Source organism: Bacillus cereus, from assembly GCF_002567495.1.
Classification (GTDB): domain Bacteria; phylum Bacillota; class Bacilli; order Bacillales; family Bacillaceae_G; genus Bacillus_A; species Bacillus_A cereus_AQ.
The window spans coordinates 1-48,298 of record NZ_NVAP01000061.1 but is presented as its reverse complement, the minus strand read 5'-3'; the positions used below and the strand labels follow the sequence as shown (position 1 = coordinate 48,298).

Here is a 48,298-nt window from a genome sequence, read left to right as displayed (position 1 = left end):
TCAGTTTTCAAAGAACTACGCTGTCGCTCAGAAGCGACTTTATCAATATAACATTTTGTTATATTTTCGTCAACAACTTTTTTCAATAAGTTGTTTTTCGTTTGTTTTGCTTGTTACCTTTCGTGGCAACGGATATAAATATACCAGTTTAATTATTAAAATGCAATAGTTTTTCTAATAAAATTTTCAACTTAGTAAAAAAGTATAAAAACAGCACATTTCTTCTATATAAATATAATTTCTCGCACCATCAAGATCTATTATACCCATGCAACTCATACTCAAATAAAAAAAGCTTTGGAGAAATCTCCAAAGCTTAGTCTTGTTTATGGCGCATAGCAGGGAATAATAATACATCACGAATAGATGGTGCATTTGTTAATAACATAACTAGACGATCAATACCAATTCCTAATCCACCCGTAGGAGGCATACCGTACTCAAGAGCTTCAATATAATCGTCATCCATCATATGAGCTTCGTCATTACCTTGTTCGCGCTCTTTTAATTGGGCTTCAAAACGTTCTTTTTGATCGATTGGATCATTTAACTCAGTGAATGCATTCGCATGTTCACGTGCAACGATAAATAATTCGAAACGATCTGTGAATCGTGGATCTTCATCATTCTTTTTCGCAAGTGGCGAAATTTCTACCGGATGACCGTAAATAAATGTTGGTTGGATTAATTTATCTTCTACTTTTTGTTCGAAGAATTCATTTATAATATGACCAACTTCCATTGTATCTTTAATATCTACATTATGTTCTTTTGCAAGTTCACGTGCTTCTTCTACACTCATTGGATTCCAGAAATCTGCTCCAGAATGTTCCTTAATTGCATCTACCATATGAAGACGTGTCCATTCTGGTTCTAGATTAATTTCATAATCACCATATTGGATTGTTGTTGTACCTAGTACTTGCTTCGCAATATGAGCAACCATATTTTCTGTTAGTTTCATAATATCTTTATAATCAGCATACGCTTCATATAATTCAATCATCGTAAACTCAGGGTTATGACGAGTTGATACACCCTCATTACGGAATACACGACCGATTTCATAAACTTTTTCTAATCCACCCACAATAAGGCGTTTTAAGTGAAGCTCAATTGCGATACGCATATATAATTCCATATCTAACGCATTATGGTGTGTAATGAAAGGACGTGCAGAAGCTCCACCTGCAATTGCATGCATCATAGGTGTTTCCACTTCTAGATAACCATTGTCATCTAAATATCTTCTCATCTCACGAATGATTTTACTACGAGTAACGAATGTTTCACGACTTTCCATACTTGTAATTAAGTCCAAGTAACGCTGACGGTAACGTTGTTCAACATCTTTTAATCCGTGGTATTTATCCGGTAATGGACGAAGAGATTTCGTTAATAATGTAAATCCTGTTACTTTTACTGAAAGTTCTCCAACGTTCGTTTTGAACACTTTACCTTCAATACCTACTAAGTCACCTAAATCCGCTGTCGTAAATAACTCGTACTCTTCATCTCCAACAGTATCTTTACGAACGTAAATTTGAACTTGTCCATGTAAATCTTGAATGTGCGCGAATCCAGCTTTTCCTTTGCCGCGTTTTGTCATAATACGACCGGCGATAGAAACAGTGATTTCTTTCTCTTCTAATTCTTCTTTAGAGAATTCTCCATATAGACTTACTAAGTCCGTTGTTGAATTTGTGCGTTCAAATCGTTTACCGAACGGATCGATTCCTTGCTCACGTAAATTATGTAGCTTTTCACGACGAACAATCAATTGGTCGTTTAATTCTTCGTGGTTCATGTTATCCATGATATTAATATCACTCCAGCTCTATTAATTTTTACAATATATACAGTATAGCATTTTCTACTCAACTAGAAAAACTGCCAGCAACTAACTGGCAGTTCTTCTTTCTTTCACGTAATTATAGGAAGTGTGTAGAAGAATGTCAATCTTCTCCGTCCCCTTATTAACCAACATAAATTGTTTGTTGTTTCGCTTCTACTTCCTCTACAAATGCACCTAATACATTCGCAAGGTCTTCACGTGTGTTGCAAGTATTGATACCATTACGCACACTCGCGTTACCACGAACACCTTTTAAATACCAAGCTGCATGCTTTCTCATCTCTCTTACAGCAACATTTTCGTTCTTTAAATCAATAAGACGATCTAGATGCAACATACACACATCAATTTTCTCGCGCACTGTTGGTTCCGGCATTAATTCACCCGTCTCTAAATACTTTACCGTACGATAAATCATCCACGGATCTCCAAGAGCAGCGCGGCCAATCATAACACCATCTACACCAATTTCATCAAGCATACGCTTAGCATCTTGCGGTGTTTCAACATCACCATTTCCAATAACCGGGATATTCACAGCTTGCTTTACTTGTTTAATAATATCCCAATCTGCTTTTCCTTCATACATTTGCACTCGTGTACGCCCATGAACCGCTACCGCTTGTCCACCAGCACGTTCAACAGCTCTAGCATTTTCTATTGCGAAAATATGTTCTTCATCCCAACCAATACGCATTTTAACCGTAACCGGCTTTTCAACAGCATCTACAACTGCCGCTACCATTTCATATATTTTATTGGGATCTAAAAGCCACTTTGCTCCTGCATCACACTTAGTGATTTTCGGTACTGGACAACCCATATTAATATCAATAATGTCTGCTGTCGTATATTTATCTACATATTTCGCAGCATCTACAAGAGTTTCTTTCTCTCCACCAAAAATTTGTAAACTTAATGGCTTTTCTCTCTCGTCGATATATAACATATCTAACGTTCTTTTATTATTAAGTAATATCGCCTTATCACTTACCATTTCAGCACAAACTAAGCCTGCACCAAATTCTTTTACTGTTAAACGGAATGCAGAGTTACACACTCCCGCCATCGGTGCTAGTACAACCGGATTTTTCATCTCAATATTTGCAATCTTTAACAATCAATCTACTCCTTCCTGTACAGTCACTTTGGCATTAATTCATCTATCGAAACATTTAATGCCTTAGCAACTTCTACTACAAAATCTTGAGAAGGTGATCGATTCCCTCTCTCAACCTCACCTAAAACAGATACAGATACCCCTAATTCTTTAGCAAAACCTTCTTGTGTGTAGCCTTTTAGCTTTCGAAAAGCACGAATGCGTCTTCCCCATTTTTCTGCTTCCATACCGTTACTCCCTCTCGCCTTTTCATTTCTTCTACTTGTGAACGTGAAATGTTTTGTTTAATATCTTGATTAATCTCTAACAACGGAACGATAACAAAAGCTCTTTCGAACATCCGCGGATGCGGAACAATAAGATTCTCTGCTTCAATATTTTCTTGATTATAAAGTAAAATGTCAAGGTCGATAGTTCTCGGCCCCCACCTAATTTCCCTTTTTCTTCCTAGGTCATTTTCTACTTTTTGTGTTACTTTCAATAATTCTTGTGGTGATAAATTGGTAGAAATTTTTATAACTAAATTCAAAAAACAACTTTGGTCAGTATAGCCAACTGGATCAGTTTCATACACTGATGAAACATCATCAACTTGGATATACGGACTTTTATTTAAAAACTGAATTGCTTCAGTTAAATACGTATAACGCTCTCCAATATTTGACCCTAATGCAATGTACGCTATATTATTCATGGACGTTCTCTCGTAATTTCTACTGCTACAGCGCGATAATGGCCCGGTATCGGCGGATCCGGTTTAATTACCTTAATTGTACACCGTGAAATACTTTCATATTGCTTTAATATGTCCGAAGCAATATTTTCAGCGATACTCTCTACAAGCTTATACGTTCTATCCTCGACAACTGTTCTACATAATTCAAAAAGCTCTCCATAATTGACCGAATGCTCTAAGTCATCACTTTCTCCCGCGCGTTTTAAATCTATTTCCACCGTTAAATCAACTTTAAATCTCTGCCCTAATTTATTTTCCTCTGGAAACACACCATGATAACCGTAAAATTCCATATCATGGATATAAATTTTATCCAATTACTTTACCCCCTTACCAATCATTGCATCCATCATCTTAGCCATGCGCGCCATTTCTTTCACATCATGAACACGAACGAACTCACAACCCTTTTCAATACCAAGACACACAGTAGCTCCCGTTCCTTCAAGACGTTCCTCTACCGGCAAATCTAGCACGTGCCCAATAAAGGACTTTCTTGAAGTACCTAAAAGAACTGGATAACCTAGCACATTTAACTGCTCTAAATTACACATTGCTTCTAAGTTTTGTTCCGGCGTTTTAGCGAAACCGATGCCCGGATCTAAAATAATATTCTCATCTCGCACACCAGCATCTTTAGCAATTTTAATACTGTCATATAAATCAGCAATCATATCCGCCATTAAATTACGATAATTCATATTATCGCGGTTATGCATCAAAATGATAGGTACATCATAATGGGCTGCGACTTCAGCAATTTTCGGCTCCGCCTTCGCTCCCCAAATATCATTAATAATATGAGCACCAGCCTCAATTGCTCGTTTTGCAACTTCAGCTTTATATGTATCGATAGATATAGGCAATTTCACTTCTTTTGAAACTGCTTGAATCATTGGGACAACTCGCTTTATTTCGTCTTCTACTGATACTTTAGCAAAACCCGGACGAGTAGATTCACCACCAATATCAATAATATGAGCACCTTCGCCTTGCATTTCTTTTGCGTGGCGTACCGCAGCATCTACCTCGTTGTAACTCCCGCCATCAGAAAACGAATCCGGTGTTACATTTAAGATTCCCATAATTAATGTCTTTTCATTTAAATTCAATGTATATTCGCCGCAGCGTAAATCATAATCCCACTTCAAACTACACATCTCCTCTTCGTAATTCATTTCTGCTCCACAATTTCTCTCTCTGCATTCCATAAAGGTACATTAATTTTTTTGTAACCACTCCCACTTTACCCGGGAAATCCTGCGTTTCTATACGATAAAGCGGAACAATTTCTTGAATGGAGTTCGTTACGAAGACTTCATCTGCTGAAAGTAATTCATCTTTTGTAAAGAAAGCTTCCTTTACTTCCATATTCAATTCCTCAGCAATCTTTATAATAAACGCACGAGTGATACCATTTAAAATCCCTGTTTTTAGCGAAGGTGTATATAAAACATCACCTTTCACAAAAAAGAGGTTCGAAACAATACCTTCTGCAACATAACCTGCTTCAGTAAGGAAAATACCTTCCTTACTCACAACATTTCCAATTTCACGCTTCCCTAAAATATTATTTAAATAATGATGAGACTTCAGGCGAAATGTTCCTTCCGGTGTATTTCGCACTTGTTTTAAAATAACCCCTTCTTTTTCTAATACATCTCCCGGAGCTGTTAAAGGTTTTATAAAAACAATAACTGAAGGCTCTTTATACATTTCCGTTTGTAACCCTATTTCATCTATCCCCGCTGATACATTAAAACGTACATATGCATGCTCCAACTCATTCTTAGCGAGTAGATTTTTCAAAATAAGCATCACGTCATCTTTTGTCATTGTCCATTTAATTTGCAATGTATCTAGCGCACCTATTAAACGGTCATAATGATCATCCAACAAGAAAGGATGGCCATTATAAATACGAAATGTCTCAAAAACCCCCAGCCCATATAAATAACCATGGTCATAAGGAGAGATTTTTGCTTCACTCGCTTCTACATACTCGCCATTTACGTAAATTAACATGATGTTACACTTGGACTATATTTATGAATGAAGTTCTGTAGTAACTCTTTTCCATGAGAAGTCATAATAGATTCTGGGTGGAATTGTACACCCTCTATCGGCAAAGTCTTATGACGAAGCGCCATAATTTCCCCTTCCTCCGTCCAAGATGTTACCTCTAAACAATCTGGCAATGACTCCTTCTTAACAATAAGGGAATGATAACGCGTTGCAGTAAATGGATTAGGAATATCCGAGAAAATCGTTTTCCCATCATGATGCATAAGCGACGTTTTCCCATGCATTAATCGCTCTGCACGAACAACTTCTCCACCAAACACTTGCGCAATCGATTGATGCCCAAGACAAACTCCAAAAATCGGAATCTCCCCAGCAAAGTATTTAATAACTTCCATACTAATCCCCGCTTCATTAGGACTACACGGACCTGGCGAAATCATTAAGAAATCTGGTTTCATATTCTCAATATCTGCAATACTCACTTCATCATTACGCTTAACAACAAGCTCTTGTCCAAGTTCTCCAAGAAACTGCACTAAATTAAATGTAAAAGAATCATAATTATCAATCATTAATATCATTTCTCTCACCTAACCGTTTCTTCGCTACTTTCTTTTGCACGCCATAAAGCAATTGCCTTTTTTAACGACTCTTTATATTCATTTTTCGGATTTGAATCAATTACAATTCCCGCTCCAGCTTGCACATGTGCTTGCCCATCTTTCGCAAGAAGCGTTCTAATGACAATATTCAATTCCGTATCTCCAGAATAACCAATCCAACCAATTGAACCTGTATAAATCCCTCGGCGAACAGGCTCTAATTCTTCAATAATCTCCATCGTACGTATTTTCGGGGCACCAGTAATTGTTCCACCAGGGAATACAGCTTTCACTAAATCGAAAGCATCCTTATCTTCTTCCACTTCACCACGCACATTGGAAACAATATGCATAACATGTGAATACTTTTCAATTACCATAAATTCATCCACTTCTACAGTGCCATATTTACAAACGCGCCCTAAATCATTTCGTTCTAAATCTACAAGCATTACATGCTCTGCGCGTTCCTTTTCGTTCTCAATTAATTCCCTTGCTAACTCTTCATCCTCTTGTTCATTTGCACCGCGGGATCTTGTACCAGCAATTGGTCTTGTACTTACTTCTTGCCCTTGTTTTTTAATTAGCAATTCAGGCGAAGCACTAACAATTTGAAAATCCCCAAGCTCTAAGTAACCCATATATGGAGATGGATTAATTTTACGAAGACTTGTATAAATTTCTAGTGGATGCGTTTGTAAAGTTCTTTCTTGTCTTGTCGACAAGTTTACTTGAAACACATCACCATTTCCAATATACTCTTGAATACGTTCAACAGCCTTCATAAAGCCCGCTTCTGTAAAAGCAACCGCTTCACTTTTCTTTTCAGGACGTTCAAACGGCATAGTCACTTCAGGCACTTCTGTCGCCCAAAGATCCTTCCATTCATTTAATCGTTCTTCCGCCTCTGCATGCTTATCTACATAATGTGTAATAATCCACAATACTTTTTCTTTTTGATCATAGACGAACACATCGTCAAATAATAAAAAGTATATATCGGGTATATTCAGATCATCCTCTGCAAGAGAAGGGATTTTTTCGATATAACGGATACAATCATAACTAAAGTAGCCAATTGCACCACCTTGAAAAGGCGGGTACTCTGGATTGTAGTCTGTTTTCCATTTCTCCATATATTCTTGCATTAAATCTAATGGATTCCCTCGTTTTATTGTTTCCTTACCACTTTCACTTATATGTAACGTTTCACCCTTTCCCTGGATTACCGCTACCGGGTTTAAACCCACTATGTTATAACGACCGCCACGTCCACTTTCCAGCAAAATATGTTGCGGCTTATCCTGAGAAAGAAATTTATATTGCTTAAAGAAATCTAACTGATATGGAATAGAAAGCGCTAAAGATTTTCTTCGTTGCATATCAACACCCCGTCTTCTTTTATCCCACCCTCTTAGATGAACCACCTCAAACTACATAAGTTATTTATATAGAGATTGATTATACTCGAAGGTTAGTGAAAATAATTTAATTATACTACCTCTTATTTTACATGAAGTTTTCTAGTCATTCACTCTTTTCCTATTTCCAATCCAAAAAGAAAAAGCATCCTTTTTCAAGGATGCTTTTTAAATCGCGTTTAATTATGATTCAAATTGATAAAGTGGTGTACTTAAATAACGCTCACCGTTACTTGGAATAATAACAAGTACCTTTTTCCCTTTACCTAACTTTTTCGCAACTTCTGTCGCTGCATAAATAACTGCTCCTGAAGAGATACCAACTAAAATACCTTCTTCTTTAGCCACTCTTCTCGCATATTCAAATGCTTGCTCTGTTTTCACTTGAATAATTTCATCATATACTTCTACATCCAATGTCTCTGGAACAAATCCCGCCCCAATTCCTTGGATTTTATGTGGACCTGGTTTCCCACCAGATAATACTGGTGAATCTGCAGGTTCTACTGCATAAATTTTAATATCTTCATATGCTTCCTTCAGCACTTCACCAGCACCAGTAATTGTTCCACCTGTACCAATACCTGCAATAAACGCATCTAATTGATCACCCATTTGTTCAACAATTTCTGGACCTGTTGTTAAACGGTGAATTTGTGGATTCGATTGATTTTGGAACTGTTGCGGTATAAAGTAACCATGCTCTTTTGCTAATTCAGTTGCTTTACGAATTGCTCCACCCATTCCTTCAGGACCTGGAGTCAATACTAATTCAGCACCGTAAGCACGTAATAAATTACGACGCTCAATACTCATTGTTTCTGGCATTACTAAAATTGCATTATATCCTTTAGCAGCCGCTACCATCGCTAAACCAATTCCTGTGTTACCACTTGTTGGCTCAATGATTGTATCGCCTTCTTTTAACAATCCTTTTTTTTCAGCATCTTCAATCATAGCTAGTGCAATACGATCTTTAACGCTGCTCCCCGGATTCATAAATTCTAGTTTTAAGTATATATCTGCGCTGTCTGATTCTACGATGCGGTTCAACTTAACGATCGGCGTTTTCCCGATTAATTCTGAAACTGATTGTGCCACTCGCATTCCTGTCACTCCTAACACCGAGTATTTTTATTGGTTTTATCTATATTTAGATTTTGTCAGAAAATTCCCTGTTTGTCAATCTATTTGGAGGGTTAATCCCCTTATTACAAATTCTCAATTAAATTTGTAATATCTCCTTTAGAGAATTTGTATCGTTCATTACAGAAATGACAATGAACTTCTGTCTCTTCTTCTTCTTCACGAATTTGCTCTAACTCTGTTTTGCCTAAACTAATTAACACACTCTCAATACGTTCGCGTGAGCACGTACAATTAAATTGAACGTCCATTGTTTCTAATACTTTTACTTTATCTTCTCCAAGGACTGCATATAGTAGCTCTTCTGGAGAAAGACCTTGTTCGATCAATGTTGATACAGGCGGGATTTTTTGCAAACGATCTTCAATAAATGAAATTGTTTCTTCCTGTGCGCCCGGCATAATTTGAAGGATAAATCCACCCGCCGCTAATACGCTGTCATCTCCATTTACAAGGACACCGACACCAACAGAAGAAGGCGTCTGCTCAGAAACTGCGAAATAATACGTAAAATCTTCCCCCAGTTCTCCCGAAACGATTGGGGATTGACCGATAAACGGCTCACGCATACCAATATCTTTAATTACTGTTACAAACCCTTCTGTACCTACCGCTTGATATACACGTAATTTCCCTTGTTCCGTTCCTTCAAAATCAACATGCGGATTCGTTACGTAGCCACGTACATCTCCATTTGCATGAGCATCCACTAAGATAGGGCCAATCGGACCATTACCTTCTACCTTAATTGTTAACTTTTGATCACCTTTTAACATCGCACCCATCATTGTACCTGCAGTTAAAGAACGACCAAGTGCCGCTGAAGCTGTCCTCCATGTATCATGACGCCTTTGTGCCTCACTTACTGTATTTGTTGTACGTACACTATACGCACGTACTTCTCCATCAAACGCTAACGCTTTTACTAAATAATCTTTCATACGTATTTATTCACCTTTCTCATGCTGTAAATTTGCATTACGCTCATATAACATATACAAGCCTTTTAACGTTAAAAACGGATCTACAATATCAATTACATTCGATTCTTCTGAAATTAATTTTGCCAATCCACCAGTTGCAATAACTTTCGGTTCTTGTTTAGCTTCCTCTTTCATACGCTTAACAATACCTTCCACTTGTCCTACATAACCATAAAGAATACCAGATTGCATCGCACTTACTGTATTCTTCCCAACAACACTGCTCGGTTTTGTAATTTCAATACGAGGAAGTTTTGCCGCCCTACTATATAAAGCCTCTGCTGAAATCATAATTCCTGGCGTAATAACTCCACCCATATAATGCTTTTCTTCGTTAATATAACAATATGTAGTAGCCGTACCAAAATCAACAATAATAAGCGGACTTCCATACAAGTGAATTCCTGCTACTGCATTTACAATTCGGTCTGCGCCTACTTCACGTGGATTTTCATATTTAATGTTTAGCCCCGTTTTTATTCCAGGCCCTACTACAAGCGGTTTAATTTTAAAATATTTTTCACACATACGTTCTAAAGCGAACATAATTGGTGGTACGACTGAAGACACAATAATACCTTTCACATCTTCAAACGAAAGACCCTCATGATCAAGTAACTGTTTTACAAGCATTCCATATTCATCTTCTGTCTTATGACGATCTGTTTCCATGCGCCAATGCTGACGAAGTTCCCCCTCTTCAAACACGCCCAGTACAGCATTTGTGTTCCCTACATCCAATACAAAAATCATATTCTCACCACTTATCTTATTTAATCTATATTTGTGTAGTATGTATAAAACTTATAAAAACATCATATCACACATACTTATATAATCAGCTTTCCTATCCTCATCATTTTACAAAAAGATTGCTCTCTATTTCAATTTTTAATACTAGTTTTACTTAAATTACTTTATCCACTAAGCCCTCAATAGTAATTAGCAAAAATCTTAACAAACAAAAAAGGAGTGACGATAGTCACTCCTTCATTTCTTACTTATCTTCTTTATCTTCATCGTCTTTCTTCATATTGATGTTTACTTTCACATCATCTGAAGATGTTGGACGCTCAGGTAATCTGCCATAATCATATAAATGATTAATTTGCTCTGCATCTAATGTTTCTACTTCAAGTAACGTTTTCGCTATAATATCAAGCTTATCTCGTTTTTCAGTAAGAATTTGTTTTGCACGAGCATAACAGTCTTTAATAATTGTTTGCATTTCCACATCAATTTCATGTGCGATTGCATCACTGTAGTTTTGTTCTGAATGGAAGTCTCTTCCTAAGAATACCTGACCACCTTGTGAGCTACCAAATTGCATCGGTCCAAGCTTATCACTCATACCGAATTCCGTAACCATACGTCTTGCAATACCAGTCGCACGTTGGAAGTCGTTGTGAGCACCTGTACTTGCTTCACCAAATACAATCTCCTCAGCTACTCGACCACCAAGTAAACCAGTGATTTTATCAAGTAACTCTGGCTTTGTCATGAAGTAACGATCTTCCTTCGGAAGCATTACCGCATATCCACCAGCTTGACCACGAGGGACAATTGTTACTTTATGAACGACATCAGCTTCATCAAGAACAACACCAATTACAGTATGGCCTGCTTCATGGAAAGCAACGATATTACGTTCTTTTTCAGAGATAACACGACTTTTCTTAGCTGGACCTGCGATAACTCGATCCGTTGCTTCATCGATATCACTCATATCAATTTTCTTCTTATCTCGACGTGCAGCTACTAAAGCAGCTTCGTTTAATAAGTTTTCAAGATCCGCACCAGAGAATCCTGGTGTACGAGTCGCAATTGCTCTTAAATTAATATGCTCATCAAGCGGTTTATTACGCGCATGTACTTTCAGTACAGCTTCACGACCATTTACATCTGGACGATCTACTGTAATTTGGCGGTCAAAACGACCTGGACGTAATAACGCTGGGTCAAGAATGTCTGGACGGTTTGTCGCAGCAATGATAATAATACCTTCGTTTGCACCGAATCCATCCATTTCAACAAGTAACTGGTTCAATGTTTGCTCACGCTCATCATGACCACCACCAAGACCTGCGCCACGTTGACGACCTACTGCATCAATTTCATCAATGAAAATGATACAAGGAGCATTTTTCTTTGCATTTTCAAATAAATCACGTACACGTGATGCACCGACACCGACAAACATCTCTACAAAGTCAGAACCACTGATAGAGAAGAATGGAACGCCAGCCTCACCTGCAACAGCACGTGCTAATAAAGTTTTACCTGTACCTGGAGGTCCAACTAATAGGACACCCTTCGGAATACGGGCACCAACTTCAGAAAACTTACGAGGGTCTTTTAAGAATTCAACTACCTCAACAAGTTCTTGTTTCTCTTCATCCGCCCCAGCAACATCTCTGAAACGAACTTTTTTCTTTTCATCATTATATAACTTCGCCTTACTTTTCCCGAAGTTCATAACACGGCTACCGCCGCCTTGAGCTTGGTTTAATAAGAAGAAGAATAAAATGAAGATGATGACAAACGGAATGATTGAAGTAAAGAATGTTACCCAAGCACTTGTTTCTTCTGCTGGTTGATACTTAACTTCGGCACCTTTCGCTTTATCATTGATTTTCTTTTGTAATTCCTCAGTATTTGGTGCATAAGTAACAAATTGTTCTCCTTGGCTAGAGTTATTGAATTGTCCTTTTACCTCAAATACACCATTTTTCGGTTGAAGTTGCACATTACGCACTTCACCGCTTTCTAGTTTAGTAATGAATTTGTCGTAGCTAACTGATGTCGTTTTTTGTGTCGAACCATTAAAATAGCTCACGATTCCAATTACTACTAAGAATATCAGTAAATAAAAGATGGTATTACGGAAGATACGATTCATTCCTAACCTCCTCTCACGGCATAAACACTATAGTAAATCGTAACATAGAAAAACTTTCCTATACAATTGTAAAGCCTGTATTTAATTAATTTGAGTAAACGCTTGGTTTTAATACACCTACATAAGGAAGATTACGGTACTGCTCTTTATAATCTAATCCATATCCTACTACAAATTCATGCGGAACAGTAAATCCAACATAATCCGCTTTCAGATCAACCTTACGGCCTGTTGGCTTATCTAATAATGTAACAATTTTTACAGACTTCGCTTTACGATATTTGAATAAGTCTACTAAGTAGCTTAGTGTAAGACCACTATCAATAATATCTTCGACGATTAAAATATCGCGACCTTCTACAGAAGTGTCAAGATCTTTTAAAATTTTCACTTCGCCTGTTGAAACTGTAGAGTGACCATAACTAGATACAGCCATAAAATCCATTTCAAGATATGTATCTGTTCTCTTTAATAAATCTGCCATGAATGGCATTGCGCCTTTTAATACACCAATTGCAAGAGGTACTGTGTTTTTATAATCCTCTGCAATAACTGCACCTAGTTCGCGCACCTTTTCTTGTATTTGTTCTTCAGAAATTAATACTTTTTCGATATCTTGATTCATCATTTCATTATCCTCCCGGAAGACTCCTTGCTTTTGTAGTGAATAATCATATATTTACCCTTCTTTGCCATCTCTTTCGAAATTGCAAATGCAGATCGCTTCAACAAGGGTACCCAAATAATGTTCCCTCTTGCATCACAAACGACCGGCCATTCTTCCCTTTTTTCTTTTGGTACTTTCGCTTCGATAAAAATAGCTTTTATCTTTTTCGTGCCATCCATACCTTGTATTGACATGCGATCTCCATTTTCCCTAGAACGAATACGAAGTGGATATGGTATATCATTATACTTAGCAACAAATACTGTTTCATTCATGTTACTTGGTATATCTTCGCTCACCTCTGTTACAAATTCATCCCCGTTCAATAGTGTAATGGTCCCGGGTACTGATAAATCTTGTGAAAAAGGAGAGACAGTTTCTTGTTTAAATCTAAAGCTACACTCCTCGTATGTGCGAACAATTTTCAAATCACCTGGAAAATCAAGTGAACCTGAAGGTTGTGTCCGCTTAAAAAACTCAATCACCTTGTCAATATGTATAGAAGAAAGAGAAGATGGAATCTTATATTCATAAAGATAGTTTAATATTAGTTGAATCCCTCTTCTTTGTAAAGGCATAGACATGGATTCAAAGGCAGGAATTGATAAGCTAATTTGTTTATCACTTTTTTTTGTAATTACTTTATTCATTTTCTCAAAAGCTAATTCCTGCAAATAAGCCTCATCCTCTTGCATCTGCACGCTAAATTTTTGGAATTTCTCATGCATTTGTGGATTTTCTTCTTTTAAGTGAGGAAGGACATATTTACGTAATCGATTCCTTGTATATACTTCCTTTTTATTACTCGGATCTATACGTGGAATTAAATTTAGCTTATTACAGTAATCAACAATTTCTTCCTTCGTTACCCCAAGTAACGGCCTAATTAAATACCCATTATGAAAAGGACGCTTCACTGCAATTCCTGCATATCCTTTCGGAGTACTCCCTCTTACAAGACGCATTAAAATCGTCTCTACTTGATCATCTCCATGATGTCCAAGAGCAACATATCTTGCATCATATTTCTTCATTATTCTTTCCAAAAATGCATATCTGCATTCTCTAGCAGCAACCTGTGCATTCATCCCGTATTGCTGTTGATATTGTGATACATTAATCCTTATCGTTTCACAAATAATTCCCAGTTCTTCACAAAGGTCCTGCACAAACTGTAAATCCTCATGAGATTCATCACCTCTAAACATATGATCCACATGAGCTACTACAATTTCCAACTGTTTTTCCGCTCTTTTTTCTAATAAATAATATAAAAGGGCTAACGAGTCAGGACCACCAGAAACTCCCACAACAATTGTTGAATCATTCTTTAATACATCATGCTGCTTTACAAAGTCATCTACTTTTTCAACAAATGTATCTTTCAACTTCGCAATCACCTTTCATTAAACAAGAACAGCGACGTTAGTCGCCTTGTCTATAATGGTACAACTTTTACAAACATTGTGCAAAAAAAAGATATACAAAAATTACATTTTTATCTTACATCCTCCGTGTATATTCATAAAATTAATAACATTACCTTTTTCCACAAAAAAACCTAGGTATTCACCTAGGTTTTTTAAAATTGGATTATATGAATCGTAGCGGATGAACATTCCACTTACATTTTACTGCGCCTGCATTCCTACAATCGGAATCGTAGCCCACTTCGGCATATTTTTCTTCACTTTCGCCACTACAATAGTCATATCGTCATTTATATAACCATCACAAGAGCGAATCACTTCTTCCATTATGATATCAGCAATTTCTTGTGGGTCTTCGGTTTGCAATTCTTTAATTTTTCGTTTCATCCACAATTCATGATTCTCCACATGTTGCGCTCCTTCAAAAATCCCATCGCTCATCATAATAAGGATATCACCCGTTTTTAATTGCTCACCTACCACATCAACTTCAACATCTTCGATGATTCCCATCGGCAAATTACTTGCTTCAATTTTCAAAATATTGTTTGCACGTTTAACAAAACTCGGCGTTGATCCGATCTTTAAAAACCTTGCACTCGCATCCCTCAAATCTACCATAGCCAAGTCTAATGTCGTAAACATCTCTTCCGTCGTTCTCAAAGAAAGAATTGAATTAATAGACTTAATCGCTATTTCTTCGTCAATACCCGATTGGAGTATTTTTTGTAATAATTTCACCGTTTCCTTACTTTCCATATGAGCTCTTTGCCCATTCCCCATACCATCACTAATCGCAAGTGCATATTTGCCAACACTTAAATCCATCATCGCATAAGAGTCACCTGAAACAAATCCACCGCCTTTTGCAGCTGTGGCCAATCCAGTATCAAGAGAATACGTCTTCGCCGAACCGAATGATATTAAACTGTGGCCATTCGGATAAGAAGACTTTTCTTCATGTTTAACGACAATATTTTCTTTAAGGATATCCGAAAGCATCGGTGCAACTAACTTTTCACATTCACCATGTTCATTAGATGCAACTGGAATCAACATTTCAATATCAATACTTCCTCTATCTAAACAATAAATATCAACATGCTCCACTTCGACACCAAAATCACGGAACGCTTGCATAATCTGTTCTTCCTGCACTTGATGATTTTCACGCTCTCGTTGTATCTCCTTAGCAAAATCCTCCATAACCTTTGATACACCTAATAGTTGCTCCGCAACTATTCTACGATTTTCCTTCATTTGTTTTCGTAATTTTTGTCCCTCATAGAAATGATCTAATTCACCCGCTACTAAATCCGTCACTTTTTTCCCTCTCACACAATGCTTGTCCCACTCACGAACTAATTTACGATTATGTTGCAGGGTCCCTTCTTCCGTTTCACTCATTATTTGTTTCATATAATCATACGTTTTATCGAAATTCACTACCCAGCATTGATCCTTTTTAAAGCATGTTTGACATGTTTTCGCAGTAATTGTACTCAAAAACAAATCTGCTTCTGTCTCTTTATCTTCTTCCTCTACATACCCATATACAGAAAAGCTATTAGATAAAGCAGCAAATACATTTGCAAATTGGTTGATTTTGTTCGCTGTAACATCACGCATCCTTCTTAAATATTGTTGTTGATCTTGCGAATGCTCTTGTGTACCTGGCATAAATTTAGCAATACGATCCAAAACAAGCTTTGGCGTTAATAAGAAGATAGCAATCGCTACACCTGACTCAATTAAAGTTGTTACAATATTTGTCTGCTTGTCTACATATAATGTAATTAAGCTTGTCCCTATTAATAAACCTAAACTAACACCTAAACGCTTCCCTTCTTTTAACAACCCACCAAGCAATCCAGAAAAAGCGAGAAGGCTAAGCTGGGACAAACTAGACACATTTGCTAAACTTAATATCAATCCTGTTACGACCCCCACTGTAGATCCTGTAGCAGCACCCGCAATAAATGCAAATACTAGCACTAAATACCTTGTAAAAATATGTTGAATAGACGCATCATATACAAACCAATCTGTTGTACCCGTTAAAACGGATGCTAGTAATATAATCAAACAAACAATTTCTTCCGTCTCTAATGCCTGTTGTTTTCCTTTCCTTTCCACTAAAAGCGGGACACTTTGTAAAAATATCATAGTTAATACGAAACTAAGCCCAGCCTCAATGGTACTAACGAGTAAATCGTACATGGTGACAGTTTGTTGTGCAAAATATACAACAACTAAGTGTGCCGTTAATGCGGAGATAAATACTTGAAATGGAACAAGTCCAACGGTTTTACGTGTAAATCTACTAAAGAAGATATTATAAATGAAGAAAGTAAAGATAGATGCAAAAGTAAAAAACAAATTATCTATCGAGACTGAAAGAGCTCCTCCCATTAGAGCTAAAAATGCTAGCGGCATCTTATCCCGCTTCATAACATAAACAGCAGCAAAAAACGGTAGTGCAAACGGTAAAATATTTGTTAATATATATGCTCTTCCCAAAAGAAAACCAATAACAACAATAATAAATCCCCATCTAAAGAAAACTTGCTCAAATTTCATTCGCAACTTACTCGTCCACTTTATTCCCCCAAGCTGACTCTCATTCATTGCCAATGCACTTGTATTCATAGTATTCCTTCCTGCTTTAGGCATATTTTTAACACCACCTGCATAGTTTAATTACTGTCATTATAAAAGATGATTATTGGGATTTTTGTCAAAACAACAGTTTTCACTTTTATAATCGTTCGACTTTTTATTCGAAATAACTCTACAGATATACACGGTATGTAAGTTATTTTTGGGTTTTTAATTAAATATTCAGAAAATATAGGGTGATTTTGTAGAAGTGTTGTATGTCTTAATTCATTTAACAAAAAAAGATCATGCAAATTTGCATGATCTTTTTAGATGACCCGTACGGGATTCGAACCCGTGTTACCGCCGTGAAAGGGCGGTGTCTTAACCACTTGACCAACGGGCCGTTAAATTAAATATAGCGGCGGAGGGGATCGAACCCCCGACCTCACGGGTATGAACCGTACGCTCTAGCCAGCTGAGCTACACCGCCATGTCGTCGTATTTAACGGACAATTAGTATCTTACATCAGATATTATTTAAAGTCAACACATCTTGAAAACTTTTTTAAAATATATTTTCACATATAAAAAAGCACCCTGAGCCATCACTCTGGGTACCTCTCTATATGTTAAAAACTAAACGGCCTTATTATCCGCGACGTGCGCCACGGCCACCACGTTTAGACTCTGTGTTACGCTTTAAAGAAGTTAAACGATCTTCGCTATCCTTTAAGAAGCGTGCCATCTTTTGCTCAAATGTTTCTTTTGGAGCTCGGTCGTTACCGCCACCGCGATTATCTCTGTTGAAAGAGCGATTATTACGTTGTGGACGTCCAGAACGTTGTTGATCACCACCGCGTTGGTATTCACCGCGTGGACGATCTCCTTCTGTTTTTTCACGTTCTTTCGCTTTTTTGATAGATAAACCAATCTTTCCATCTTTTTCAACATTAATAACTTTTACTTCTACTTGGTCGCCCACTTTTAAGTGATCGTTAATATCTTTTACATAGTTATCAGCAACTTCACTAATATGAACAAGACCAGTTAAGCCTTCTGGCAGCTCCACAAAAGCCCCAAAATTTGTAATACCTGTTACTTTACCCTGTAACTTGCTGCCTACCTCGATTGACATAAAAAAAATGCTCCTCCTTAGTGGTTAAAAAGTCAAATTTTACTTTATTATATATAATCCTAAAATATAGTGTCAATAAGACATACTCTACTTCGAAACAGGAAAAATTATCTCCCCTTTACCAGAGAAGAAATAATCCCTTCTAGCAATCTTTAATACGTACTCTTCATCATTTAACTTTTGAACTTCGTCTTTTAGACTTTTTTCTTTATTCGTTAATGAATCCAGTTCTTTTTTCATGTCCTTAACTTTTGCTTCTTTTGCTTTAATGGAACTGTTTTGTTGATAAAACGTTACACTAATACTCGCAATAATTGTAAAAGTAAAGACAAGAAAAACCGCTAAACGGCGATAAAGTCGCTTCCTGTTCTCATCCGTTTGTATTATATGCTCTTTAACAGGATTTGGACTCTGTTTTTCGATTGTTCTTTGTCTCAGTTCCCTCATTTCCGAGGTCCCCCTAACTTCTTTTTTATAAGCTCCCATAGTTGGAAGATATGTCCCTTCAATTTTGCTATATATTGCAGGAACCCTATATGTTTCACTATAAAAAGTTTAACACGATTAGGGAGAAGTTTCCATATGAGCGAAGCAATAAATCGAACAGGCCAGAAAAAAACTTTCCATATGAAAAGTAATATCCAAATCACCATTTTCCATAACACATGTCCAATTGAAAGCAGTATACGAAATAAGAATAATATAAATGCAATAAATAGCTGCGCTATAATAATAACAGGTTTTATCATGAGTAGCTGTATAATTCGAACAAAAAAATATGTTGTTTGCATAAAAATATAGATGAGAAAATTTAACAACTTCATGTATAGTGCTTTCAGTAAGCTTTGATATGCCGCAAAACCACATAATAATGCCAAAAACACATATATACGTAACTCAGCTTCATTTACGAGAAGCAATACATAAAAGACAAATAATGCTTGGACAATCCAAAATAGTATATCATGTATAAATACAAGCCAACGTTTACGTTCTTGACGCTTTAAAAAACGTTGATATGTATCTAAAGACGCTCCAATCCAAGCACCCATTCCAATCATTGAAAGCATTGTATACAACTGAATTGTTAAGCTCATTTAAACAACTTACTAAAGAAACCTTTAGTTTTTTCTCCTTGATTTTCATCAATATACAGCATCTCATGAACTTTCCCTTTAATCGACACAATACCTTTTTCTACATCTAAATTTTTCATTTGTAAATTTTGACCACGAATTGTTAAAAAACCCATTACGGTCTCGAGTAAAAACTCTTCGCTATCAAAACTCTCTACCTGCTTCACACCAGTAATATCAATTACACGCCTGCCACGCATAATAATATCATGCTCTACAGAAACATTTTGTTGATTAGAAGACGTAGGTGAGTAACCATTATTCACGTAAATCCCCCCATAGGTTTTTACTAGCTAATAGTAATGTATGAGGGGATACATGATTTTAGAACAAGCCTTCTTCCGCTTTTACTTTTTCTTCGCGAACTAAGCTATACATATTTGCTGCATCTTCTTTTTTAGTTGTTTCTTTCAATTCATTTATTTTTACAGTCACTATTTTTTGACCAAAACGAATTGTTAATTCATCAGCTACTTTCACATCCGAACTCGCTTTTGCCACTTGACCATTAATAGATATTCTTCCTTGATCAGCTACTTCTTTCGCTAATGTTCTTCTTTTAATTAAACGTGATACTTTTAAAAACTTATCTAGACGCATCTCAAATCCCCCTATTAACGCTCTGTTTGTTTGGCTTCTTCCCATAAAACATCTAACTGTTCTAATGATAGATCTTCCATCTCTTTATTCATTTCAGCTACTTTTGCCTCCATGTATAAAAAACGACCAGTAAATTTCTCATTAGTTGAACGTAACGCCTCTTCTGGATCTATTTTGTAATGACGAGCTATATTAACAAATGCAAATAGTAAATCACCAAACTCACCTAGCATCTTTTCCTCATCCATGTTTGTAACTTCTTGTTGGAACTCTTGCCATTCTTCCAATGCTTTCTCTATCATCGGCTGCACATCAACCCAATCAAATCCAACCTTACCGGCTTTCTTCTGAATTTCATAGGCGCGTAGTAACTGCGGCAAGCTTTTTGGAACACCATTTAAAACAGATTCTTTCACGAATCCTTTTTCTTGTTTTTTAATTTCTTCCCAATTGGCAATCACTTCATCAGCATTGTTTACATCCGTATTTCCAAATACATGTGGATGGCGACGAACCATTTTCTCAGATAGAGTTCGAATGATATCATCTATAGAGAACCAACCTTCATCTTCTCCGATTTGAGCATGAAGCATAACTTGTAATAATATATCACCTAATTCTTCTACTAAGTGATCATCATCCTCTTCATCAATCGCTTCCAATACTTCATAAGCTTCCTCAATTAAATATTTCTTTAATGATTGATGTGTTTGCTTTTTATCCCACGGACAACCATTTGGGCCTCGAAGTTCTGCAATAATTTCTCTAAGTACATCAAACTGTTGATACAAGGATGCACGTTCCTGAACTGGCGGCACATACACACTCGTTAAATTATTCAATTCCGTTTCATGATCTAACATATACAACGGTACCTTCTTTACTTGTTCAAATGAAGTTCCTGCCGCTGTTACGATATACACTTCATAATCATCCGGCAACATCTCCATTAATGTTAATTTCACATCAGATGCAACGAATGCATCATATACTTGGCAAAAGATTAAATGTTGACGTAATTCTAATTGTCCTCTTTCAAATGATGTAGCGTCAAGTAATTGGAATCCTTCAATCGGATCAATCTTTAGGCTTGCAAACATAGGATCAAGGAAACTTTGTCCACCCTCAATTCGCACTTCAACATTTGAAACTTCTCCTTTTTCCAACAGTAGCTGAACTGTTCTTTCTGCTACAAGCGGATGCCCTGGAACAGCATAGATAATTTCTGTACCTTCAGCTTGTTCTAGCAATTTATTCGCAATTGTTTCATATACAATTTCAAACGTATCATGCGCTTCATATACATCATCAAAAGCCGTATATTGTACGCCTTCTTTCTCCAATTCTTCTATAACTGGATGTTCCTTCGTTCTAACAAACAGATGATCTGCTTCTTTTATCTTTCGGTATACACCCATCGTTAGCTGATCTAATTCACCAGCACCTAAACCTAAAATAGTAATGATTCCACTCACAACCTGTCACCTCTATCCACTCTTCTTCAATGAACCTTCTTTTTTCTCTTGTTTCATAACGGTTCCTAATTCTTTTTTTGTAAATACACGTAATTTCAAAATTAAAAACATATATGTCAATCCGCCGACAGCTACACCTAACAGCGCTTCAATCGTCGCGATTCCTCTATGTTCCGTATCAATTACTAATCCAGACACTTGCAACACACGTGTGAACATCATTAATACAAACCCCATACAGATACCACTAATCACTACACCTAACATATTTCGCTTATTAATAAGCGATCCTGATACAGCTCTCATAAGCAACAAACCATTTAGCCCAGAAATTATAATTAACGCACACAAAGTCGCAAAGGCTGCCCCTTTCACACCAAAATAAGGCATAAATATATAATTTAACGCTAACTTTAAGCAACCTCCAAATACAACGAATAATGCTGGCTTAAATGTTTGTCCTAACCCTTGTAAAATGGAAGCCGTCGTAATTGACAATGAACTAAATAAAATAGATAAAGATAAAATAGATAAAACATCTGATCCATCACTGTTTTCAAACAACATAATATTCGTAGGTTGAATAATACAAGTTAGTCCAATAGATGCTGCAAGTCCAATAACAAATGTTATTTTCATTGCTAACTTTACCTTTTCTTGAATAAAGGAATGATCTCCTCTTTCCTTCGCCGCTGTAATAATTGGAATAAGTGACAAAGAGAAAGAAGTCGTCACAACAGTACCTAATTGCATTAAAGGAATACTTCTATCATAAACACCCTTTAATACCTTTGCACTTTCAGCCTGTTCTCCCGCACTAATAAGTAAAGTGTACAAGGACACTGAATCAGCCATCTGTATAAAAATAAGCACTAAATTACTAACACAAATCGCTAACCCCTGCCAAAAAAGGATTTTAATTATCCTCTTTTTGCCCTTAATTCTCGCTACACTTTTGAAAAATATAGAACGAAAATCTCGACGCATATACAACATAAGTACAATAATCCCAATAAGTCCACCCGCAATTGAGCCTAACATAGCCCCTGCACCAACTGTATATAAATCAAATCCGTGAGCAATTAGGAATAGCGATAAAAATACAATAATAGAAACTCGAATTGTTTGTTCTATTACTTGCGAAACAGCTGTTGGCATCATATTATTGAATCCTTGAAAATACCCTCTTGCTACAGACAAAAACGGCATCAATAAGAATGAAAATGAAATAACACGTAGTAACTTATCTAAGTATATATCGCCCATAGCTATCGCAATTGTTTTGGCCCCAAAAAACAATGTAAAGAAGCCTATAAAACCAATTCCTAATAAAAACCAAAAAGATACACAAATAATTTCTTCTGCTTCTTTTTGTTTTCCACGCTCTAGTCGTTCTGCAACCATTTTCGAAATGATAATAGGAAACCCATAAGTAGCTAAAATTAAACAAAATCCATAAAACGGGTAAATTTGTTGGTAAATATAAAAACCAATATCCCCCGCTATATTTTGATATGGAATACGGTAAAAAGCGCTTAATACTTTTGTAACAAAACTTGCAATCGTTAATATAATAGCCCCACGCCAAAAGGCTTGATACTTCTTCGCTTCCATACAAGAAAACTCCTTTTTCTATTCTCACCTCTCGTATTATATCATAAAGAAAAGAACAAGCTGCCTTACCACCACGGGTAATAATAGGTTCCTGCACCGTTAAAAATATTCAACGAAAAAAGGTAGCAAAGCGCTACCTTCATCCAATATACATATATCTCCAAATAATTGATTTCTCAAAAAGAAAGATCATAATTAGGAAAGATTGCTACTTCTTAAAATTATATACCCTTACTGTTCCATTTGTTTCGCTAAGAAACTGGCAGCAGTATTAACCGCTTTATGCTCGATTTCGCTTATAATAGCTTCTTTTGAAAAAATAATGACGGCTCCAATCGGGTCTCCGTTTGCAACAATCGGTCCAACTGTATAAGAATGAACCTTTTCTGTTACACCATCGATAATGGAAATATCACTTTCGTCCGTCATAATAACAGACTTTCGTTCTTCCATCGTTTTTTCGATTAAATCGCCAACACTTTTATTTAAGTATTCTTTTTTCGATACGCCTGATACTGCGATGATAGAATCTCGATCACAGACAAGCACATTATGTCCTAAGCTGTCATATAAAGCCTCAGCATATTCTTTTGCAAAATCACCTAGTTCACTAATTGGAGAATACTTCTTTAAAATTACCTCTCCATCGCGATCAACAAATATTTCTAGTGGGTCTCCTTCTCGAATACGTAAAGTTCTACGAATTTCCTTCGGGATTACTACCCTGCCTAAATCATCAATTCGACGTACGATTCCAGTTGCTTTCATTCTAATGCTGCCTCACTTTCTACTGATGATCAAAGTGGTGAATTTACCTGTTCATGTAAAAATCACCAACTGTTAGACATAGTATTTTACACATTAGTTCTTCTATGCACGTCGAATTATATTTTTTTATCTTATTTTAGGCATTTATTACTTCTTTCTTTACATCTGGTAAGCCTTTTAATAAATTTTCAGCTATTGTTAACCACTTCGATGTCTCTAAACCATTTGTTTTCATAACAATTTTCAATTGTGATCCTTCCATTCCTAGACCGATCATACGTCCAAAACTATTTCCAAGCATGAATAATTTTCCACCATCAATATTTTGGCTTGCTTGTTCCGAAAACAGGAATGTTACTTCAAATTTATTCTGCTTAATTAACTCAATTTGTTCTTTCATTGCCAACACTTTAATATTTGCGATTTGTAATAAATAACCAACTTCTTGTGGGTAGTCACCGAATCTATCGATCATTTCTTCCTGCAATTCTTCAATATCCTCAATTGCAGAAACACCTCTAAATTGTTTATACATCATAATCTTTTGCTTACTATCTGAAATATAAGCATCTGGTAAGTATGCATCTACCTCTAAGTCAATTTCAACATTAACTGCATTTTCAGCCCCATCTGTTCCTCTACGCTGTTCAATTGCATCTTTTAACATTTGAGAATATAGATCAAATCCGACAGAATCAATAAATCCATGCTGTTCTGCCCCTAACAAATTACCCGCTCCACGAATAGATAAATCTCTCATCGCAATTTTGAAACCAGATCCAAGTTCCGTGAACTCTTTAATTGCTTGCAGACGCTTCTCTGCGACTTCTGACAGCACTTTGTCACGTTTATAGGAAAAGTATGCATATGCAACGCGATTAGAACGTCCAACACGCCCACGAAGCTGATACAGCTGTGATAATCCCATACGATCTGCATCAAATACAATTAACGTATTTACATTCGGAATATCTACACCCGTCTCAATAATTGTTGTACTTACAAGAACATCATGCTGTCCTTCTAAAAATGATAGCATAACAGACTCTAATTCACTTTCGTTCATTTTCCCATGTGCGTACGTTACGCGGGCATCTGGAACTAACATCGAAATTTCATCTGCTTTTCTTTCAATATCCTCCACACGGTTATATAGGAAGTAAATTTGCCCGCCTCTTGCAAGCTCTCGCTCTATCGCTTCTCGCATTAATGCTGGATTATACTCTACTACATACGTTTGGACTGGGAAACGGTTTTCTGGTGGCGTCTCAATAACAGATAAGTCGCGCACACCAAGCATAGACATATGGAGCGTACGCGGAATCGGAGTTGCCGTTAATGTTAATACGTCAACATTCGCCTTCAATTGTTTAATTTTTTCTTTATGCGTCACACCAAATCTTTGTTCCTCATCAATAATAAGAAGCCCTAAATCTTTATAAGTAACATCTTTAGATAAAATACGATGTGTTCCGATTACAATATCTATTGTGCCATCCTTTAAGCCCTTAATCGTTTCATTTTGTTGTTTTCTCGTACGGAATCTACTTAACAATCCTATATTGATTGGATAATCTTGAAAACGCTCTCGAATCGTTTCATAGTGTTGCTGCGCAAGAATCGTTGTCGGTACTAAAATTGCAACTTGTTTTTCATCCATAATTGCTTTAAATGCTGCACGAATAGCTACTTCAGTCTTTCCATACCCTACATCACCACAAAGGAGCCTATCCATTGGGCGTCCGCGTTCCATATCTTTCTTAATCTCATCAATAGAACGTAACTGATCCTCTGTCTCTTGATATGGAAAAGATGATTCGAACTCTTGTTGTTCTGCCGTATCTGGCGTATATGCATAGCCTTTTGAAGCTTCGCGCTCAGCATATAGTTTAATTAGGTCATCCGCAATGTCTTGTACTGATTTTTCAACTTTCGTTTTAACCTTTTTCCAATCATTCCCACCTAATTTGTAAACTTTCGGATCCTTACCTTCAGACCCTACATATTTTTGGACTTGATCAATTTGTTCGATTGGAACGTATAACTTATCATTACCTTGATATTTAATATTTAAATAATCTTTATGAACACCATTAATCTCTAATGTCTCAATACCTAAAAATTTACCTATACCATGATTTACGTGAACTACATAATCTCCAACTTTTAATTCCGAATAACTTTTAATACGTTCAGCATTCGATAACTTTTGTTTACGTTGTGATTTTTTAACTTTCTTATGGAAAAGTTCCTTTTCAGTAATGACAACAAACTTTTGCATCGGCATTTCAAATCCTGCATGTAAATCACCTACAGCAATTTGTAACCTTCCAGGCAGTAATATATCTGTACCTTCTACAATATCTGCCTCAATATCATAATCACTTAAAATATGTTGTAATTTTTTCACACGTTCATCATCTGTTCCAAGTACAACAGTCGTAAAATGCCCTTCATTCCATCTATCAATTTCTGTTTTTAACAAATTCATCTGTCCATGGAAATCTTGCATTGTTTTACATGTTACATTCACAATATTTTGCGGATGTGTGTGTGCGATATGACGCAGGAATAAGGTTAAATATACAAAACTTCTTTTTTTATGATGAAGAAATCCCTCAAATGCGTGAGAGAAAGATAAATCTTGAATAATCGTTCCTTCACCAAGAAGTGATATATACCATTCCGCCTCTTCTGTTTCAAGATGTGATGCTGTTTCTTGAATACGTGAAATCTCATCTAAAATTACAACACCATCTTCTGGTAAATAATCTATCAGACTAGCAGGTTCTTTATAGAAAATAGATAAGTATTTAAACATCTGTTCTATACTTTGCCCGTTTTTCAACATCTCAATTTCATGACTTACCGTTTCAAGCACTGTAGTCTTTAATTTATCATCAGAAAGTTTTTGCATCGTCTTAGTCAAACCTTCTTCAAGATGCTGAATTCCTGATTTTAATTCTTCCTGCGAAAATAAAAACTCTGTTGCCGGACCAAACCTAACGCTTTCTTTTTTACCTTGAGAGCGCTGTTCATCCACATCAAATAATCGAATAGAATCGACTTCTGTATCGAAGAATTCAATACGAAATGGTAGTTCTTCAGTTAAAGGATAAATATCTAATATTCCCCCGCGTAAACTGAACTCCCCTGGGGCTTCTACCATCGACTTACGTTCATAGCCAATATGATGTAAAGTGTGCAAGAGCGCATCTAAATCAATCTCTTGCCCTAGATTGATTTCAACTTGCTTTTGCTTCCACAATTCTTTTATTGGTAAAAATCTACGCAATCCTGCCACTGGCGCTACAATGATTCCATTCTCTCCCGCAGCCAAGCGATTTAACACTTCTATACGTTGCGCCTTCAATTCTGGACTTGCAACCCCAATTTCCGATGCTATCAGTTCATTAACTGGATATAGCCACACATCTTTTTCACCAAGTAACGCCACTAAATCTTCATGTACTTTTTGCGCTTGGTATAAGTTATGTGTCACGATTAATTGTGATTTTTTTGTTTTTTTATATAAAGCCGCCATTAATAATGAACGAGAAGATGTTGCCATCCCTGATATAAGTTGTTCCTTTAACCCATCTTCTAATCCATTAATAACCGATTGTATCTCTTCATTTTTATAAAATTGCTCTAATAAACCTATCATTTTCAAAACTCCTCTCAACATAAAGAGCAAGTCATTATATTTTATGCAAATATTTTGGAAAAGGAAAACAGAAAAATGCTTTGGACATGCCAAAGCGACAACATTTTATTGCAGAAATTTTTCATATTCATAATACTCAGGATAAGATGCGAGCGTTTCTTGACACGATTCACAAATCGTTTTTATATATATATTTCCATTCTCATGAAAATGAATCATCTCTACTACTTCTTGCTCTGTTAGTTGAAATAAAACGTCGCTATATACTTTTTCTGCGTTAATGGAGCCTACATTACCTCCGCAATGTCTGCAATAATAATACCCTTCCATACTAGCCTCCTAAAAATTCAATTACTACTAGTATGGGTAAAACAAAAGTGAAATATTCCCAATCACAGTTTTAACTATTGAAAGTATTCATGATTTGGAGAAAAGGCTTATTTAGCCACTCTTCACATGCATCCGCTGCTTTTTCAATAGAGTGGTTAACATCTGGAATCTCTTCAGATGTAAAGCGTCCTAATACATAATCGACTACCTTCATTCCATTTTTCGGGCGATCAATTCCCATACGGATGCGTTGAAATTCTTGCGTTCCTAGGTGAGAAATCGTTGACTTTACACCATTATGTCCACCAGCACTACCTTTCATGCGAAGACGCAATTTACCTACAGGAATATCTAAATCATCGTACATAACAACGAAGTCCTCAACATCAATTTTATAATAATCCATGAGTGGACGAATACTTTCCCCAGATAAATTCATGTATGTAAGCGGCTTTAATAAGATTACCTTTTCTCCATTAACAAATCCTGCACCAAATACACCTTTAAATTTTTGTTCATTCAAAGAAATGTTCCAACGCTTTGCAAGTTCATCAATGGCCATAAATCCAATATTATGCCTTGTTAATTCATATTCTCTACCTGGGTTCCCAAGTCCTACTATCAATTTCATTCTTGTACCACTACTTTCTTTTTTCGATACGAAAAGACGTAACCAATTTTGGTTACGTCTCATTCTATCCAATTAATTGAATAATACACTCACAGATTCTTCTTCGTATACACGAATGATTGCTTCTCCGATTAATGGAGCAACTGAAAGTTCATGTACTTTGTCGATTTTCTTCTCTTCTGGTAATACGATAGAGTTCGTTACAACTAACTCTTTAATATTTGAATTTTGAATACGCTCAATTGCTGGGCCAGATAATACTGGGTGTGTACAGCAAGCATATACTTCAGAAGCGCCGTTCTCAACAAGAGCGTTTGCTGCTAATGTAATTGTACCAGCTGTATCAATGATGTCATCAATTAAAATCGCTGTTTTGCCTTCAATATTACCGATAATGTTCATTACCTCTGATACGTTCGGGCGAGGACGACGCTTATCAATAATAGCGATTGGCGCTTTTAGACGATCTGCCATTTTTCTTGCACGAGTTACACCACCATGGTCAGGAGACACGATTACGATATCTTTAAGACCTTTTGTTTCAAAGTAATCAGAAAGAATCGGTACACCCATTAAGTGGTCGATTGGGATATCAAAGAACCCTTGAATTTGTGGAGCATGTAAATCTAGAGTGATTACACGAGTTGCACCTGCTGTTTCAAGCAAGTTTGCTACAAGTTTCGATGTAATTGGTTCACGAGAACGCGCTTTACGGTCTTGACGCGCATAACCATAGTAAGGAATAACAATATTAATTGTTTTCGCAGATGCACGTTTTAATGCATCGATCATAATAAGTAATTCCATGATATGTTCGTTTACTGGGAAGCTTGTAGATTGAATAATGAATACATCGCAACCACGGATACTTTCTTCAATGTTAATTTGAACTTCTCCATCACTAAAACGATCAACAGAACATTTTCCTAGTCCTACTCCAATATGCTTTGCAATCTGCTCAGCAAGTTCCTTATTAGAGTTTAAAGAGAATACTTTCAAATTAGAATTTAGATATTGAGTCGACATCTAGATTAACCCTCCACATTATGATTTTTTCTTATTCAGCAATTGATCAACATAGTCTTCTTTGTTAACTTGACGTGCACGTGCTACCGATAATGCTTTTGATGGAACATTCTCTGTAATTGTAGAGCCTGCTGCCACATAAGCACCATCTTCAACTGTTACTGGAGCAACAAGGTTTGAATTACATCCAATAAATACCCCATTACCAATCACAGTTTTGAATTTATTCTTACCGTCATAGTTCACCGTAATTGAACCACAACCAAGATTCACGTCTTCTCCAACTTGTGCATCCCCGATATAACTCAAGTGTGAAGCTTTACTTCTATTACCAAAGACAGTTTTTTTGATTTCCACGAAGTTTCCAACGCGTACTTCGTCTCCAATAACTGAATCTGGGCGAATATGTGCAAATGGACCAACCGATACTTCTGTACCAAGTTTACTATCATGTACAGTAGATTGACGAATTGTCGTACGATCTCCAATTTCACTATCGCGAATTACTGTATGCGGTCCAATTTCACAATCAGAACCAATTACAGTGTTCCCCTCAATAATTGTTCCTGGATGAAGAACTGTATCACTACCGATAATTGCATCAGCAGAAATATAAGTGTTACTTGGATCAATAATTGTAACACCATTTACCATGTTCTTTCGGTTGATACGGTTTTTCATAATAATTTCCGCTTGCGATAGAGCGACTCTGTCGTTAACACCTAACGTTTCATCGAACTGCTCTGTTTGATAAGCTGATACGATATGACCTTCATTTTTTAAAATCTCAATAACATCTGGAAGGTAATATTCACCTTGTACGTTATCATTTGAAACTTTAGAAAGTGAAGCAAATAAAGCCTTATTATCAAAACAATACGTACCTGTATTGATTTCTTTAATAGCTAATTCTTTCTCATTTGCATCTTTATGCTCAACAATCTTTTCAACATGACCATTCTCATTACGAACAATACGGCCATATCCAGCAGGCTCTTCTATGTATGCCGTTAGCACCGTCGCCATTGCTCCTGCTTCTTTATGTTGCTGAAGTAATGCTTCCATCGTTTCAGCAGTTATTAGAGGCGTATCGCCACAAATAACTAAAGTTGTTCCTTCTTCATTTGCAAGTACACTTGCAGCTTGATCTACAGCATGTGCTGTACCAAGTTGTTCTGCTTGTAATGCAAACTCACTTACGTTTCCTAGCTGTTCTTGTACCATTTCAGCACCATGTCCAACAACCGTCACAAGTTTCTGCAATCCTAATTGAGATACTTGATCGACTACGTGTTGTACCATAGGTTTTCCACATACAGGATGCAGCACTTTGTATAGCTTAGACTTCATACGTGTGCCTTTACCTGCAGCTAGAATCACTGCAAATCTGTTTGACATATAGACCCTCCATCGCAACCTATTTATCCATTAAAGATATTATCCTAAATCATCATATATTTCAAGAAACACATTTTAACTATTAAATTTTACCATAATTCTTATAAGATGTTTTACTCTTTAGTATCTTTTTTAAGAAATAAGCTATACTATTTAAAATGATTTTGAAAAAATTAGTAGTTTCTTCTTTTTATGTTAATGAATTATGAAGTTTCCAAATATAAAGCAAAAAAAACAAACTCCTGTAAATGCTTACAGGAGTTTGCTACAAAATTATAAGGCTTTTTGTCAAAAGCCCTTTTCATTCGAATTTTACGAAGCACCTGCTTCTTCAAACTCAACCTCTTCTAACTCGCCTAAACGATGATACTCTGTTAAAACCGCATCTTGAATTTTAGAGCGTGTACCAGAATTAATTGGATGTGCAATGTCACGGAACTCTCCATCTGGAGTACGTTTACTTGGCATTGCTACAAATAATCCATTATTACCATCAATTACACGAATATCATGAACAACAAATTCATGGTCCAAAGTAATAGAGGCAATTGCTCTCATGCGGCCTTCTGTGTTTACGCGGCGTAATCTTACGTCAGTCACTTCCATCTTGTGTTCACCACCCTTTTCTAAATAAGCGATATATTTGTATAAATTCCACAAATTTTCTATTTTCCCTTTAATTTTTTAAAAATTTTTAAGATAAAAATTTTTAAAGTAATTGAATATAGAGATTAGTGGAGGTTATCGCTTACAAAAGGTTACTTAACTAGGGCGATTACTTCAATTTCAACGGAAACATCTTTCGGTAATTTTGCTACTTGCACACAAGATCGAGCTGGTTTATGAGTAGAGAAATAAGAGCTATACACTTCATTCACAGCATTAAAATCATCCATGTCCTTTAAAAATACTGTTGTTTTTACGACTGTATCAAATGAAGCACCTGCTTCTTCTAATACCGCTTGTAAATTTTGAAATACTTGTTCTGTTTGTACTGTTACATCTCCTGTTACAAGCTCCCCATTTGCCGTTAATGGAATTTGTCCTGAGCTATAGAACATATTATTTACAATAATCCCCTGTGAATAAGGTCCAATTGCTTGTGGTGCCTTGCTTGTTTGAACAACTTTCATACTTTTCACCCTTTTATTATTTATTTTACTCTTTAAAAATAGTGTACGAAAGGCAGTTTGTCCATCTATTTTATAATCTATAAATAAAATAAAAAAAGATAGAGCTATCTGCTCTATCTTTTATTCAGCCTCTACAAGCCCTTCATCAAATGGTGCAAGAGAATAATTCCCTTTTTCCACTTGAATCGTTTTTTCTTTCACATCAACTTCTGATAGACGAATTAATGATACAAAATTATTAATTAGTCGTTCTTCGATATCTGTGGATTCTACTAATACACCTATACCAACAACATTAGCCTTGAACTCTTCTAGCATACTCATCATACCTTGAATCGTCCCGCCAGCTTTCATGAAGTCATCAATAATTAAAACATTTGATCCTTCTGGAAGACTACGTTTTGCTAACGTCATTGTTTGAATTCGTTTAGAAGAACCCGAAACATAGTTAATACTAACAGTCGGACCTTCTGTTACCTTATTATCTTTCCTTGCAATCACAACTGGTACATCTAAGTAATTTGCCACTGCATAAGCAAGTGGAATCCCCTTCGTTGCCACCGTCATAACTGCATCAATTGGTTGCCTAGCAAAAACAGAAGCAAACAAACGACCCGCGCCATTAATATGGCGAGGATTACTCAATAAATCTGTCATGTATAAGTAACCGCCAGGCAAAATACGATCTGGGTTTTCAAATAAGCCACAAAGCTCATTAATAATTAGATCTGCCTCTCCTTCACTTATATACGGTATATATTTCACTCCTCCTGCTGCTCCTGGTACCGTTTGCAATGTGCCGACCCCTTGTTGTTCAAACGTTTGCTTAATAATAACTAAATCTTCACTAATAGAAGACTTAGCTGATTGATACCTTTCAGCAAAAAAAGTGAGAGATACTAACTGACGAGGATTTTGTAGCAAGTAATAAGTCATATCGACTAATCTTGTACTTCTTCTAATTTTCATACTCTCACCTCAAATCACGAATATTCTAAACAAATCATAACGTATTATACGTCTTTATTCAAGCGTTTCTCTCTCTCCTAATAAACGTACCGCATAGACTTGTTCACAAAATCCTTTTAATCCGTTATAAATGCGGTGCATTCGCGAATCATGGTGTACAAGTCCAAATACAGTTGGACCACTTCCACTCATCAATACAGCATCCGCTCCGAATCGCTTCATCTGTGATTTAATACGGGCAACTTCAGGATGCATGCCAAACGTTACATCTTCTAAAACGTTACCGACAGTATCACAAATCCCTTTATAGTCCCCAGAATTTATGACATCAACCATTTTATCTACATTTGGATGGGTAACTCGATTTAACTTTAAATTTCCATACACATCAGCAGTAGATACACCTATATGTGGTTTCGCTAAAATAACCCAACAAGAAGGCGGAGTCTTTATATGCTCAATTTTCTCTCCTCTTCCAGTGGCAATTGCTGTTCCACCGTATACACAGAACGATACATCTGATCCAATTTCTGCGCCAAGCTCTGCTAATTCATCAATTGTAAGCCCTAAATTCCATAATTTATTAAGACCACGTAATGTCGCTGCTGCATCACTACTTCCACCTGCTAATCCAGCTGCTACTGGAATCGTTTTTTCAATAGTGATAGATACACCTTTTTTTACATTAAACTTCTCTTTTAATAATTTCGCTGCCTGATAAGCTAAATTTCGTTGGTCGTCTGGGACATACCGATTATGGGATAAAATTTCAATACGGTCTTCTGCTAATTCCGTTAGTTCTAGACGATCTGCTAAATCAATGGTTGTCATAATCATTTTCACTTCATGATATCCGTCTTGTCTTTTTCCCAGTACATCTAACGACAGATTAATCTTTGCTGGTGCTTTCACTAGTAGCTTCAATCTATTCACCCACTCTATGTACTCAATCTTTTATCGTTTATTTTACCATAAATTTATAGTAAGACGATGACACTTCCCTAATTATAACGAAAAGCATTCAGAATGAAACTACTTATGTAAAATGATGGCACCTTTTAGAGTACAAAAAGCCGAGGAATCTCTCCTCGGCTACCGTAGCATAGAAAGTATCTTACAACTACTGGTTTCGTTTCATTAATTGCTGTTCTGCAATTTCTATAGCACGTTTCACCATGTTACCAGCATCTTTCGCACGAATTCCGCCCCATCCTTCTTTCTGAACAACATCATAAAAGCCAAGCTCTTTTGCTAGCTCTTCTTTAAATTGGTTTGACATGACACCTCTTCGTCTACTCAATGCAGAGTCCCTCCTTATTTTGCTACGGTATAGTTAGTATGCAAAATAATATAGCTTTTCATTTATGGGAATATATGTAATGATGTGCAGATTATAAAATGATTTCATTATGAGGGTCTCCATAAAATGTTAACTCTACTGTCTCTGTTAAAACATCCGCATAACTATAAGATACACGTTGCAGAGCATCTTCTTGTTGATCCAATTGTACAACAAAAACAGAACGGTATGTTTCTGCTAATACACCTGATTGCTCCACAGTTTTTCTTCTTCCACTATTTGCTTTTAACATAAGTCGCTGTCCAAGATGGTGATCTAATTCGCTTTTAATTTCATCTAAACGTTTTGACATATACTTCGCTACACCTCGCTGTAATTTAGATTGAACACTTAAAACACGATATATCTATCCTAATTATTAACCACGATTCACAGCTAATATCATCCTGCGTTTGAATAGATAGAAGAAATACTATATTGTAAAAGTATCATTACGTAGTCTGTACGTTCTTGTCCCTTTTTATCCAAATTCATTTAAATCCTTCCATACAAAAAAGCAAGATACATATGTACCCTGCTTACTCTTCATAATGTTGAAAAGGTAATCCAGTTCGTAAAATCCCTCTCGTTTCAATTCCACCTAGTCCCTTTTCACCAGTAATTGTATTACGTACGACATCCCATACATTGACTCTCTCCATAAATGAAGTAAAACTAATTTTACCAACTACATATACAGGATCTAGTGCATGAATATTAATTCTAGATGGTGAACTAGCGAAATTAGCCCCTGCACGAATTAGTGCCTCAAAATGCGATTGACATGCTCCAGCAAAAATAACAAGTTGATCCAATGATGGATATTTTTTTCGCACCTCTCGGACAGCCTGTACAAAATGTCTTGAATGCCTATATGCCGCTAAATCTCCCTTCACCCCTTTTGATTTTGTATATGCATCATGTCCGGTAATAACAAGAATGTCTGGGCGAAAGTGATCTATTAAATCTACTACTTTTTCATGCATCTCCGTTTCTTTACAATGAATACCTTGTACAGGAACACCAATTTTATTATATAAGTCTAAGCACTTACGCAAATATAGGGGGTCTCCATCTATATGCAATACACGTCCCGGCATTTGAAAGTAATTTACCTCACTTGTGTATCCACCAGTTGAAGTGTGTTCATGCCTTTGTTTCATCAATACATAATCTTGTTGAAACAAACGATACGTGCGTTCCATTGTTTCTTTCTCACGCTTCACCCTTTTTTTATGTTCTCGTTGATCTATACTAATTAAATCTTCAAGTGGCGCATCTGCCACCAGTCTAATTTCCTCTCCAAACAATATAGCTATCTCGCCTTTTATTTCTATAATACGAAAAAGAATATCCCTCTTATGAGAATATCGTTCCACTAATTCTCCAACATGTAAAGCCATTCTCCTACCTCCAAACTCATTAGGCCATCTTACCTGTTTTTAAAATATGAATTTAGGGAGAGAAAGGTGACAAAAGGGACAGTTCAAGTTGAACTGTCCCTTTCATATTCTTACGATAATTTGTGAAGAACTAATGCATTACTTAATGTTGCAAACTCTTCAATGGATAGCGTTTCGCCTCTTCGTTTTGGATCAATTCCTACTTCTGTTAAAATTCGATCCAATAACTCTTTATCTTTCGGGAAACCATTTAAATTATTTGATAAATTATTCATTAAAGTTTTACGACGCTGTGCGAAACTTGCTCGTACTACTTCAAAGAAGAAAGTTTCATCTGTCACTTCTACAACCGGTTTAGGACGCTTTAGAAGGCGGATAATCGCAGAATCAACATTTGGTTGCGGTACAAATACTGTACGCGGTACAGTCATAACTGTTTCAACCTCTGTATAATACTGAATGGCAATCGATAAAGAACCATACTCTTTCGTTCCAGGTTTAGCAGCTAAACGATCCCCAACTTCTTTTTGCATCATCACAACAAATCCACGAACTGGTAACTTTTCTTCAAGCAATTTAAATAAAATCGGCGTTGTAATATAGTATGGTAAGTTAGCTACTACCATTACATCTTGTCCTTCTTCAAATTGCTCACTAAATACTTCATGTACATCAGCTTTTAGTACGTCTTTATTAATAACTGTAACGTTACCATATGGTGCTAACGTCTCATCTAAAATTGGTAATAGTCTTTGATCAATTTCAAAAGCCACTACTTTTTTAGCACGCTTCGCTAATTGCTCTGTTAATGCACCGATACCTGGTCCAATTTCAATTGCACCACTTTCTGAACCAATTTCTGCATGATCGACAATACGATTTAATACATTTGTATCAATTAAAAAGTTTTGTCCTAAACTTTTTTTGAATGAAAATCCATACTTTTCAACAATGTCTTTTGTACGATTTGGTGTTGCGATATCCTTCATTTTTGTTCCTCCTGTATTACTTGCTTATAAGCTTCTCCAAATGATTCTTTTGAAACTTGAAACATCTGTAAACGTTTATGTAACTGTTTTGCATTTGTATAACCAATCTTTAATAGCTTACCCATTCTTTCTCTGCGGCTCTTTGCCATTTCTCCGCCCACTAAGCCTGCATCGACTAAATCGCTCCAACTAATTTCACTTGTGTAAGCTTCCATTTCTTCATGTATATTCTCTAGAGCACGGCGAATCGACTCATTAGAAGCATGTTCGATCCCAACACCCTTCTTCCTTTTAGCAAGCGCTTCTTCCTTCGGTAAAAAGGCATGCTTACAACCAGGAACTTTGTCAGAAATAATTTTTCGAATACGCTCTCCAGGATAATCCGGATCTGTGAAAATAATAACGCCTCTTTTTTGCTGCGCTAATTTAACTTGCTCAATAACATGATCACCGATTGCTGAACCGTTCGTTTCAATTGTATCCGCATCAACAGCACGCTTAATCGCAACTGTATCATCTTTACCTTCTACAACGATAATCTCTTTTATTTTCATGCTTGCCTCCACACTCATTTCGTCTCTACTTAGTAAAACAAAAAAATGACGACTTTTCCATTATTATTTTCCCCATTCTCATATTTTAAAAAATAGAATAGGAAAATCTTTATTCTCTCTTCTCATTGTAACACTTCATCATTCACATTTATTTTCTTCATCACTTCTACTAGTATTTTCTCAAAATAAAAAAGAACGGGTTTCCCCCATTCTTTTTTTATTCAACACCAAATAAAGCTTTTGCATTTTTTGTTGTTACTTCTGCTACTTCCTCATAAGAAATTCCTTTTAAGTTCGCAATTTCTTCTGCTACGAGTTTTACATAACTCGGTTCATTTCGTTTCCCTCGAAATGGATGTGGTGTTAAATATGGACAGTCCGTCTCTATTAACAATTTCTCTAACGGAATCTCCGCAGCAACCTCTTTCGGTTTCTTAGCATTTTTAAATGTAACTGGTCCGCCTAACGAAATTAAAAAGTTCATATCAACACATCGCTCTGCTACTTCTACGCTGCCACTAAAGCAATGCATAATGCCTCCCACTTCAGCCGCATTCTCTTCTTCTAGAATATCAACAATATCTTGAGTTGCATCGCGGTTATGTATAATAATTGGCAATTTCACCTTTTTGGCTAATGCAATTTGTTTACGGAATACTTCCTTCTGTATTTCTTTTGGAGACTTATCCCAGTGATAATCTAAGCCCATTTCTCCAAGTGCAACAACTTTAGGATGGGAAGCAAGTTCTTCTAACCAAGCTAAATGTTCTTCCGTCATGTCGATTGCATCAACGGGATGCCATCCAACTGCAGCGTAAATAAAATCATAAGTTTCAGCTAATTCAATCGCCTTTTTGATCGTTACTTCATCAAAACCAACAACAACTGTATAAGTAACTCCCGCTTCTTTCATTCGTGCAATAACTTCTTGCAAATCTTCTTCAAATTGCTCTGCATTCAAATGTGAATGTGTATCAAACAACATCATACATAACTCCTTTTATATTGAAATCAAGTTTATTCTACACAAATAAGCTCTTTACTAACTTAACGATAACAATACTACAATCTTAATGCAAAAATTGAGAGTGTAAAAAGAAAAAAGACGCTTCACACATGTTACACGTGAAACATCTCTTTTCTTGTCTTAATTACTTGATTTTTGTACCATTTGGTAGATTTTGGTCAATTGTTGCTAATGACAATACGCCATTCTCTTCACCCGCTAAAATCATACCTTGTGATAATTCACCGCGTAGTTTTACAGGTTTTAAGTTTGTTACACAAATAACCTTTTTACCTTTTAGGTCTTCTGGCGAATAAAATTTTGCAATTCCAGAAACAACTTGACGCTTTTCTGTACCTAAATCTAGCTGGATTTTTAACAACTTATCTGCCTTTTTCACAGGCTCCGCAGATAGTACTTCAGCTACGCGTAATTCTACTTTAAAGAAATCATCAATTGTAATTTCTTCTGCCTTCGGTTCTTCTTCTTTTTTCTCTTCTACTTTAGGAGCAGAGGCTTTCATTTGTTCTTTAATGTACTCTACCTCTACTTCCATTTCTAAACGTGGGAAAATTGGTTGTCCCTTTTCTACTTTTGTTCCAGCTGGAATACAGCCCACTGTAGATAGACTTTCCCAAGACTTATGTGCTTCATCAGTAAGGCCAAGCTGAGCAAACATCTTGCTTGGTGCTACTGTTAAGAATGGCATAAGCATAATACCTGTTTGACGAAGTACTTCTGCTAAATGGGCCATTACAGAAGCTAACTTTTCACGATCATTCTCATCTTTTGCTAATACCCAAGGTTGTGTTTCATCAATATATTTATTCGTACGGCTAACTAATTGCCAAATTGAGCTTAACGCCACAGAGAATTCCATATTCTCCATTGCTTCTTCTACTTTTTTCAATGTATCCTGTGCAAACGTTACTAATGTTTCATCGAACTCTGTTACATTTGCTTTAAATGCAGGGATTTCTCCGTTAAAGTACTTATCAATCATAGCTACTGTACGATTTAATAAGTTACCTAAGTCATTTGCTAAATCGAAGTTGATACGTTCAACAAATCCTTCTGGTGTAAACACTCCATCAGATCCAAACGGAACTTCGCGAAGTAAGTAGTAACGTAATGCATCTAATCCGTAACGATCAATTAGTGTAACAGGATCTACTACGTTTCCTTTTGACTTACTCATCTTTCCATCCTTCATTAAAATCCAGCCATGAGCAAAGACTTTCTTCGGTAGCGGTAAATCTAATGCCATTAAAATTATCGGCCAATAAATTGTATGGAAACGAACAATTTCTTTCCCAACTAAATGCACATCTGCAGGCCAGAATTTTTTATATTTCTCTTCATTTGCTGTTCCATAACCTAATGCCGTAATATAGTTAGATAATGCGTCAACCCATACGTAAATAACGTGTTTTGGGTTACCTGGAACACGAACTCCCCAGTCAAATGAAGTACGAGAAACTGCTAAATCTTCTAATCCTGGTTTAATAAAATTATTAATCATTTCATTTTTACGAGACTCCAGCTGAATGAAATGTGGATTATCTTCATAGAACTTTAATAGTCTATCGACATATTTACCCATTCTAAAGAAATAAGATTCTTCACGAACAAGTTCTACATCATGACCACTATCTGGGCTTTTTCCTCCAACCACTTTGTCGCCTTCCATAATTGGATCTACTAATTGGTGCTCTGTATAGAACGTCTCATCTTGTACAGAATACCAACCTTCATATTCGTCAAGATAAATATCACCTTGATCTACTAATTGCTTAAAGATTTTTTCGACAACATCTTTATGACGATCTTCAGTTGTACGAATAAAATCATCATAAGAGATATCCATCTTCTCCCAAAGCTCTTTAATTCCTGCAACAATGTTATCCACATATGCCTGTGGTGTAATATTTAACTCTTCTGCTTTCTTTTGGATCTTCTGTCCATGCTCATCAGTTCCTGTTAAATAATGCACATTATATCCTTGCATACGCTTATATCGTGCCATCGCATCTCCTGCTACTGTCGTATAAGCATGTCCAATGTGTAATTTTCCACTTGGATAATAAATTGGGGTAGTAATATAAAAGGACTTATTTTCCTCTGTCATTGTTTTGGACCTCCCGAATAACCTCATATGTATTTATAAACAGTATATCAAAAACTCATATATAAAGTGAAACTTTAATCAGCGGGCTTTTTGTTCATCCCCACTGATTATTAGCCCACATCAAACAGACTTTTACGAGCAGCCCGAATCTCACTTAACTTCTTTACTCCAACCTAATTTTGAATTTGAGTTCTTCCTGCTCTTTAACGCAGGATAAAAATAAGTTAATGCTCGATATCTTTATCATCTATTGCTCATATTTCAAAAAAATATACAATCTCCACTTGTAATTTGTTAATTTTTCAGAAAATACAGTGAAAAAATGTGGAATTTCCTCTCATTCTATTATATATAAGAAGTAAGAAATCTATAAATCTTTTTAAAAAATATAGAATTTAAGAATTGACGGAAATGTAAATGATTGGTATCATATGTCCATAGGGTATTTTGTCGAAAAATGACGAATCTAAAAATAGACTCGAAACTTATAAACTATTTATTTAGGAGGAAAAAAATTATGAAATCTACTGGTATTGTTCGTAAAGTTGATGAATTAGGTCGTGTAGTAATTCCAATCGAATTACGCCGTACTTTAGGTATTGCAGAAAAGGACGCTCTTGAAATCTATGTTGATGACGAAAAGATCATCTTAAAAAAATATAAGCCAAACATGACTTGCCAAGTAACTGGTGAAGTATCTGACGGTAACCTTTCTTTAGCTGAAGGTAAAATCATCTTAAGCAAAGAAGGCGCTGAGCAAATCTTAAACGAACTTCAAGATTATATCGAAACAGCAAAATAAGCTTCTCAATTAGAGAAGCTTATTTTTTATCGACATGATAGATTTGATATACATCTCTTTTCGACAAATCTCGATCTTTAGCAACGGTTTTAATCGCTTCTTTTGAATTCATACCTTTTTCACTTATATAGTGTTCAATATGATCATATACTGAAAGAGATTCCCACCATTGTTCTTCTGGAGCAGGTTCTTCCGTTGAACCAGCTACTAAAATACAAAACTCACCACGGACTTCATTTTGCTTCGTCCACTCAATTGCTTCTTCAATTGTTCCTCGAATAAATTCCTCAAATTTTTTCGTTAGCTCTCGACATAATACAATCTCTCTATTTCCCAACACTTCCTGCATCGAAATTAAAGTATCATCTAAACGATGAGGCGCTTCATAAAACATCATTGTAGTTTGTACATAACGAAGCTTTTCTAACTCCATCTTCCGTTCCTTTTTATTTCTCTGCAAGAAACCATAGAAATAAAACTGCTTTGTTTCAAGACCAGATGCAATTAATGCCGTAAGGGCTGCATTTGCTCCAGGAAGCGGAATTACATGATATTGCTCAGCCACTGCCTCAACAACAATATCGTAACCTGGATCGGAAATACACGGCATACCAGCGTCACTAACAAGTGCTACATTCTTTCCATCCTCTAACTTCTCTAATATTCTCTTTCCACTTACTTCTTTATTATGCTCATGATAACTCGTGACAGGTGTTTCAATTTCAAAATAATTACAAAGTTTTTTCGTTTGTCGCGTATCTTCAGCAGCAATTAAATCAACTTCTTTTAAAATTCGGATTGCACGAAATGTCATATCTTCTAAATTTCCAATAGGAGTTGGTACTAAATATAAAACTCCCTTTTCATTTTGTTGAAAGCTTTTTTGTTGCCACATAACGTTCTCCTTTTTGCATATATGCCTCTTTTTGTTTTCTCGTTAATTGCTTAAAATAATACTCCGCTTGCATAGCTGTACGCTTATCCTCGTGGGTCTCTACATATTTTAAAACGACAGGAAGCCTCGCACGTGTATACCTAGCTCCTTTGCCGCTATTATGTGTCTGAATTCGTTTTTCTATATGGTTTGTATATCCAGCATAATAACTTCCATCAGAGCACTCTACCACATAAAAACAATGCTTATTCTTCTCCATATAAAATTGAACGTATCTCCTTTGTATATTCGTTATTATTCTCATATACAAAAAGAGGTGGTAAAATTTTTAAATCTGCATTTCCATCCTTAATTCCTTCAATTAACAATGTATTTGCTTCTTTTCCGACCTTAGGGTAAACAAATCGCACACGCTTTGGTTCAATTTTATATTTACGCATTAATGTGACAATGTCGAGTAATCGACCTGGACGATGTACAAACGCTACTTTCCCGCCTTGTTTTACTAACTGACTACTCGCATATACAACATCTTCTAATGTACACATAATTTCATGACGAGCTATCGCTAAATGTTCATTCATATTTTTCTCTGAAGTTTGAGGTGTTTGAAAATATGGTGGGTTACATGTAACAACATCATATTGATGACGCCCAAGTTTCTCTGGCATATCTTTCAAATCTCCATGTATGAGGTGAATTCTTTCTTCCAATTCATTGTATTGAACACTTCTTACCCCCATATCATATAAGCGTTCTTGAATTTCCACACCAGTAATCTTTCCTTTTGTTCTTGTACTTAATAGAAGGGGGACTACCGCGTTACCTGTACACAAATCAAGTAAATTACCTTTTTGAATTGGTACCCATGCAAAATCTGCAAGTAAAACAGCATCTAAAGAAAAATTAAATACTGATGGGCTTTGTATAATCTTCATTTCTTGCGCTAATAAGTAATCTAAACGTTCATCTTCATATAAATTCATATATTGCTCCTTTTCTTACCCTTAACCTACCCTATTTCATCTTCTACTAATATAAAAACCATGTCATTCTATTCTCATGTATAAAAAATTACCTTTCCAATTATAATTGGAAAGGTAATTTCACTTTTTATTTAAGAATGACAGACAGAATAAACAATCTCCCTCTTTACGTACACTTCCATAATGTAGATTGCAAATATGAAAACCTTCTTGATACAGTCTCGCTAAATTGTCATAGCCTTCACCAATATCTGTTTTCGGCTTCACTTCTTTACGTTTTTGAGTTTTTTGTTTTTCTTTATTCTGCACTTCTTCAAAACGTTGTCGCAAATTGTTATTTTCCATTTTTATATGTTGGTTTTCTTCCAACAACTCTGCAAGATGCTGTTTTAGCTCTCCCAACTGTTTGTATAAATGCCCAATTTGCTCTTCCATACTAGAAACCGATTCAAAAATATCTTTTTTCTCCACAAGCACCCACCTCATTAATCTGTGGTTTGACTCGAAACGACCCCTTTATTCACTAACTCATCTAACGTATATTCTACTATCCGTTCCTTGTCTACTAGTTCCACTTGAATTAATCTTTCTAAAATATTTAATCCGATAACACGGCCAGTACCATGCGGGGTTTGTATACGTTGATCTAAATCAGGAAGTTGTTCCTTTGCTGCCTCATATTCATCATTCTCATATTTTAAGCAACACATTAAGCGACCACATAAACCAGAGATTTTTGCAGGATTTAATGATAAATTTTGATCCTTTGCCATTTTAATGGATACAGGTTCAAAATCTCCTAAAAAAGTAGAACAACAAAGCATACGACCACATGGACCAATACCACCTAGCATCTTCGCTTCATCACGAACACCAATTTGTCTTAGTTCAATTCTTGTTCTAAAAATTGCCGCTAAGTCCTTCACCAGTTCGCGGAAATCAATCCGACCATCCGCCGTAAAATAGAAAATAATCTTATTACGATCGAATGTATACTCTACATCTACAAGTTTCATATCAAGATTATGCTCTACTACCTTTTGTTGACAGACTTGATATGCTTCTTTTGCAGCATGTTTGTTCTCTTCAACAATGGTACGATCATTTTCATTTGCAATACGAATAACCTTTTTTAGCGGTAATACAACGTCGTTTTCATCAACTTGCTTTTTGGTAATAACTACTTTTCCGTATTCAATACCTCTTACTGTTTCTACGATGACAAACTCATTTTCAGAGATATCGAACTGATTTGGATCAAAGTAATATACCTTTCCGGCCTTCTTAAAGCGAACACCTACTACATCATACAAAACGGTCATCCCTCCTGCAACCGCAACACTAACTGTTCGAACACAAGCTGCGCATTTACATTAGCGTTGATTCTATTTTTTGCCTCTAATATATTAAAGAGAGCTGATACAATGCGCTTCTGAGCGTAGGAGAAAGATTCAAACATCTCTTTCTGCTCACGAAAAACAAGACGATCTTCTTCTCCAAGTTGAACATATAATAAATCCTTATAAATAAGGAGTAACATATCTAAACCTTGCTGTAATTGTTCTTTCTCTCCAAAGTGTTTTCCCCATTTTTCTTGTACAAAAAAAATAGAGGCTTTATCTTTTTCGAGCGCTTCACATAATTTTATCACTAAAGCTCGTGCTTGTGCAAACCATTCATCATTACAAAAAGCTAAAGCTTCATCAAAACTATTTGTGAGTTGAGCAGCAAGAGTTGATAAAGAGATTGTAATACCTTCATCCTGTAATCTCCTAATTAAAGATTCCGTAGGTAACGGTCTAAATGTAACAACTTGACAACGGGATAAAATCGTATTTAAAATTTGATGACTTTGTTCAGTAAGTAAAATAGCTGTTGTATCACTACTCGGTTCTTCTAAAAATTTCAAAAGTGTATTTGCCGCATTTACTGTCATACGATCTGCGTGCTCAATAATATATACTTTTTTATTTGCCTCTAATCCTGTTTTTGAAAACTCTTCTTGTAAATCATGAATTTGCTGCTTCTTAATAGATAATCCGTCTGGTTTTACAATATGTAAGTTAGGGTGGTTACCTGAATCAATTCGCTTACAATTTGTACATACATGGCAGGGCTCTACCCCATTCCGCTCAGAACAGAGGAAACTCTTTGCCATTTGAATTGCTGTCGCAAACTTTCCTGTCCCTTTCCCTCCCTCTAACAAGTAAGCGTGGGATATACGCTCTTTTGCAATGCTATTCATCAACATTTTTACACCGATGGGTTGTATAGCAGAAAGCTGCTCCCACGTCTTCGTCATAATGCATACCTCACTTATTTCATTCTTTCCTTCTATTATAACAATTTATCTTCTATAATCTGAACAACTTCTTCTATAAGTTTTTCCATTGGCTGATCAGCATTTACTAATACAATGCGATCCGAGAAACGTTCTACAACTTGTAAATACCCTTCACGCACACGTTTATGGAAAGAGATATCTTCCATATCTAGTCGATTTACTTCGCGCCCCGCATCTTTTTCAATCCGAGCTAAACCAACTTCAGGCTCAATGTCTAGATAGATTGTTAAACTAGGCATACAGTCCTCTGTTGCGAAACGATTTATTTCAAATACCTTATCCATACCCAATCCTCTTGCATAGCCTTGATAAGCTAAAGAGCTATCTATAAAACGATCACATAACACGAGGTAGTCCTCATTAAGTGCTGGCATAACTTTTTCTACTAAATGTTGTCTGCGTGCAGCAGCATAAAGAAGCGCTTCCGTACGTGCTTCCATCATCGTATATTCTTTTTTATGTAAAATCGTCCTAATATCCTCAGAAATTGCAATACCACCTGGTTCTCTCGTCGCCATTACCTTTTGGGCTTTTTGTTCAAAATATGGTAATAAACTTTTAATTAACGTTGTTTTACCTGAACCTTCTGGGCCCTCAATTGTTACAAATAATCCCTTCATCCTAAAACCTACTTTCTATATCATACACCTTCATATATTTCGTATTACCTTGAAAACGAGCTCCTGCTCTCTCTAAATACATAATTTGCTCTTTATGCTCTAAAGTAATTCTCTCTCCATACATAATCAATGGAATTCCAGGTGGATACGGAATGACCATTTCCGCCGCTATCATTCCAACAGCCTCTTCTATAGATACTACCTTTGTTTCATATCCTTCTAGTTGTTTGTACGTATACGGTAAAGGAGAGAATTCACCTTTATAAGTATAACGAATAGATTCCTTCTTGTCTTTCACCTCATAATGTTGCAATGCTACTCGGATCATCTCTATAACCTTCATATACTCCTCATTTGCTTGCAGGGGTAAAATAAATAGGACATTGTATGGATCAGCCATCTCTGTATATATACCAAACTTTTCAAATACAGACTGTAATTCGTACCCTGATAACTGACAACGAGTTTGTACGGTAACCTTTAACTCGTCTTGCAACGGATATTCTAAAATAGCGATTTGGGGAATAGAACATAATCCTTCCTTAAATCTCCGTAAAAACTCAACAATTTCAGTATGGCCTACTTCTTTTATACGCGCCATTGTAAAGCGTGCTATATCCAAGGAAGCCATAATTGGATACGATGGACTACTAGATTGTAGCATACTTAAATAAGTAGCGACCTTCTCTTCGTCCACTAAGTGGCTATTTATATGTAGATAGGATCCCATTGTCATTGCAGGTAATGTTTTATGTGCAGAATGAACTACAATATCCGCACCATAAGCTAATGCTGACTTAGGGAATGGATCCCCTATACAAAAATGCGCCCCATGTGCTTCATCTACTAAAACGGGAATTTTATGTGCATGCGCGTAAGCGATACTTTCCTCTAAGTCGATTCCCATGCCATAGTAATTTGGATGTGTTAAGATAAGTGCTCTAGCATTTGGATACTTTTTAATTGCCTCCTTAATCACTTCATCAGGAACACCTACTGGTACATTATGTACTTCATCAATCCATGGATTTAAAAAGACCGGATTAGCCCCTGCCAATTTCAAAGCATTAATAATTGATTTATGACAATTTCTTTGTACGAGGACAAGGTCATGTTCGCTGCAGCAAGACAAAATCATTGCTAAATTCCCCACGGTGGAACCATTAATTAAAAAATAACTTTTTTGCACGCCATATACATTGGCCAATAATTGCTGTGCTTCATCTATACATTCAAACGGACTATGTAAATCATCTAATCCTGTTAATTCTGTTACATCAATTGATAATATGTCCTTAAACCCCCCTAGAGCTTCCTGAGGGAAGTTTAAACCATTCTTATGGCCTGGAACATGAAAAGATAATAGTCGTCTTTCTTTAAATTCCATTAAAGCCTCATATAAAGGCATACGATTTTGATTCATATATCTCTTCCTTATTATTTAGTCTGTATCTATTATACAGATATTAAGGCAAAAAAAATAATAGGCATGATGCCTATTTAAAAATATGATACTTCTAATTTCCGTAGTTGTTTTAAATAATGTATATATTTCGGATCATTTGTCTCTGTATTCACCATATCTTTTTCACATTCATAACATATTAAATTATTATAAACATATATACCTTCTTTTCTTTTTGTCTCACAAACAATGCAAACTTCGCTTTGTAATTTCATAATCTTTCCTCCCCATTCAAATAGACATATTATATACTTCTATTCCTTAACAAATTTTCGGAAAATATACATCAATTTCTTATATAATATGATTTATTCTTGGGCAGCGTGTTTGTATTAGTTTTGTATTCTTTTTTACTTCTTTTACGTGCTGTTTAAAAACACAAAAAAACACAAGTCAAAAG

The 48,298-nt window shown here is 36.1% G+C and carries 50 protein-coding genes and 2 tRNA genes; 1 reads left to right on the top strand and 51 read right to left on the bottom strand.

Annotation, left to right across the window (positions count from 1 at the left end; all coding sequences use genetic code 11):
- Positions 1–316 precede the first annotated feature (316 nt).
- The 42 genes from lysS to metG all read right to left on the bottom strand — a co-directional run bounded on the left by lysS (position 317) and on the right by metG (position 40,786).
- Positions 317–1,816: a lysine--tRNA ligase gene (gene lysS, locus COK05_RS27350; protein WP_098615037.1), complete on the bottom strand. Its 1,500-nt coding sequence runs from the start codon at positions 1,814–1,816 to the stop codon at positions 317–319.
- 160 nt (positions 1,817–1,976) lie between these two features.
- Positions 1,977–2,975 carry a tRNA dihydrouridine synthase DusB gene (dusB, locus tag COK05_RS27345; protein WP_098615036.1) on the bottom strand — a complete coding sequence of 333 codons (999 nt, stop codon included), beginning with the start codon at positions 2,973–2,975 and terminating at the stop codon, positions 1,977–1,979.
- Between the two features lie 23 nt (positions 2,976–2,998).
- Entirely contained in the window at positions 2,999–3,202 is a 204-nt protein-coding gene (locus tag COK05_RS27340; protein WP_000387030.1) for a helix-turn-helix domain-containing protein, read from the bottom strand.
- The gene (gene folK, locus COK05_RS27335) at positions 3,154–3,669 is read right to left on the bottom strand and encodes a 2-amino-4-hydroxy-6-hydroxymethyldihydropteridine diphosphokinase (protein ID WP_001059456.1); all 516 of its coding nucleotides are present in this window, start codon (positions 3,667–3,669) and stop codon (positions 3,154–3,156) included. Before folK ends, COK05_RS27340 begins: the two co-directional genes overlap by 49 nt.
- Positions 3,666–4,028 carry a dihydroneopterin aldolase gene (gene folB / locus COK05_RS27330; RefSeq protein ID WP_098615035.1) on the bottom strand — a complete coding sequence of 121 codons (363 nt, stop codon included), beginning with the start codon at positions 4,026–4,028 and terminating at the stop codon, positions 3,666–3,668. Before folB ends, folK begins: the two co-directional genes overlap by 4 nt.
- A complete protein-coding gene (folP, locus tag COK05_RS27325) occupies positions 4,029–4,889 on the bottom strand; it encodes a dihydropteroate synthase (protein WP_141539279.1) in 861 nt (286 codons plus the stop codon).
- Positions 4,864–5,736: an aminodeoxychorismate lyase gene (pabC, locus tag COK05_RS27320; protein WP_098615033.1), complete on the bottom strand. Its 873-nt coding sequence runs from the start codon at positions 5,734–5,736 to the stop codon at positions 4,864–4,866. The genes folP and pabC overlap by 26 nt, the downstream gene beginning before the upstream one ends.
- Positions 5,730–6,317: an aminodeoxychorismate/anthranilate synthase component II gene (gene pabA, locus COK05_RS27315; RefSeq protein ID WP_098615032.1), complete on the bottom strand. Its 588-nt coding sequence runs from the start codon at positions 6,315–6,317 to the stop codon at positions 5,730–5,732. Before pabA ends, pabC begins: the two co-directional genes overlap by 7 nt.
- A 5-nt stretch (positions 6,318–6,322) precedes the next feature.
- Positions 6,323–7,720, bottom strand: coding sequence for an aminodeoxychorismate synthase component I (gene pabB, locus COK05_RS27310; RefSeq protein ID WP_098615031.1), 1,398 nt, complete (start codon positions 7,718–7,720; stop codon positions 6,323–6,325).
- A gap of 222 nt (positions 7,721–7,942) precedes the next feature.
- Positions 7,943–8,866, bottom strand: a complete 924-nt coding sequence (gene cysK / locus COK05_RS27305) for a cysteine synthase A (protein ID WP_098615030.1) — start codon at positions 8,864–8,866, stop codon at positions 7,943–7,945.
- Positions 8,867–8,970: 104 nt separating this feature from the next.
- Positions 8,971–9,846 (bottom strand): redox-regulated molecular chaperone HslO, encoded by an 876-nt coding sequence (gene hslO, locus COK05_RS27300; RefSeq protein ID WP_098615029.1) that lies wholly within the window; start codon positions 9,844–9,846, stop codon positions 8,971–8,973.
- Positions 9,847–9,852: 6 nt separating this feature from the next.
- On the bottom strand, positions 9,853–10,641 hold the full coding sequence (locus COK05_RS27295; protein WP_098615028.1) for a type III pantothenate kinase: 789 nt from the start codon (positions 10,639–10,641) through the stop codon (positions 9,853–9,855).
- Between the two features lie 244 nt (positions 10,642–10,885).
- Positions 10,886–12,787 (bottom strand): ATP-dependent zinc metalloprotease FtsH, encoded by a 1,902-nt coding sequence (ftsH, locus tag COK05_RS27290; RefSeq protein WP_001079668.1) that lies wholly within the window; start codon positions 12,785–12,787, stop codon positions 10,886–10,888.
- Positions 12,788–12,872: 85 nt separating this feature from the next.
- Complete coding sequence (gene hpt / locus COK05_RS27285; RefSeq protein ID WP_000981846.1) at positions 12,873–13,415, bottom strand: hypoxanthine phosphoribosyltransferase; 543 nt, start codon at positions 13,413–13,415, stop codon at positions 12,873–12,875.
- Positions 13,412–14,842 (bottom strand): tRNA lysidine(34) synthetase TilS, encoded by a 1,431-nt coding sequence (tilS, locus tag COK05_RS27280; RefSeq protein WP_098615027.1) that lies wholly within the window; start codon positions 14,840–14,842, stop codon positions 13,412–13,414. The genes hpt and tilS overlap by 4 nt, the downstream gene beginning before the upstream one ends.
- Positions 14,843–15,085: 243 nt before the next feature.
- Positions 15,086–17,557, bottom strand: a complete 2,472-nt coding sequence (spoIIE, locus tag COK05_RS27275) for a stage II sporulation protein E (protein WP_001123551.1) — start codon at positions 17,555–17,557, stop codon at positions 15,086–15,088.
- A gap of 259 nt (positions 17,558–17,816) precedes the next feature.
- Positions 17,817–17,888: transfer RNA gene (locus COK05_RS27270), tRNA-Glu, on the bottom strand.
- Positions 17,889–17,901: 13 nt separating this feature from the next.
- Positions 17,902–17,975 (bottom strand) — tRNA-Met (locus COK05_RS27265).
- Positions 17,976–18,134: 159 nt separating this feature from the next.
- The gene (locus COK05_RS27260; RefSeq protein ID WP_000021451.1) at positions 18,135–18,620 is read right to left on the bottom strand and encodes a S1 domain-containing RNA-binding protein; all 486 of its coding nucleotides are present in this window, start codon (positions 18,618–18,620) and stop codon (positions 18,135–18,137) included.
- An 87-nt stretch (positions 18,621–18,707) separates the two neighbouring features.
- On the bottom strand, positions 18,708–19,067 hold the full coding sequence (gene divIC / locus COK05_RS27255) for a cell division protein DivIC (RefSeq protein WP_001208739.1): 360 nt from the start codon (positions 19,065–19,067) through the stop codon (positions 18,708–18,710).
- A complete protein-coding gene (gene yabQ / locus COK05_RS27250) occupies positions 19,064–19,717 on the bottom strand; it encodes a spore cortex biosynthesis protein YabQ (RefSeq protein ID WP_098615026.1) in 654 nt (217 codons plus the stop codon). The genes divIC and yabQ overlap by 4 nt, the downstream gene beginning before the upstream one ends.
- On the bottom strand, positions 19,714–20,022 hold the full coding sequence (gene yabP / locus COK05_RS27245) for a sporulation protein YabP (protein ID WP_001059105.1): 309 nt from the start codon (positions 20,020–20,022) through the stop codon (positions 19,714–19,716). Before yabP ends, yabQ begins: the two co-directional genes overlap by 4 nt.
- Positions 20,023–20,080: 58 nt before the next feature.
- Positions 20,081–20,356 (bottom strand): RNA-binding S4 domain-containing protein, encoded by a 276-nt coding sequence (locus tag COK05_RS27240; protein ID WP_001234876.1) that lies wholly within the window; start codon positions 20,354–20,356, stop codon positions 20,081–20,083.
- A 14-nt stretch (positions 20,357–20,370) separates the two neighbouring features.
- Entirely contained in the window at positions 20,371–21,831 is a 1,461-nt protein-coding gene (gene mazG / locus COK05_RS27235; RefSeq protein ID WP_098615025.1) for a nucleoside triphosphate pyrophosphohydrolase, read from the bottom strand.
- Positions 21,832–21,843: 12 nt separating this feature from the next.
- Positions 21,844–23,445 carry a putative polysaccharide biosynthesis protein gene (locus COK05_RS27230; protein WP_098615024.1) on the bottom strand — a complete coding sequence of 534 codons (1,602 nt, stop codon included), beginning with the start codon at positions 23,443–23,445 and terminating at the stop codon, positions 21,844–21,846.
- A gap of 231 nt (positions 23,446–23,676) precedes the next feature.
- Complete coding sequence (gene spoVT, locus COK05_RS27225; RefSeq protein ID WP_000648306.1) at positions 23,677–24,213, bottom strand: stage V sporulation protein T; 537 nt, start codon at positions 24,211–24,213, stop codon at positions 23,677–23,679.
- A 136-nt stretch (positions 24,214–24,349) separates the two neighbouring features.
- Positions 24,350–27,880 (bottom strand): transcription-repair coupling factor, encoded by a 3,531-nt coding sequence (mfd, locus tag COK05_RS27220; protein ID WP_098615023.1) that lies wholly within the window; start codon positions 27,878–27,880, stop codon positions 24,350–24,352.
- A gap of 105 nt (positions 27,881–27,985) precedes the next feature.
- The gene (locus COK05_RS27215; protein WP_000399438.1) at positions 27,986–28,210 is read right to left on the bottom strand and encodes an anti-sigma-F factor Fin family protein; all 225 of its coding nucleotides are present in this window, start codon (positions 28,208–28,210) and stop codon (positions 27,986–27,988) included.
- 70 nt (positions 28,211–28,280) lie between these two features.
- Complete coding sequence (gene pth, locus COK05_RS27210) at positions 28,281–28,841, bottom strand: aminoacyl-tRNA hydrolase (RefSeq protein WP_000767702.1); 561 nt, start codon at positions 28,839–28,841, stop codon at positions 28,281–28,283.
- 72 nt (positions 28,842–28,913) lie between these two features.
- Positions 28,914–29,867, bottom strand: coding sequence for a ribose-phosphate diphosphokinase (locus COK05_RS27205; RefSeq protein ID WP_000107420.1), 954 nt, complete (start codon positions 29,865–29,867; stop codon positions 28,914–28,916).
- Positions 29,868–29,885: 18 nt separating this feature from the next.
- Positions 29,886–31,265: a bifunctional UDP-N-acetylglucosamine diphosphorylase/glucosamine-1-phosphate N-acetyltransferase GlmU gene (gene glmU, locus COK05_RS27200; protein ID WP_000071039.1), complete on the bottom strand. Its 1,380-nt coding sequence runs from the start codon at positions 31,263–31,265 to the stop codon at positions 29,886–29,888.
- Positions 31,266–31,577: 312 nt separating this feature from the next.
- Positions 31,578–31,871, bottom strand: coding sequence for a septation regulator SpoVG (spoVG, locus tag COK05_RS27195; RefSeq protein WP_000454041.1), 294 nt, complete (start codon positions 31,869–31,871; stop codon positions 31,578–31,580).
- Positions 31,872–32,023: 152 nt separating this feature from the next.
- Entirely contained in the window at positions 32,024–32,398 is a 375-nt protein-coding gene (locus tag COK05_RS27190; protein WP_000869815.1) for a RidA family protein, read from the bottom strand.
- A 120-nt stretch (positions 32,399–32,518) separates the two neighbouring features.
- Positions 32,519–33,367 carry a pur operon repressor gene (purR, locus tag COK05_RS27185; RefSeq protein ID WP_098615022.1) on the bottom strand — a complete coding sequence of 283 codons (849 nt, stop codon included), beginning with the start codon at positions 33,365–33,367 and terminating at the stop codon, positions 32,519–32,521.
- Positions 33,368–33,421: 54 nt separating this feature from the next.
- The gene (ispE, locus tag COK05_RS27180; protein WP_000772104.1) at positions 33,422–34,291 is read right to left on the bottom strand and encodes a 4-(cytidine 5'-diphospho)-2-C-methyl-D-erythritol kinase; all 870 of its coding nucleotides are present in this window, start codon (positions 34,289–34,291) and stop codon (positions 33,422–33,424) included.
- A 196-nt stretch (positions 34,292–34,487) separates the two neighbouring features.
- On the bottom strand, positions 34,488–34,667 hold the full coding sequence (gene sspF / locus COK05_RS27175; RefSeq protein ID WP_002094215.1) for an acid-soluble spore protein SspF: 180 nt from the start codon (positions 34,665–34,667) through the stop codon (positions 34,488–34,490).
- 91 nt (positions 34,668–34,758) lie between these two features.
- Positions 34,759–35,019 carry a biofilm formation stimulator Veg gene (veg, locus tag COK05_RS27170; protein WP_098615021.1) on the bottom strand — a complete coding sequence of 87 codons (261 nt, stop codon included), beginning with the start codon at positions 35,017–35,019 and terminating at the stop codon, positions 34,759–34,761.
- Between the two features lie 226 nt (positions 35,020–35,245).
- Positions 35,246–36,109 carry a sporulation peptidase YabG gene (gene yabG / locus COK05_RS27165; protein ID WP_001173734.1) on the bottom strand — a complete coding sequence of 288 codons (864 nt, stop codon included), beginning with the start codon at positions 36,107–36,109 and terminating at the stop codon, positions 35,246–35,248.
- Positions 36,110–36,219: 110 nt separating this feature from the next.
- Positions 36,220–37,098 carry a 16S rRNA (adenine(1518)-N(6)/adenine(1519)-N(6))-dimethyltransferase RsmA gene (gene rsmA, locus COK05_RS27160; RefSeq protein WP_000651552.1) on the bottom strand — a complete coding sequence of 293 codons (879 nt, stop codon included), beginning with the start codon at positions 37,096–37,098 and terminating at the stop codon, positions 36,220–36,222.
- Positions 37,095–37,652: a ribonuclease M5 gene (gene rnmV / locus COK05_RS27155; RefSeq protein ID WP_098615020.1), complete on the bottom strand. Its 558-nt coding sequence runs from the start codon at positions 37,650–37,652 to the stop codon at positions 37,095–37,097. Before rnmV ends, rsmA begins: the two co-directional genes overlap by 4 nt.
- A gap of 217 nt (positions 37,653–37,869) precedes the next feature.
- The gene (locus COK05_RS27150) at positions 37,870–38,637 is read right to left on the bottom strand and encodes a TatD family hydrolase (RefSeq protein ID WP_061678920.1); all 768 of its coding nucleotides are present in this window, start codon (positions 38,635–38,637) and stop codon (positions 37,870–37,872) included.
- Between the two features lie 166 nt (positions 38,638–38,803).
- Positions 38,804–40,786 (bottom strand): methionine--tRNA ligase, encoded by a 1,983-nt coding sequence (gene metG / locus COK05_RS27145; protein ID WP_440898758.1) that lies wholly within the window; start codon positions 40,784–40,786, stop codon positions 38,804–38,806.
- Between the two features lie 517 nt (positions 40,787–41,303).
- Here metG and COK05_RS27140 point away from each other — a divergent pair.
- Complete coding sequence (locus COK05_RS27140; RefSeq protein WP_000843036.1) at positions 41,304–41,588, top strand: AbrB/MazE/SpoVT family DNA-binding domain-containing protein; 285 nt, start codon at positions 41,304–41,306, stop codon at positions 41,586–41,588.
- Positions 41,589–41,607: 19 nt separating this feature from the next.
- On the opposite strand, the gene rsmI is transcribed toward COK05_RS27140, so the two are convergent.
- The 9 genes from rsmI to COK05_RS27095 form a co-directional block, all read right to left on the bottom strand.
- Complete coding sequence (gene rsmI, locus COK05_RS27135; RefSeq protein WP_098615018.1) at positions 41,608–42,483, bottom strand: 16S rRNA (cytidine(1402)-2'-O)-methyltransferase; 876 nt, start codon at positions 42,481–42,483, stop codon at positions 41,608–41,610.
- Positions 42,452–42,742, bottom strand: coding sequence for a GIY-YIG nuclease family protein (locus COK05_RS27130; protein ID WP_098615017.1), 291 nt, complete (start codon positions 42,740–42,742; stop codon positions 42,452–42,454). Before COK05_RS27130 ends, rsmI begins: the two co-directional genes overlap by 32 nt.
- Positions 42,729–43,469 (bottom strand): tRNA1(Val) (adenine(37)-N6)-methyltransferase, encoded by a 741-nt coding sequence (locus COK05_RS27125; RefSeq protein ID WP_098615016.1) that lies wholly within the window; start codon positions 43,467–43,469, stop codon positions 42,729–42,731. Before COK05_RS27125 ends, COK05_RS27130 begins: the two co-directional genes overlap by 14 nt.
- A 120-nt stretch (positions 43,470–43,589) precedes the next feature.
- The gene (gene yabA / locus COK05_RS27120) at positions 43,590–43,940 is read right to left on the bottom strand and encodes a DNA replication initiation control protein YabA (protein ID WP_141539278.1); all 351 of its coding nucleotides are present in this window, start codon (positions 43,938–43,940) and stop codon (positions 43,590–43,592) included.
- Positions 43,941–43,954: 14 nt separating this feature from the next.
- Complete coding sequence (locus COK05_RS27115) at positions 43,955–44,782, bottom strand: PSP1 domain-containing protein (RefSeq protein ID WP_000272429.1); 828 nt, start codon at positions 44,780–44,782, stop codon at positions 43,955–43,957.
- A gap of 5 nt (positions 44,783–44,787) precedes the next feature.
- The gene (holB, locus tag COK05_RS27110; protein ID WP_098615014.1) at positions 44,788–45,771 is read right to left on the bottom strand and encodes a DNA polymerase III subunit delta'; all 984 of its coding nucleotides are present in this window, start codon (positions 45,769–45,771) and stop codon (positions 44,788–44,790) included.
- A 35-nt stretch (positions 45,772–45,806) separates the two neighbouring features.
- Positions 45,807–46,433: a dTMP kinase gene (gene tmk, locus COK05_RS27105; protein ID WP_098615013.1), complete on the bottom strand. Its 627-nt coding sequence runs from the start codon at positions 46,431–46,433 to the stop codon at positions 45,807–45,809.
- Between the two features lies 1 nt (position 46,434).
- Complete coding sequence (locus tag COK05_RS27100) at positions 46,435–47,856, bottom strand: aminotransferase class I/II-fold pyridoxal phosphate-dependent enzyme (protein WP_098615012.1); 1,422 nt, start codon at positions 47,854–47,856, stop codon at positions 46,435–46,437.
- Positions 47,857–47,933: 77 nt separating this feature from the next.
- Complete coding sequence (locus COK05_RS27095; RefSeq protein ID WP_098615011.1) at positions 47,934–48,113, bottom strand: sigma factor G inhibitor Gin; 180 nt, start codon at positions 48,111–48,113, stop codon at positions 47,934–47,936.
- Positions 48,114–48,298: the final 185 nt, after the last annotated feature.

Coding starts and splice junctions, on each gene's coding strand:
- yabQ (WP_098615026.1), bottom strand. CDS start 19,717: ATGAGCTTAACAATTCAGTTGTATACAATGCTTTCAATGATTGGAATG.
- spoVG (WP_000454041.1), bottom strand. CDS start 31,871: ATGGAAGTGACTGACGTAAGATTACGCCGCGTAAACACAGAAGGCCGC.
- hslO (WP_098615029.1), bottom strand. CDS start 9,846: ATGAAAGATTATTTAGTAAAAGCGTTAGCGTTTGATGGAGAAGTACGT.
- ftsH (WP_001079668.1), bottom strand. CDS start 12,787: ATGAATCGTATCTTCCGTAATACCATCTTTTATTTACTGATATTCTTA.
- tmk (WP_098615013.1), bottom strand. CDS start 46,433: ATGAAGGGATTATTTGTAACAATTGAGGGCCCAGAAGGTTCAGGTAAA.
- COK05_RS27340 (WP_000387030.1), bottom strand. CDS start 3,202: ATGGAAGCAGAAAAATGGGGAAGACGCATTCGTGCTTTTCGAAAGCTA.
- rsmA (WP_000651552.1), bottom strand. CDS start 37,098: ATGAAGGATATCGCAACACCAAATCGTACAAAAGACATTGTTGAAAAG.
- COK05_RS27205 (WP_000107420.1), bottom strand. CDS start 29,867: ATGTCGACTCAATATCTAAATTCTAATTTGAAAGTATTCTCTTTAAAC.
- purR (WP_098615022.1), bottom strand. CDS start 33,367: ATGAAAATTAGAAGAAGTACAAGATTAGTCGATATGACTTATTACTTG.
- COK05_RS27260 (WP_000021451.1), bottom strand. CDS start 18,620: ATGTCAATCGAGGTAGGCAGCAAGTTACAGGGTAAAGTAACAGGTATT.
- hpt (WP_000981846.1), bottom strand. CDS start 13,415: ATGATGAATCAAGATATCGAAAAAGTATTAATTTCTGAAGAACAAATA.
- mfd (WP_098615023.1), bottom strand. CDS start 27,880: ATGATAGGTTTATTAGAGCAATTTTATAAAAATGAAGAGATACAATCG.
- COK05_RS27140 (WP_000843036.1), top strand. CDS start 41,304: ATGAAATCTACTGGTATTGTTCGTAAAGTTGATGAATTAGGTCGTGTA.
- COK05_RS27240 (WP_001234876.1), bottom strand. CDS start 20,356: ATGCGTCTAGATAAGTTTTTAAAAGTATCACGTTTAATTAAAAGAAGA.
- veg (WP_098615021.1), bottom strand. CDS start 35,019: ATGTCAAAACGTTTAGATGAAATTAAAAGCGAATTAGATCACCATCTT.
- spoIIE (WP_001123551.1), bottom strand. CDS start 17,557: ATGCCTAAAGCAGGAAGGAATACTATGAATACAAGTGCATTGGCAATG.
- holB (WP_098615014.1), bottom strand. CDS start 45,771: ATGACGAAGACGTGGGAGCAGCTTTCTGCTATACAACCCATCGGTGTA.
- COK05_RS27150 (WP_061678920.1), bottom strand. CDS start 38,637: ATGTTGTTTGATACACATTCACATTTGAATGCAGAGCAATTTGAAGAA.
- rsmI (WP_098615018.1), bottom strand. CDS start 42,483: ATGTGGCAACAAAAAAGCTTTCAACAAAATGAAAAGGGAGTTTTATAT.
- COK05_RS27190 (WP_000869815.1), bottom strand. CDS start 32,398: ATGAAAGTTGTTCAAACAAGCAAGGCACCACAAGCAATTGGACCTTAT.
- rnmV (WP_098615020.1), bottom strand. CDS start 37,652: ATGAAAATAAAAGAGATTATCGTTGTAGAAGGTAAAGATGATACAGTT.
- pabB (WP_098615031.1), bottom strand. CDS start 7,720: ATGCAACGAAGAAAATCTTTAGCGCTTTCTATTCCATATCAGTTAGAT.
- folP (WP_141539279.1), bottom strand. CDS start 4,889: ATGAATTACGAAGAGGAGATGTGTAGTTTGAAGTGGGATTATGATTTA.
- COK05_RS27215 (WP_000399438.1), bottom strand. CDS start 28,210: ATGGAAGGGTATTATTATTGCAGACATTGCGGAGGTAATGTAGGCTCC.
- spoVT (WP_000648306.1), bottom strand. CDS start 24,213: ATGAAAGCAACTGGAATCGTACGTCGAATTGATGATTTAGGCAGGGTA.
- cysK (WP_098615030.1), bottom strand. CDS start 8,866: ATGCGAGTGGCACAATCAGTTTCAGAATTAATCGGGAAAACGCCGATC.
- yabG (WP_001173734.1), bottom strand. CDS start 36,109: ATGGCTTTACATGTTGGAGAATTAGTGGAACGATATTCTCATAAGAGG.
- COK05_RS27230 (WP_098615024.1), bottom strand. CDS start 23,445: ATGGAAGCGAAGAAGTATCAAGCCTTTTGGCGTGGGGCTATTATATTA.
- pabC (WP_098615033.1), bottom strand. CDS start 5,736: ATGTTAATTTACGTAAATGGCGAGTATGTAGAAGCGAGTGAAGCAAAA.
- COK05_RS27125 (WP_098615016.1), bottom strand. CDS start 43,469: ATGAATTTATATGAAGATGAACGTTTAGATTACTTATTAGCGCAAGAA.
- metG (WP_440898758.1), bottom strand. CDS start 40,786: ATGACAGAGGAAAATAAGTCCTTTTATATTACTACCCCAATTTATTAT.
- lysS (WP_098615037.1), bottom strand. CDS start 1,816: ATGGATAACATGAACCACGAAGAATTAAACGACCAATTGATTGTTCGT.
- glmU (WP_000071039.1), bottom strand. CDS start 31,265: ATGTCAAACAGATTTGCAGTGATTCTAGCTGCAGGTAAAGGCACACGT.
- divIC (WP_001208739.1), bottom strand. CDS start 19,067: ATGAGGGAACTGAGACAAAGAACAATCGAAAAACAGAGTCCAAATCCT.
- COK05_RS27100 (WP_098615012.1), bottom strand. CDS start 47,856: ATGAATCAAAATCGTATGCCTTTATATGAGGCTTTAATGGAATTTAAA.
- COK05_RS27295 (WP_098615028.1), bottom strand. CDS start 10,641: ATGATTTTTGTATTGGATGTAGGGAACACAAATGCTGTACTGGGCGTG.
- folK (WP_001059456.1), bottom strand. CDS start 3,669: ATGAATAATATAGCGTACATTGCATTAGGGTCAAATATTGGAGAGCGT.
- pth (WP_000767702.1), bottom strand. CDS start 28,841: ATGAAATTGATAGTAGGACTTGGGAACCCAGGTAGAGAATATGAATTA.
- pabA (WP_098615032.1), bottom strand. CDS start 6,317: ATGATATTAATGATTGATAATTATGATTCTTTTACATTTAATTTAGTG.
- COK05_RS27095 (WP_098615011.1), bottom strand. CDS start 48,113: ATGAAATTACAAAGCGAAGTTTGCATTGTTTGTGAGACAAAAAGAAAA.
- COK05_RS27130 (WP_098615017.1), bottom strand. CDS start 42,742: ATGGAGAAGAATAAGCATTGTTTTTATGTGGTAGAGTGCTCTGATGGA.